General features: G+C 70.5%; 51 protein-coding genes and 1 tRNA gene. 26 read left to right on the top strand and 26 right to left on the bottom strand.

The window, feature by feature from the left end:
* Positions 1-8 precede the first annotated feature (8 nt).
* Positions 9-353 carry a hypothetical protein gene (locus tag POF73_RS15110; RefSeq protein ID WP_272115271.1) on the top strand — a complete coding sequence of 115 codons (345 nt, stop codon included), beginning with the start codon at positions 9-11 and terminating at the stop codon, positions 351-353.
* Positions 354-416: 63 nt separating this feature from the next.
* Here POF73_RS15110 and POF73_RS15105 read toward each other — a convergent pair.
* Positions 417-488: transfer RNA gene (locus tag POF73_RS15105), tRNA-Val, on the bottom strand.
* 272 nt (positions 489-760) lie between these two features.
* Here POF73_RS15105 and POF73_RS15100 point away from each other — a divergent pair.
* The 3 genes from POF73_RS15100 (at position 761) to POF73_RS15090 (ending at position 3,523) form a co-directional block, all read left to right on the top strand.
* Positions 761-1,534: a DUF4097 family beta strand repeat-containing protein gene (locus tag POF73_RS15100; protein ID WP_272115270.1), complete on the top strand. Its 774-nt coding sequence runs from the start codon at positions 761-763 to the stop codon at positions 1,532-1,534.
* Positions 1,535-1,881: 347 nt separating this feature from the next.
* Positions 1,882-3,285 (top strand): hypothetical protein, encoded by a 1,404-nt coding sequence (locus tag POF73_RS15095; protein WP_334313604.1) that lies wholly within the window; start codon positions 1,882-1,884, stop codon positions 3,283-3,285.
* A gap of 19 nt (positions 3,286-3,304) precedes the next feature.
* Positions 3,305-3,523, top strand: coding sequence for an FmdB family zinc ribbon protein (locus POF73_RS15090; RefSeq protein ID WP_272115269.1), 219 nt, complete (start codon positions 3,305-3,307; stop codon positions 3,521-3,523).
* Positions 3,524-3,696: 173 nt separating this feature from the next.
* Here POF73_RS15090 and POF73_RS15085 read toward each other — a convergent pair whose 3' ends face one another.
* Genes POF73_RS15085 through POF73_RS15075 form a run of 3 tightly spaced genes read right to left on the bottom strand, consistent with a single transcriptional unit; the run spans position 3,697 to position 8,399 of the window.
* Positions 3,697-4,515, bottom strand: coding sequence for an HAD family hydrolase (locus tag POF73_RS15085; RefSeq protein ID WP_272115268.1), 819 nt, complete (start codon positions 4,513-4,515; stop codon positions 3,697-3,699).
* Entirely contained in the window at positions 4,515-7,172 is a 2,658-nt protein-coding gene (locus POF73_RS15080) for a phosphoribosyltransferase (RefSeq protein WP_272115267.1), read from the bottom strand. The genes POF73_RS15085 and POF73_RS15080 overlap by 1 nt, the downstream gene beginning before the upstream one ends.
* A 51-nt stretch (positions 7,173-7,223) precedes the next feature.
* Entirely contained in the window at positions 7,224-8,399 is a 1,176-nt protein-coding gene (locus POF73_RS15075; protein WP_272115266.1) for an HpcH/HpaI aldolase/citrate lyase family protein, read from the bottom strand.
* A gap of 188 nt (positions 8,400-8,587) precedes the next feature.
* Here POF73_RS15075 and POF73_RS15070 point away from each other — a divergent pair, with 188 nt between their 5' ends.
* Positions 8,588-9,403 carry a TerD family protein gene (locus tag POF73_RS15070; RefSeq protein WP_272115265.1) on the top strand — a complete coding sequence of 272 codons (816 nt, stop codon included), beginning with the start codon at positions 8,588-8,590 and terminating at the stop codon, positions 9,401-9,403.
* Positions 9,404-9,520: 117 nt separating this feature from the next.
* On the opposite strand, the gene POF73_RS15065 is transcribed toward POF73_RS15070, so the two are convergent.
* From POF73_RS15065 to POF73_RS15040, 6 genes are all read right to left on the bottom strand, one after another.
* On the bottom strand, positions 9,521-10,258 hold the full coding sequence (locus tag POF73_RS15065) for a TerD family protein (protein ID WP_272115264.1): 738 nt from the start codon (positions 10,256-10,258) through the stop codon (positions 9,521-9,523).
* 125 nt (positions 10,259-10,383) lie between these two features.
* Entirely contained in the window at positions 10,384-11,532 is a 1,149-nt protein-coding gene (locus POF73_RS15060; RefSeq protein ID WP_272115263.1) for a DUF475 domain-containing protein, read from the bottom strand.
* Positions 11,533-11,657: 125 nt separating this feature from the next.
* Positions 11,658-12,233: a TerD family protein gene (locus POF73_RS15055; RefSeq protein ID WP_272115262.1), complete on the bottom strand. Its 576-nt coding sequence runs from the start codon at positions 12,231-12,233 to the stop codon at positions 11,658-11,660.
* A 204-nt stretch (positions 12,234-12,437) separates the two neighbouring features.
* Positions 12,438-13,013 (bottom strand): TerD family protein, encoded by a 576-nt coding sequence (locus POF73_RS15050; RefSeq protein ID WP_272115261.1) that lies wholly within the window; start codon positions 13,011-13,013, stop codon positions 12,438-12,440.
* Between the two features lie 137 nt (positions 13,014-13,150).
* On the bottom strand, positions 13,151-13,609 hold the full coding sequence (locus tag POF73_RS15045; protein WP_272115260.1) for a peroxiredoxin: 459 nt from the start codon (positions 13,607-13,609) through the stop codon (positions 13,151-13,153).
* A 118-nt stretch (positions 13,610-13,727) separates the two neighbouring features.
* Positions 13,728-14,162, bottom strand: coding sequence for a DUF3052 domain-containing protein (locus POF73_RS15040; RefSeq protein WP_272115259.1), 435 nt, complete (start codon positions 14,160-14,162; stop codon positions 13,728-13,730).
* Between the two features lie 362 nt (positions 14,163-14,524).
* Here POF73_RS15040 and aceE point away from each other — a divergent pair, with 362 nt between their 5' ends.
* Positions 14,525-17,272 (top strand): pyruvate dehydrogenase (acetyl-transferring), homodimeric type, encoded by a 2,748-nt coding sequence (aceE, locus tag POF73_RS15035; protein WP_272115258.1) that lies wholly within the window; start codon positions 14,525-14,527, stop codon positions 17,270-17,272.
* A 94-nt stretch (positions 17,273-17,366) separates the two neighbouring features.
* Positions 17,367-18,128, top strand: coding sequence for a potassium channel family protein (locus POF73_RS15030; RefSeq protein WP_272115257.1), 762 nt, complete (start codon positions 17,367-17,369; stop codon positions 18,126-18,128).
* A gap of 338 nt (positions 18,129-18,466) precedes the next feature.
* Here the strand turns inward: POF73_RS15030 and POF73_RS15025 are convergent, their stop codons facing one another.
* Complete coding sequence (locus tag POF73_RS15025; protein ID WP_272115256.1) at positions 18,467-20,086, bottom strand: MFS transporter; 1,620 nt, start codon at positions 20,084-20,086, stop codon at positions 18,467-18,469.
* A 65-nt stretch (positions 20,087-20,151) separates the two neighbouring features.
* Between POF73_RS15025 and POF73_RS15020 the strand changes: the two genes are divergently transcribed.
* From POF73_RS15020 to POF73_RS15010, 3 genes are all read left to right on the top strand, one after another.
* On the top strand, positions 20,152-20,778 hold the full coding sequence (locus POF73_RS15020) for a TetR family transcriptional regulator (protein ID WP_272115255.1): 627 nt from the start codon (positions 20,152-20,154) through the stop codon (positions 20,776-20,778).
* 93 nt (positions 20,779-20,871) lie between these two features.
* Positions 20,872-22,089, top strand: coding sequence for an alpha/beta hydrolase (locus POF73_RS15015; RefSeq protein WP_272115254.1), 1,218 nt, complete (start codon positions 20,872-20,874; stop codon positions 22,087-22,089).
* A 57-nt stretch (positions 22,090-22,146) separates the two neighbouring features.
* Complete coding sequence (locus POF73_RS15010) at positions 22,147-23,007, top strand: DUF4429 domain-containing protein (RefSeq protein ID WP_272115397.1); 861 nt, start codon at positions 22,147-22,149, stop codon at positions 23,005-23,007.
* Between the two features lie 31 nt (positions 23,008-23,038).
* Here POF73_RS15010 and POF73_RS15005 read toward each other — a convergent pair whose 3' ends face one another.
* Both POF73_RS15005 and POF73_RS15000 read right to left on the bottom strand, forming a co-directional pair.
* Positions 23,039-24,052: an aldo/keto reductase gene (locus POF73_RS15005; RefSeq protein WP_272115253.1), complete on the bottom strand. Its 1,014-nt coding sequence runs from the start codon at positions 24,050-24,052 to the stop codon at positions 23,039-23,041.
* Positions 24,049-24,576 (bottom strand): MerR family transcriptional regulator, encoded by a 528-nt coding sequence (locus POF73_RS15000; protein ID WP_272115252.1) that lies wholly within the window; start codon positions 24,574-24,576, stop codon positions 24,049-24,051. The genes POF73_RS15005 and POF73_RS15000 overlap by 4 nt, the downstream gene beginning before the upstream one ends.
* Before the next feature lie 97 nt (positions 24,577-24,673).
* Here POF73_RS15000 and POF73_RS14995 point away from each other — a divergent pair, with 97 nt between their 5' ends.
* On the top strand, positions 24,674-25,177 hold the full coding sequence (locus POF73_RS14995) for a GNAT family N-acetyltransferase (RefSeq protein WP_272115395.1): 504 nt from the start codon (positions 24,674-24,676) through the stop codon (positions 25,175-25,177).
* A 19-nt stretch (positions 25,178-25,196) separates the two neighbouring features.
* Positions 25,197-26,036 carry a serine hydrolase domain-containing protein gene (locus tag POF73_RS14990; RefSeq protein ID WP_272115251.1) on the top strand — a complete coding sequence of 280 codons (840 nt, stop codon included), beginning with the start codon at positions 25,197-25,199 and terminating at the stop codon, positions 26,034-26,036.
* Here the strand turns inward: POF73_RS14990 and POF73_RS14985 are convergent.
* Both POF73_RS14985 and POF73_RS14980 read right to left on the bottom strand, forming a co-directional pair.
* Positions 26,008-28,272, bottom strand: a complete 2,265-nt coding sequence (locus POF73_RS14985; protein ID WP_272115250.1) for an MMPL family transporter — start codon at positions 28,270-28,272, stop codon at positions 26,008-26,010. The two genes, POF73_RS14990 and POF73_RS14985, sit on opposite strands and share 29 nt — an antisense overlap.
* Before the next feature lie 110 nt (positions 28,273-28,382).
* Complete coding sequence (locus POF73_RS14980; RefSeq protein ID WP_272115393.1) at positions 28,383-29,036, bottom strand: pirin family protein; 654 nt, start codon at positions 29,034-29,036, stop codon at positions 28,383-28,385.
* 107 nt (positions 29,037-29,143) lie between these two features.
* On the opposite strand from POF73_RS14980, the gene fasR reads away from it, so the two are divergent.
* The 5 genes from fasR (at position 29,144) to fabF (ending at position 34,123) form a co-directional block, all read left to right on the top strand.
* Positions 29,144-30,349: a fatty acid biosynthesis transcriptional regulator FasR gene (gene fasR, locus POF73_RS14975; protein ID WP_272115249.1), complete on the top strand. Its 1,206-nt coding sequence runs from the start codon at positions 29,144-29,146 to the stop codon at positions 30,347-30,349.
* 89 nt (positions 30,350-30,438) lie between these two features.
* Entirely contained in the window at positions 30,439-31,368 is a 930-nt protein-coding gene (locus POF73_RS14970) for an ACP S-malonyltransferase (RefSeq protein ID WP_272115391.1), read from the top strand.
* Between the two features lie 15 nt (positions 31,369-31,383).
* Positions 31,384-32,415, top strand: coding sequence for a ketoacyl-ACP synthase III (locus tag POF73_RS14965; RefSeq protein WP_272115248.1), 1,032 nt, complete (start codon positions 31,384-31,386; stop codon positions 32,413-32,415).
* 102 nt (positions 32,416-32,517) lie between these two features.
* Positions 32,518-32,766 (top strand): acyl carrier protein, encoded by a 249-nt coding sequence (locus POF73_RS14960; protein WP_004001566.1) that lies wholly within the window; start codon positions 32,518-32,520, stop codon positions 32,764-32,766.
* A gap of 85 nt (positions 32,767-32,851) precedes the next feature.
* Positions 32,852-34,123: a beta-ketoacyl-ACP synthase II gene (gene fabF / locus POF73_RS14955; protein ID WP_272115247.1), complete on the top strand. Its 1,272-nt coding sequence runs from the start codon at positions 32,852-32,854 to the stop codon at positions 34,121-34,123.
* 90 nt (positions 34,124-34,213) lie between these two features.
* Here the strand turns inward: fabF and POF73_RS14950 are convergent, their stop codons facing one another.
* On the bottom strand, positions 34,214-34,708 hold the full coding sequence (locus POF73_RS14950; RefSeq protein WP_272115246.1) for a DUF3145 domain-containing protein: 495 nt from the start codon (positions 34,706-34,708) through the stop codon (positions 34,214-34,216).
* 256 nt (positions 34,709-34,964) lie between these two features.
* Between POF73_RS14950 and POF73_RS14945 the strand changes: the two genes are divergently transcribed.
* Both POF73_RS14945 and POF73_RS14940 read left to right on the top strand, forming a co-directional pair.
* Positions 34,965-35,855, top strand: a complete 891-nt coding sequence (locus POF73_RS14945) for an SGNH/GDSL hydrolase family protein (RefSeq protein ID WP_272115245.1) — start codon at positions 34,965-34,967, stop codon at positions 35,853-35,855.
* 10 nt (positions 35,856-35,865) lie between these two features.
* Complete coding sequence (locus POF73_RS14940; RefSeq protein ID WP_272115244.1) at positions 35,866-36,843, top strand: aldose epimerase family protein; 978 nt, start codon at positions 35,866-35,868, stop codon at positions 36,841-36,843.
* A 108-nt stretch (positions 36,844-36,951) separates the two neighbouring features.
* On the opposite strand, the gene POF73_RS14935 is transcribed toward POF73_RS14940, so the two are convergent.
* On the bottom strand, positions 36,952-39,390 hold the full coding sequence (locus POF73_RS14935) for a beta-glucosidase family protein (RefSeq protein WP_272115243.1): 2,439 nt from the start codon (positions 39,388-39,390) through the stop codon (positions 36,952-36,954).
* Positions 39,391-39,605: 215 nt separating this feature from the next.
* Between POF73_RS14935 and POF73_RS14930 the strand changes: the two genes are divergently transcribed.
* A complete protein-coding gene (locus tag POF73_RS14930; protein ID WP_272115242.1) occupies positions 39,606-40,865 on the top strand; it encodes a pyroglutamyl-peptidase I family protein in 1,260 nt (419 codons plus the stop codon).
* Here the strand turns inward: POF73_RS14930 and POF73_RS14925 are convergent.
* Both POF73_RS14925 and POF73_RS14920 read right to left on the bottom strand, forming a co-directional pair.
* Entirely contained in the window at positions 40,855-41,655 is an 801-nt protein-coding gene (locus POF73_RS14925; RefSeq protein ID WP_272115241.1) for an EI24 domain-containing protein, read from the bottom strand. The two genes, POF73_RS14930 and POF73_RS14925, sit on opposite strands and share 11 nt — an antisense overlap.
* A 77-nt stretch (positions 41,656-41,732) precedes the next feature.
* A complete protein-coding gene (locus tag POF73_RS14920; protein WP_272115240.1) occupies positions 41,733-42,611 on the bottom strand; it encodes a hypothetical protein in 879 nt (292 codons plus the stop codon).
* Between the two features lie 183 nt (positions 42,612-42,794).
* On the opposite strand from POF73_RS14920, the gene POF73_RS14915 reads away from it, so the two are divergent.
* Together POF73_RS14915 and POF73_RS14910 are read left to right on the top strand one after the other, a co-directional pair.
* A complete protein-coding gene (locus POF73_RS14915; RefSeq protein WP_272115239.1) occupies positions 42,795-45,341 on the top strand; it encodes a M14 family zinc carboxypeptidase in 2,547 nt (848 codons plus the stop codon).
* Positions 45,342-45,351: 10 nt separating this feature from the next.
* Entirely contained in the window at positions 45,352-46,503 is a 1,152-nt protein-coding gene (locus POF73_RS14910) for a serine hydrolase domain-containing protein (protein ID WP_272115238.1), read from the top strand.
* An 87-nt stretch (positions 46,504-46,590) separates the two neighbouring features.
* Here the strand turns inward: POF73_RS14910 and POF73_RS14905 are convergent, their stop codons facing one another.
* Together POF73_RS14905 and POF73_RS14900 are read right to left on the bottom strand one after the other, a co-directional pair.
* Complete coding sequence (locus tag POF73_RS14905; protein WP_272115237.1) at positions 46,591-47,010, bottom strand: organic hydroperoxide resistance protein; 420 nt, start codon at positions 47,008-47,010, stop codon at positions 46,591-46,593.
* A gap of 108 nt (positions 47,011-47,118) precedes the next feature.
* Positions 47,119-48,117, bottom strand: a complete 999-nt coding sequence (locus tag POF73_RS14900) for an NADP-dependent oxidoreductase (RefSeq protein ID WP_272115236.1) — start codon at positions 48,115-48,117, stop codon at positions 47,119-47,121.
* 90 nt (positions 48,118-48,207) lie between these two features.
* Here POF73_RS14900 and POF73_RS14895 point away from each other — a divergent pair, with 90 nt between their 5' ends.
* The 3 genes from POF73_RS14895 (at position 48,208) to POF73_RS14885 (ending at position 51,729) form a co-directional block, all read left to right on the top strand.
* The gene (locus POF73_RS14895) at positions 48,208-48,654 is read left to right on the top strand and encodes a MarR family winged helix-turn-helix transcriptional regulator (RefSeq protein ID WP_272115235.1); all 447 of its coding nucleotides are present in this window, start codon (positions 48,208-48,210) and stop codon (positions 48,652-48,654) included.
* Between the two features lie 116 nt (positions 48,655-48,770).
* Positions 48,771-51,476, top strand: coding sequence for a helix-turn-helix transcriptional regulator (locus POF73_RS14890; protein ID WP_272115234.1), 2,706 nt, complete (start codon positions 48,771-48,773; stop codon positions 51,474-51,476).
* A 55-nt stretch (positions 51,477-51,531) separates the two neighbouring features.
* The gene (locus POF73_RS14885; RefSeq protein ID WP_272115233.1) at positions 51,532-51,729 is read left to right on the top strand and encodes a hypothetical protein; all 198 of its coding nucleotides are present in this window, start codon (positions 51,532-51,534) and stop codon (positions 51,727-51,729) included.
* A gap of 24 nt (positions 51,730-51,753) precedes the next feature.
* Here POF73_RS14885 and POF73_RS14880 read toward each other — a convergent pair whose 3' ends face one another.
* The 5 genes from POF73_RS14880 to POF73_RS14860 form a co-directional block, all read right to left on the bottom strand.
* A complete protein-coding gene (locus tag POF73_RS14880) occupies positions 51,754-52,167 on the bottom strand; it encodes an SHOCT domain-containing protein (RefSeq protein WP_272115232.1) in 414 nt (137 codons plus the stop codon).
* Positions 52,168-52,283: 116 nt separating this feature from the next.
* Complete coding sequence (locus POF73_RS14875) at positions 52,284-52,904, bottom strand: GAP family protein (protein WP_272115231.1); 621 nt, start codon at positions 52,902-52,904, stop codon at positions 52,284-52,286.
* A 19-nt stretch (positions 52,905-52,923) separates the two neighbouring features.
* On the bottom strand, positions 52,924-53,328 hold the full coding sequence (locus POF73_RS14870; protein ID WP_272115230.1) for an SHOCT domain-containing protein: 405 nt from the start codon (positions 53,326-53,328) through the stop codon (positions 52,924-52,926).
* 89 nt (positions 53,329-53,417) lie between these two features.
* A complete protein-coding gene (locus POF73_RS14865) occupies positions 53,418-54,671 on the bottom strand; it encodes a hypothetical protein (protein ID WP_272115229.1) in 1,254 nt (417 codons plus the stop codon).
* A 259-nt stretch (positions 54,672-54,930) separates the two neighbouring features.
* A complete protein-coding gene (locus POF73_RS14860; protein WP_272115228.1) occupies positions 54,931-55,350 on the bottom strand; it encodes a DUF7144 family membrane protein in 420 nt (139 codons plus the stop codon).
* 174 nt (positions 55,351-55,524) lie between these two features.
* Between POF73_RS14860 and POF73_RS14855 the strand changes: the two genes are divergently transcribed.
* Positions 55,525-56,850, top strand: coding sequence for a cation:proton antiporter (locus POF73_RS14855; RefSeq protein WP_272115227.1), 1,326 nt, complete (start codon positions 55,525-55,527; stop codon positions 56,848-56,850).
* Positions 56,851-56,957: the final 107 nt, after the last annotated feature.

Below are 56,957 nucleotides of genomic sequence, written 5' to 3'. Positions count from 1 at the left end.
ATTGCGCCGTGGCTACGTCCTATGACTTTCCGAGTGACCTCCTAGCCGGCCAGGAGGAGCTGCATCAGGTCCGGGCCGAGCTGTCGGCTCTGCTGAGGCGGCTTCCCTGGTCGGTCGTGCCCCTGGACGGATTCAGCGACGACAACGGCTGGCGCAAGGTCGAGCGCCCCGCCTCCCCCGGCTGGACGGAGGACGAGCAGGCCGAGGTGGAGAAGCTCCGGCGACGCGAGCACGAGCTCGCGGTGTTCGTCAGCGGGCACCGCTACTGGTCGGAGATGGCCGGAGCGGAGCGCGTCGACGCCCGCACGAAGCTGAAGCACGCCCACGAGGCGTCGGCGGAGAAAGAGAGCTAGCGGAGAAGGAGCGCTGATACGCCGAGGACCCCGACCGTGAACGGTCGGGGTCCTCTTCCGCTGTGGGCGCGGACGGTTTCGAACCGCCGACATCCTGCTTGTAAGGCAGGCGCTCTACCCCTGAGCTACGCACCCGAGAACGAGTCGACAGCCTACCTTGCCAGGGGCCATGTCCCGCAAACCCGTATCGCGGACTGTCCGGGATGCCGGGAAGTCCGGGGATCACCTGGGGGATCGCCTCGGGGACAGCTCGGGGATCACCTGGGGTTATCCCCACCATGGATCCGGGAGCAGCCCGGATCCCCCGGGGGGCCAGGCGTCCGTACGCTCAAGGAATCGTGCAGGAAATCGTTGAATTCCCGGGCCACCGAGGTCGGCCACAGGGGAAGTCTCAGGGGGAGATCGTCATGGCCCGTACCGTTCCCGCTCGCGCCGCCGCCGTCGCCGCGGTCGTCGTGGTGCTCGTCGCCGGTGTCGCCGCATGCGGGGCCGACGCGGGGGACGACAAGGAGCCCGACCACCGGTCCTTCCCGCTGGAGGGACGGACACTGACCGTCGACTCCGACGACTCGGCGCTGGAGATCGTCGCCGACGACGGGAACAAGGCCGGGACGGTTGCGGTCACCCGGTGGTTCAAGGGTTCCGTCGCGGTCGGCTCGGACCCCGAGGTGACCTGGGAGATGAAGGACGACCGGCTGGTGCTGCGGGAGAAGTGCTCCGGCATGATCACCAACTGCTCGGCCAAGCACCGCATCGAGGTGCCGCGCGGCGTCACCGTGAAGGTCGAGGACGGGGACGGCAGTGTGCGGGCCCAGGGGTTCAAGGATCCGCTCAGCATTCGTACGGGAGACGGCTCCGTGCGGGTCACCGACTCCAGCGGTCCGCTGAACCTGAAGACCGGCGACGGCTCCATGCATGTCTCCGACGTCTCCTCGCGCCGGGTGAAGGCGCAGACCGGTGACGGCTCGGTCCGGCTCGAACTCGGCACCGTGCCGGACCTGGTGGAGACCCGCAGCGGCGACGGCTCGGTGACGATCGAGGTGCCGCGGGCCACGTACCGGGTGACGACGAAGAGCGGCGACGGCTCGGTGGACGTGTCCGTGCCCAAGGACGACAGCAGCGCCCATGTGGTGTCCGCGCAGAGCGGAGACGGGCAAATCACGGTGCGAACCGCGAACTAATCGGCCCGTGTGTTCGTCCTAAACCGGTGGGAGAATGACACCGGGAAGGGTGAATGACAGCACGGGAGAGGGATGTGACGGCGACACCTCCGCAGCCGAACTCGCCGTCAGTACCGGGCGCGCCGGGACATCGGGCGCGCTCGGCCGTCCAGCAGCCCGTGCGTTCCGCCGCCCGGGCCGAGGGCTCCGTCGACCGGACCGAGGGCTCCGTCGACAGGGTCGGGGATTCCGTCGGCCGGGTCGAAGGTTCGGCCGGCCGGGTCGAGGATTCCGTCGGCCGGTCCAAGGGCCCCTCCGCCCGGCCCCAGCCCGAGCCCCGGTCTCGGCCTCTGTCCCTGTCCCTGTCCCTGTCCCCATCCCGGTCCCAGTCCCAGTCCCAGTCCCCATCTCGCTCCTGGTCCCAGTCCCCGTCCCGCCATCGCGCTCTCCGTGACACCCTCACCCTGATCGCCGTCCCCCTCGTCGCCGCCCTGGCGCTGCCCGCCGTGCTCCCCGCCGCCTTCGCCGGTGGTGGTACGCGGCGCTGGTTCGGGGGGCGGGCCGAGAGTCAGCGGGCCGAGGCGCAGGCCGCGAAGGATGCGGCGGCGGCCGCGTTCTACGAGCTGGACACCGCCCAGCGGGATCTGCGGATCTCGATCGAGACGATCGCGGCCGTCGACGACTCCCCCGCCGCCCGCCGGGCGATCACCGACTTCGAGGCGCTCGGACGGCGCATCGACGAGGCCAGCGGCCAGTACATCCAGGCCGTCGACGCCCACGACCTCGACCGTGACGACCTGGAGGCCTCGGCCGCCGCCCGCGCCCGTACGGAACTGGCGAGGGCCAAGGACGGCCTCGACAACATGAAGCGCGAGCTGGACCGCTTCGCCGACGGGCTCGGGCCGCTGCTCGGCAAGGCGGAGACCCAGCTGGCCCGTCTCGCCCCGGCCGTGGAGCGCGCCCGCCAGGGGCTGCTCGCCGCCTCGAACGCCCTGGACGCCGTACGGAGCTCGGGGCTGAAGGCCGACGACCTCGCGGCGCGGCTGGCGGCCCTCGGGCCCGAGCTGACCAAGCTCAACCAGGGCGCCGGGCAGCATGGCGTCCCGCAGACGCTGGAGCGTGCCGAGCGGGTCGCGCGGGAGGCCGAGGCGGTCCGGGTGGAGGCCGAGCGGCTGCCGGAGCGGGCGGCCGAGATCGACCACCGGCTGGTCTCGCTGCGGACGCGCGCACAGGCGCTCACCACCCGTGCCGGGCAGGTGGAGCCGGTGCTCAGCGAGCTGCGGCGGCGGTTCACGGCGGCCTGCTGGCAGGACCTGCAGGGCGTCCCGGACGGTGCCGCGGAGAACGTACGACAGGCCGAGCTGAAGCTGAACGAGGCCCGGGCCGCGCGCGACGAGCAGCGCTGGCCGGACGCCACCGCTCTGCTGTCGACGGTCCGGGCGCTGCTGAACGGCACGGACGAGTCGGTGTCTGCGGCCGGTGACCGGCTGCGGCGGCTGAACGCCGTGCAGAAGGACCCCCAGCAGGAGATCGACCGGACCCGCTTCGCGATCCGGGACGCCCAGCGGCTGGCCATGGCGGGCCGCAACACGCCCGACCCGCGGCACGCACGCCCGCTGGACGACTCCGTCGGCCGACTGGAGCGGGCGATCGGCACGCTGGAGGGCCGCCACCCGGACTACTGGCACTTCCTGACCGAGACGGAAGCGGTACGGCACACGGTGGCCGGGGTCGTCTCCCAGATCCGTGAGGAGCGCGGCGGCGGGCACTGACGGGGCTTAACCTGTGCTCATGCCTCGCTACGAGTACCGCTGCCGCAGCTGCGGCGACACGTTTGAACTGAGCCGGCCGATGGCGGAGTCGTCCGACCCGGCGAGCTGCCCTGCGGGGCATGACGACACGGTGAAGCTGTTGTCGACGGTCGCCGTGGGCGGTACGGCGAGCGCCCCCGCGGCACAGAAGCCGAGCGGCGGGGGCGGTGGGTGTTGCGGTGGGGGCTGTTGCGGCTAGGTAGGCCGGTGCATTGTCGTCTGCGGGTGCGTGGGGGCTTGTCGCGCCCACGCGGCAGAGCCGCATATTGATACAGCCCCGCGCCCCTGGGTCGGCTGAGCCGCAGCCGCGCCCAAGGGGCGCGGGGAACTGCGCGACAAGCCACACACGACCCGCAGCCGCCGCGCCACCGGTCATCCCTGGTTCTTGGGCGCTACGGCCTTCAAGAACTCCCGCAGGATCCGCTCCCCCGCCAGCACCCCCCGCTCCGGCAGCGCACTGACCGCCGGAGCCGTCCAGTCGTCGTCCGCCAGCTCACCGTGGCCCGGTCGCCAGCCCCTGTCGGCGGCCAGCAGCAGGTCGGCGTCCAGCAGGGAGTCGCCCGCCGCCAGCGTCAGGTCCGCACCGGTGCGCCGGGCGACCTCGTGCATGGCGGCGCTCTTGGTGAGCGGCTTCGGGACGGCGTAGATCTTGCGCCCCTGGAGCGACACCGTCCACCCGCGGTTCTCCGCCCACACCGCGAGCTCCTTCACCCACTCCTCGGGCAGCAGCTCGCGCTCCACCACCAGGTAGGCGAAGAGGTCCTCGGCGATCCGGTGCTTGCGCACCCACGCCGGGGACGCCGTCGCCATCAAGTGGTCCTGCACCTCCGCGAGCGGCGCACACTGCTCGGCCAGCCGGGCCGCGACCCGCGCGCTCCAGTCGGGGTCGGAGACGCCGTCGACCAGCAGATGGCCGCCATTGGCGCAGATCGCGTACTTCGGCGCGGGGCCCGGCAGGTTGATGCGCTGGTACTGCTTACGGGTCCGGGTCGTCGTCGGCACGAAGACCGCCGCGTCACCGAGGTCGGTCAGCAGCTGGGCCGCCGTCTCGGTCATGTACGACAGCGGCTTGCTCTCGTGCACCTCCACGCACAGCAGCCTGGGCGCCCGCGGGTCCGGCATGGTCAGCGCGAGGGCCGCGGCGGAGTAGATGAGCGTACGGTCGAGGTCGCTCGCCACCAGCACCGGCATCAGACGTTCACCGCCCTGCCGTCGGCGCCCGTCGCGCCCCGCGTGTACTTGGGGTGGATCAATCCCACGCAGGTGTACGGCAGTTCGGCGACCTCTTCCACCGGAACCCCTCTCTGTTCGGCCAGCAGTCGTACATGGTCCAGGTCGGCGCCCGCCCCGGCCCGCGCCAGGATCTTCCAGGGCACCCGGCGCAGCAGCACCCGTGTGGTCTCGCCGACGCCCGGCTTGACGAGGTTCACGTCGTGGATGCCGTACTCCTCGCTGATGCGCTCGACGGCGGCCCAGCCCTCCCAGGTCGGCTCGCGGTCGCCGGACAGCAGCTCCTTGGCCGTCGCGTCCACGGCGTCCACGACCTCCGGGAAGCGCGCGGACACGGCGTCCAGGAAGGCCACGGAGACATCGGCGTCGGCGAGTTCGCGGTAGAACTTCGCACCGTGGTAGTCGTGCGGCCCGACCAGGTCGGCACGCAGGACGGTGCGGGAGATCAGGCCGGAGACCGTGGAGTTGAGGCAGGCGGACGGGATGAGGTAGTCGTCGCGGGTGCCGTACGTCCGCACGCAGGAGCCCGGGTCGGCCAGTACGGCGATCTCCGGGTCGAAGCCGGTGATGCCGTCGGACGCCTCGAACTCCCTTATCGCCGCGGTCAGTTCGCGGGTGATGGCGCCCTTGCCGGTCCAGCCGTCGACGAAGACGACGTCACGCGGGTCGTGGTGGGCGGCCAGCCAGCGCAGCGCGTTGGCGTCGATGCCGCGGCCGCGCACGATGGACACGGCGTAGTGCGGGAGTTCGAGCCCGTGGCGGAACTGCGCCCAGCGGCGCATCAGTACGCCCACGGGGGTGCCCGCGCGGGCGAGCGAGACCAGCACCGGCCGCGGCATGGGGGTCCCCCCACGCTTTCGGCTGTGGGGGAGCTCGGCGAGGACGAGCTCGGTCACGGCACCGGCCGCCTGCGCCAGCCGTGCCGCCGACTCCTCCAGCGCCGCGTGGAACAGTGCCTGGTACTGCTCGCTCGGCTGGTACTCCACCGGCAGCGACTCCGCGTAGTGCGCGCCGCCGCTCTGGATGGCCTCCTCGCGCTCCTCGGTCGGCGCCTCCAGCGTCACGTCCGAGAGATCCTGCAGCAGCCAGCCGACCTCCTCGGGGGCGTACGAGGAGAAGGCGGGGCCGCGGAGGGGCTCGGGCAGCATGGAGTGCCTTTCGGGGATGGCCAGGGGGCCGGGGACGTACGACGGCACGACCGCCAGCAGGACGTGCGGGGCGTGCGCGGCGAGCTGTGCCAACAGGCCCTCGGGCGCGTGCAGTTCGGGGGTGTCGGCGGTCGAGTCGACGACGGCTATGACGGCGTCGAAGCCGGCGCCGGCGATGTTGTAGGCGTAGCGCTCGCCGGGGCCGTCGGCCGGGTCGTCGTGGGCCGGGAAGACGAGGCGGGTGCGTATCGCGTAGCCGGGGTCGTCGACCGCGAGGACGGGTGAGCGGGTGGTGGTGGAGTACCGGACCTCGACGCCCTCGGTGACCTGCTCCAGCTCACGGGCGAGGCGGAGGGGGGCGTACATCAGCTCTTCGAAGCCGAGGACCAGCGCACTGCGCGTGTCGGCGGGGAGTGCCTCCGCGAGGCGGGCGGCCATGGCCGGGAGAGCGCCTTCGAGGCGGGTGCGGTGTTCGGGCGTGAAGCCGTGCCGGCCGCCGTCGGGGAGGCCGGTGGGCCAGTGCAGGTCTATGCGGGTGGTGTGGGGGTGGGTGCGGTCGTCTTCCGGGTGCGGGCCGGTGGGGGCTTGTCGCGCAGTTCCCCGCGCCCCTAGGGGGTTGGCCCGCACGTCGGCTTCAACGGCCGCTGACTCGGCGGACGCGGCACCGCCATCGCCCTCCAGGGGCGCGGGGAACTGCGCGACCAGCCCCGACGCACCCGCAGACGACGAACGCCACTCCGCGGCACTCTCCGCCTCGTACCGAGCCACCAACTCCTGCCCCTTCGCCAACACCCCCTCCGGCAGCCGTACCGTCCCCGAAGCCGCAGTCACCAGATCCACCCGCGCGCCGATCTCACGGGCGAACTCGTCCAAACGACCGGCATCGGCAGCCGACCGCATGTCCACCAGCGCGACCACCACATACCGCCGCCGCGGGTACCGCGCATGAAGATCGCGCACCGTGTTCAGCACCGTGTTCCCCGTGGAGAACTCGTCGTCGACCAGGACCAGCGGCCCGTCACCCACCAGCAGCGCCGGATCCTCCGGCAGCAGCAGATGCGACGTGGCGTGCGAGTGGGACTCCTCGAAGCCGCCCGCGCGGGCGACCCCGGCGACGGGACGGCGGGTGGAGTGCAGATACGGGGCGAGGCCGATGCCGTCGGCGACGGAGTGGCCGAGCCCGGTCGCCGTCTCCGCGTAGCCGAGGACGACCGCCCTGGCCGCCTCGTCGGCACCCAGGAGTTCCCGCACGCGCCGGCCGAGGGCGAACCCGGCGCCGTACACCACGGACGGTGACTGCGGTACGTGCTTGCCGAGCACGTTGGAGACCAGCAGATGCGCGCGCTTGGGGTTGCGGCGCAGGGCGAGCCCCAGCATCTCCGTGAGCTCGTCGTCGCCCATGAGCTGGACCCCGAGCCGTTCGGCGACCCAGCTGCCGGACCAGACCCCGTTGTTCACTGCGTTGTTCATGCGTCCCTTGGATATAGAGGCCGTTCGGCCGGTTAGAGCCCTTCGGCCGGTTCAGGCCGGGATTCCGGCGGCGAGCAGTTCCACGAAGCCGATGTCCTCATTGGCCACGCCGAACACCTCGGCCCGCAGCAGGGTCCGCTCGGCCCAGGCGCGGTGCGGCTTCACCTCATTCATCTTGTTCGTGTACTGCGACCGAAGTACACCCCCGCCGCCGCGCTCCGGCCGCAGGATGTCCTGGGCGTCACTGAACTCCTCATGGCTGACCACGGACAGTGCGTGCACCGGCAGCACGTGGGAGGGGTGGATGCAGGTCTTGCCGAGCAGGCCGTTGGCGTGGTCCATCGTGATCTCGCGCAGCAGGCCGTCCATGGCGTGCTCGATGAGGGCCTCGCGCAGCTCCTCGGCCTGGCCCTCCAGGAAGGGGCTGCGGCGCAGCTGCGGCTTGAACATACGTTCCTGCACGCGGAAGTACTCCCACACCGGCCCGGTCACCGTGAACCCGGTGCCGTCGGCTCTGCCCAGCATGTTCACCACGTCGGCGATGACGGAGGCGACGATCTGGACGTCGTACGCCGTCATGTCCGGGGCGCGGCGCAGCCCGTAGGACGAGCAGAAGTCGGTGACGCCGAGCCGCAGCGCCAGCACCCGCTCGCGGTACTTGTCGACGGCGCGGAAGATGCCCTCCAGGGTCTCCACCCGTGACTCCCGGTAGAGCAGCTGGGGGGACTCCAGCACCGGCATGGCGAACAGCCGCCGCCCGCTGTGCGCCTCGGCGCTCGCGAGGGCCTCCAGGAAGGGCATGCCGCGCTCTTCGGTGAACTTGGGCAGTACGAATCCGGACAGCAGCCGTACGGCGGGTCCGAGGCGCCGTACGAGGTCGGGGATCTGCTCGGGCGTGCGGACCCGGATGAAGAGCAGCGGCAGATCCGCGGCGCCCTCGCCGTACCGTGCCGCGAGGTCGGTGAACTGCCGGACGAGGTTCTCCTCGCCCTCCGTCACGTCCTCGTCGCCGATCGAGTCCTCCAGGCACAGCACCATCGAGACCACGCCGCGTCCGGTCTGTTTGACGACGTCGTCGGCGAGCCGCGGCCTCGTGGCCGGACTGTAGAGCGTGGCGCCCAGGGCCGCGGAGAGCAGCCGGGCAGGGGAGTCGGCGCTGAACGCGCACGGCTCCTGATGGAAGAGGCGCTGCCGCACCTCTGGGGCGATGTGCCCGAAATGACGCATAGAGCTCCCCCGGGGTGACTCAGTGCCACCCGTGACCTGTTCACAGGTGGCCGGTAATAGTACGTAGATACCCATGTCAGGGGTTCCCGCAGGGCATGAATTTCTGGTAACGCGGACGAGCACAGGCGCGCACGGTCCGTCGCACCCCCGCGTTGTCGTGAGCAGGACGGAGAAGGCAGGATGACGGTATGACGCACGCGATGTTGAAGGGGTCGAACGTCCCGCTCGAAGCCACGACGGTACGTGCCGTACTGCGCTGGACGCCTGGGCAGGGGGTCCCGGACGTCGACGCCTCGGCTCTGCTCCTCGGCCCCGACGGTCGTGTGCGCTCCGACGAGGACTTCGTCTTCTACAACCAGCCCCGGCACCCCTCCGGGAAGGTCTGGCGGCTCGGCAAGAAGCGGGGCGCCGAGGGCCTCACCGACACCATCCAGACAGATCTGGCCGGTGTCGAGCCCGGCGTCGGCCAGATTCTTCTGGTCGCTTCGGCGGACGGCGTCACCTTCGACCGCGTACGAGACCTGCGCATCATGCTGTACGACGCGACAGCCGCCGACGGCGATCCGCTGGCCTACTTCGACATCAAGCCCGAGACTGGCCAGGAGACCGCCCTGATCTGCGGCGAGCTGTACCGCCGTGGCGAGGGCTGGAAGTTCCGCGCCCTCGGCGAGGGCTACTCGGACGGCCTCAGGGGCCTGGCCACGGACTTCGGCATCTCGGTGGACGAGTCGGAGGCGGCGGCAGCGGCGGCGGCTCAGCCGACCGCACCCCCGGAGGTCTCCCAGCCCCTGCCCCCCGAGCAGCCGACGACGACGGTCCCGCCCCAGCCGGCGTACGGCTACCCCCAGCAGCCCCCGGCAACGCAGCCCGCGTACGGCTACCCGCAGCCGACGAGCCAGCCGGCCATGGCCAACACGGGCTACGGCTACCCGCCCCCGGTGACAACAGCCCAGCCCCAGGGCTTCCAGCTGCCACCCCAGGGGCCACAGTTCATCGGACGGTAGGAAGACGCGCCCTGAGGGGCGCGGGGCTGTATCGATTTGCGGCTCCGCCGCGTGGGCGCGAGCAACCCCAACGCAACCCGCACCCGCCACCCGACAAGGCCCCGAGCTCTCAGGCGACTACTTCTCCGCCTTCGACTTGTATCCGCGCCCCCACTGCAGCCCCCACCCGAACAACCGGTCCAGCTCGGCCTGGAACCCGTAGACGAACTTGACCTCGCGCCGGACCCAGAGCTCGCCCTTGACGTTCTCGATCATCACCACCGCACAGGACCGGGCCTGCGGATGCCGTTCGTCGAGGCCTATCTCGATCCGCGGCCCGTTGCTCGGATACAGCGTGACGATCGCATGGGTGCGGTCGAACGCCGGCGTCTGGTCGTAGATGTACACAAAGACCAGCAACCGCTTGATGTTCTCCCGGTGATCAAGGTTGACGTACATCGTCTCGCCGGACGCCGACCCGAACCGGTCGTCCCCGCTGAGCTTCACGTACGGCGGCGCGTTGACGTCTCCGAGGAACCCGCCCAGCGGCTGGACGACGCCCTTCGTCCCGTCGGTCAGCTCGTACAGCGCACCGAGGTCGAGGTCGACGTTGACCATGCTCTGGCTGTGCCCGAGCACCTCCGGCGGCTTGAGCGCCTTGAACGGATGCCGCAGCAGACTCTCCCGCTGCGGGCCCCCGATGTCGGACGTCCGCATCCGCCAAGTCAGGTTGATCCGGAGATGCCCGGTCGCCGCCCCCTGTTTGGTGAGCGAGACCCGATCGTGCCGCTTCGTCAGCTCGATCGAGTTCGATGACGCGCTGCCCGAGTCGAACTCGACCGCCCGGCCACGCCAGAGCCCGTCCAAGAAGCCCATTCCGCCCCCACGTCCCACGAAAGAACCGCGTTCACCACGAAAGATCCGCAGTCACTCGGAAAAAACCGGCGGGGCGGCCGGAGGCCCGGCCGCCCCGCACAGAGCGTTCCTCACTGGCAGGGGTGTCACACCCCGGACGAGACCTCAGTCTTCTCGTCCGAGGTCTCCGCTTTTCCCTCCGCCGCCGCGAGCACGCGGTTGCGGCGGACCGAGGACCAGAAGGACCAACCGATCAGGATCACGCCGATCGAGCCGGTGACGAGCTCGGGGATCTCGTACTGGATGGTGACCAGCAGGATCATGGCCAGCGCGCCGATCGCGTAGTGCGCGCCGTGCTCCAGGTAGACGTACTCGTCGAGGGTGCCCTGGCGCACCAGGTACACGGTCAGCGAACGGACGTACATCGCGCCGATACCGAGGCCCAGCGCCATCAGGACGATGTCGTTGGTGATGGCGAAGGCGCCGATCACGCCGTCGAAGGAGAAGGACGCGTCCAGGACCTCCAGGTAGAGGAACATGAAGAACGCGGCCTTGCCGGCCATGGCGACCGCCGAGCGGGGCTTGCCGGAGCGCTCGGCCTCTTCCTCCGCCTCGTGCTCGCGCTCCTCCTCCTCTTCGAGCTTGTCCTCGAAGTAGCCGGAGAGTCCGCCCACGATCATGTACGTGATCAGACCGGCGATACCGGAGAGCAGGACCGTCTCCGCCTTGTCGACGTGCGCGCCGCCGTGCTGGTGGGCCTTGGTCGCGAAGGTCATCGCGGAGACCAGCAGGACGATCAGCGCGATGCAAACCGACAGCATGTCAACCTTGCCGAGCTTGGCCAGCGGGCGCTCCAGCCAGCTCAGCCACTTGATGTCCCGGTCCTCGAAGATGAAGTCCAGGAAGATCATCAGCAGGAACATGCCACCGAACGCGGCGATCGCCGGGTGGGCGTCGGTGACGAGCTCCTGGTAGCGGTCCTGGTCGTTGAGGGCGAGGTTGACCGCCTCGATCGGCCCGAGCTGGGCGCTGATCGCGACGATCACGACGGGGAAGACCAGCCGCATACCGAAGACGGCGATCAGGATGCCGACGGTGAGGAAGATCTTCTGCCAGAAGGCATTCATCTTCTTCAGGATTCCGGCGTTGACCACCGCGTTGTCGAACGACAGCGAGATCTCAAGGACGGAGAGGATCGCTACGATGCCGAAGGCCTCCCACCCCCCGAAGAGGACCGCCGCGACCAGGCCGAGCGCGGTGACCGCGAACGACCAGCCGAAGGTTTTCAGAACCACTGGCTACCCAATCCTGTGTGTACGGGGCTCCCGCGCGCCGCACTCGGCTTTACGAACTTTTGAAGCCGAAGTCTAGTCGGCCCCCCTCCTCACCCCACGGGGGCCCGACTTTTGCTCATATCGCGTTATGAGACGTTGACTCCGAAGTCGAGTGCGATGCCCCGGAGGCCGGACGCGTATCCCTGTCCGACAGCCCGGAACTTCCACTCTGCCTGGTAGCGATAGACCTCGCCGAAGATCATGGCGGTCTCGGTGGAGGCGTCCTCGCTGAGGTCGTAGCGGGCGAGTTCCTGGCCGTCGGCCTGGTTGACCACACGGATGAAGGCGTTGCTGACCTGGCCGAAGGTCTGGCCGCGTTCGTCGGCCATATGGATGGAGACGGGGAAGACGATCTTGTCGCAGTGGGCCGGCACCTTGGAGAGGTCGACCAGGATCGACTCGTCGTCGCCGTCGCCCTCACCGGTGAGGTTGTCCCCGGTGTGCTCCACCGAGCCGTCCGGGCTCTTCAGCTGGTTGTAGAAGACGAACCACTCATCGCCCAGAACCCGACCGCCGTTGCACATCAGGGCGCTGGCGTCGAGGTCGAAGGGGGCTCCGGTGGTGGAGCGCGCGTCCCAGCCGAGCCCGACCATCACCTGAGTGAGGTTCGGCGCGGCCTTGGACAGGGAGACGTTTCCTCCCTTGGCGAGCGTGACGCCCATGATGCTGGTCCTCCCCTTTAAGGGCCTGTCCTTTCGGCTCAGCCCGGTGAGCGTCGATCGGAGTCGGGCTGACCCGAAAGACAGGCCCTGTGATCCTTCTCTGGTTGTCCATGCGCATCCGGCGCCGCACCCAAACGGTACGGCGCCGGACTCGGCCAGTGGTGTCCTGGACTCTCACGCCCGGGTTGTCGAACTCTGTCGAACTCAGACGTTGACTCCGAAGTCCTGCGCGATGCCGCGCAGGCCCGAGGCGTAGCCCTGGCCGATGGCACGGAACTTCCACTCCGCGCCGTGCCGGTACAGCTCACCGAAGACCATCGCGGTCTCCGTGGACGCGTCCTCGCTGAGGTCGTAGCGCGCGATCTCGGTGCCGCCGGCCTGGTTCACGACGCGGATGAACGCGTTGCGCACCTGGCCGAAGGACTGCTGACGGTTCTCGGCGTCGTAGATCGAGACCGGGAAGACGATCTTCTCCACGTCGGCCGGGACGCCCGCAAGGTTGACCTTGATCTGCTCGTCGTCGCCCTCGCCCTCACCGGTGAGGTTGTCACCGGTGTGCTCGACGGAGCCGTCGGAGCTCTTGAGGTTGTTGAAGAAGACGAAGTTGGCGTCGCTGCCGACCTTGCCGGCGTTGTTCAGCAGCAGTGCGCTGGCGTCCAGGTCGAAGTCGGTGCCGGTCGTGGTGCGGACGTCCCACCCCAGACCGACGATGACCGCAGTGAGGCCAGGGGCCTCCTTGCTCAGTGATACGTTGCCGCCCTTGCTGAGGCTGACTCCCACGAGTCCTCCATTGGTGTCCAGGGGCGGGGAGCCCCGCCGTGCGTTTGATATCGGATCAACGAGTCGATCCTAGTGACGGGTTCCCGTGGTACGCAGGCCTTGATGCCGAAGAATCACAGGTGTCGTCACCAGCGGGATCAGAGGGTGTCGAGCGCCTTGACGTACTCGCTCAGGTCGCGCGCGTCCGGCAGGGCGTTGACGACGGTCCAGCGGACCACGCCCTCCTTGTCGATGACGAAGGTGCCGCGCACCGCGCAGCCCTTGTCCTCGGCGAAGACACCGTAGGCACGGCTGACCTCGCCGTGCGGCCAGAAGTCGCTGAGCAGCGGGTACTCAAGGCCCTCCTGCTCGGCGAAGACACGCAGGGTGTGGATGGAGTCGTTGGAGACGGCGAGCACCTGCGTGTCGCGGTCGGAGAACTGCGGCAGGTTGTCGCGCACCTCGCACAGCTCGCCGGTGCACACGCCGGTGAAGGCGAAGGGGTAGAAGAGCAGGACGACGTTCTTGGAACCACGGAAGCCGGAGAGCTTCACGGTCGCACCGTGGTTGTCCTTGAGCTCGAAGTCGGGGGCCTTTTCGCCGACCTGGATCGCCATCGCGTGGATGTCCCTTCGGTGGGGCTGTTCGGGTGGGTTCCACCCTATGCAGCGACCGCCGGGGCCCGTGCAGGAGGCCGGGCCGGGCTTTTCAGCCCGGCCCGGCACCGCACCGGTTCTACTTCTTGGTCTTGGCGGCCTTGGGCGTCACCAGCCGACTGCCGCTCCAGTCCTTGCCGACGCTGACGCTCTTGGACGCCGACAGACCCGCAGTGGTCGCGGCTTCAGAGATGTCGCTCGGCTCCACGTAGCCGTCACGGCCGGTCTTCGGCGTCAGCAACAGGATCGAGCCGCCCTCTTCGATGTACGTGGTGGCATCCACCAGCGCATCCGTCAGGTCGCCGTCCTCGTCGCGGAACCACAGCACCGCGGCATCGGCGACGTCGTCGTAGTCCTCGTCCACGAGCTCAGTGCCGGTGACTGACTCAATGGCCTCGCGGAGTTCCTGGTCTACGTCGTCGTCGTAGCCGATCTCCTGGACCACCTGCTCGGGCTGGAACCCCAGCCTCTCGGCAAGGGTCCGTTCCTCCGCGTGGTCCGCGGTCGCGCTCACGGGTTGCCTCCTGATCATGTTTTGGAAATAACTCAGCCACGCGCGTGCGCGAAGCATTGGCCGTAGTCCACACGGGCGGGACGGATCGCGCAAGTACCCGGCCGTTCAGACCGCCGAAACGGTGACGTTCCTGAACGTGTCACCGCAACTCCAGGCACACCATCATCGTCTCAGGGTGACGGGCACCACACCAATCTGCCCCCTTTGTGAGTTTGGGAACCATCGGCGGGCACTCGACCGTTCATCAAGCCTCGGTTACCCCACAGTAGAGATGACGTTTGGCGTACGTAGGTACACGATGGGGAGCGGTACAGACGCCCAGAAACCCCAGAAACACAGCCCTCTGACAGGTAAGGAACAGCGTGGCTTCCGGATCAGATCGCAACCCGATCATCATTGGCGGCCTTCCGAGTCAGGTTCCTGACTTCGATCCCGAGGAGACGCAGGAGTGGCTCGACTCCCTCGACGCCGCCGTTGACGAGCGCGGCCGTGAGCGGGCCCGCTATCTGATGCTGCGACTGATCGAGCGGGCCCGCGAGAAGCGTGTGGCCGTGCCCGAGATGCGCAGCACGGACTACGTCAACACGATCGCCACCAAGGACGAGCCGTTCTTCCCGGGCAACGAGGAGATCGAGCGCAAGATCCTCAACGCGACCCGGTGGAACGCCGCGGTCATGGTGTCCCGGGCCCAGCGCCCCGGCATCGGCGTCGGCGGCCACATCGCCACGTTCGCCTCCTCCGCCTCGCTGTACGACGTGGGCTTCAACCACTTCTTCCGCGGCAAGGACGAGGGCGACGGCGGCGACCAGGTCTTCTTCCAGGGCCACGCCTCCCCGGGCATCTACGCGCGCGCGTTCCTGCTGGACCGCCTCAGCGAGCAGAACCTGGACGCGTTCCGCCAGGAGAAGTCGAAGGCGCCGTACGGCCTGTCGAGTTACCCGCACCCGCGCCTGATGCCGGACTTCTGGGAGTTCCCGACCGTGTCGATGGGCCTCGGCCCGATCGGCGCGATCTACCAGGCGCGAATGAACCGCTACATGGAGGCGCGCGGCATCGCGGACACCTCCAGGTCGCAGGTGTGGGCGTTCCTCGGCGACGGCGAGATGGACGAGCCGGAGTCGCTGGGCCAGCTGTCCATCGCCGCGCGAGAGGGCCTGGACAACCTCACCTTCGTCGTCAACTGCAACCTGCAGCGCCTCGACGGCCCGGTGCGGGGCAACGGCAAGGTCATCCAGGAACTGGAGTCGATCTTCCGCGGCGCCGGCTGGAATGTGATCAAGCTGATCTGGGACCGCACCTGGGACCCGCTGCTCGCGCAGGACCGGGACGGCGTCCTGGTCAACCGGATGAACACCACGCCGGACGGCCAGTTCCAGACGTACGCCACCGAGACCGGCGCCTACATCCGCGACCACTTCTTCGGTGACGACCAGCGGCTGCGCGCGATGGTCGAGGGCATGACCGACGACCAGATCCTGCACCTGGGCCGCGGCGGTCACGACCACCGGAAGGTCTTCGCGGCGTTCTCGGCGGCCAAGGCGCACAAGGGCCAGCCGACGGTGATCCTGGCCAAGACGATCAAGGGCTGGACGCTCGGTCCCAACTTCGAGGGCCGTAACGCCACGCACCAGATGAAGAAGCTGACGGTCGACGACCTCAAGCGCTTCCGCGACCGGCTGCACCTGCCGATCGCCGACAAGGACCTGGAGAGCGGGGTGCCGCCGTACTACCACCCGGGGCGGGACTCCGAGGAGATCCAGTACATGCACGACCGCCGCAAGGGGCTCGGCGGTTACGTCCCCACGCGCGTGGTGCGCTCCGAGCCGCTGGCGCTGCCGGGCGACAAGACGTACGCGACCGTGAAGAAGGGGACGGGCCAGCAGTCGATCGCGACGACGATGGCCTTTGTGCGGCTGCTGAAGGACCTCATGCGGGACAAGGAGATCGGCAAGCGGTTCGTGCTGATCGCGCCGGACGAGTACCGCACGTTCGGCATGGACTCGTTCTTCCCGAGCGCGAAGATCTACAACCCGCTGGGCCAGCAGTACGAGTCGGTCGACCGCGATCTGCTGCTCGCGTACAAGGAGTCGCCGCAGGGCCAGATGCTGCACGACGGCATCTCGGAGGCCGGCTGCACGGCTTCCCTCATCGCGGCGGGTTCGGCGTACGCCACACACGGCGAACCCCTGATCCCTGTCTACGTCTTCTACTCGATGTTCGGTTTCCAGCGCACCGGCGACCAGTTCTGGCAGATGTCGGACCAGCTGGCGCGCGGTTTCGTCCTGGGCGCGACCGCCGGCCGCACAACCCTGACCGGTGAGGGCCTCCAGCACGCCGACGGGCACTCGCAGCTGCTCGCCTCGACGAACCCGGGCTGTGTGGCGTACGACCCGGCCTACGCGTTCGAGATCGCGCACATCGTGCAGGACGGTCTGCGCAGGATGTACGGCGGTTCGGCCGAGCACCCGCACGGCGAGGACGTCTTCTACTACCTCACCGTCTACAACGAGCCGATCCAGCACCCGGCCGAGCCGGAGAACGTGGACGTCGAGGGCATCCTCAAGGGCGTGTACCGCCTGAGCGAGGGCACGGCGGGCTCCGTCCCCGCCCAGATCATGGCGTCCGGTGTGGCCGTCCCCTGGGCGGTGGAGGCGCAGAAGATCCTCGCCGAGGAGTGGAACGTCAAGGCCGACGTCTGGTCGGCGACCTCCTGGAACGAGCTGCGGCGCGAGGCCGTGGAGTGCGAGGAGCACAACCTGCTGCACCCGGAGGAGGAGCAGCGGGTGCCGTATGTGACGCGCAAGCTGGGCGGGGCCGAGGGGCCGTTCGTGGCCGTCTCCGACTGGATGCGGTCGGTGCCGGACCAGATCGCGCGCTGGGTGCCGGGCACCTACCAGTCACTGGGCGCCGACGGCTTCGGCTTCGCGGACACCCGGGGTGCGGCGCGGCGCTTCTTCCACATCGACGCGCAGTCGATCGTGGTGGCGGTGCTGACCGAGCTGGCGAAGGAGGGGAAGGTCGACCGGTCGGCGCTGAAGCAGGCGATCGACCGTTACCAGCTCCTCGACGTGTCCGCGGCGGATCCGGGTGCCGCGGGAGGCGACGCCTAGGTTCCTGGGCACGGCGTCAACGGCTGGAAGGGGTGGTGTGCCCGTGAGTGACCTGCGGGATACACCGCCCCTTCACATTTCCTACGATGCGTCCATGAAGCAAGCGGTGGCTCAAGTGCGTTGGGAGCGGCATACCCAGCGGCCCCTGTTCGGTCTGGCTCTGGCGTTCGCCGTGGCCTATGCCGTACCGATCGTCGACCCCGATGCGAGCCATGACGTGGTGTCCGCGTGCCTCGCGGTGGAGTGGGTGGTGTGGGGCGCGTTCGCCCTGGACTACGTCGTCCGGCTCGCTCTCGCCGACCGGCGGGTGGAGTTCGTACGGGGCCACTGGCTGGACCTGTGCGCGGTGGTGCTGCCGCTGATCCAGCCGCTACGGCTGCTGCGGCTGGTGTCCACGCTGCTGCTCGTCGGGCAGCGGGCACGGATGGCCTCGCAGGTCAGGCTCACGACGTATGTCGCCGGGTCGGTGGTCGGGCTGCTGATGTTCGGGTCGCTGGCGGTGCTCTCCGTGGAGCGGGACTCCCCCAACGGGAACATCAAGACGCTGGGTGACGCGGTGTGGTGGTCGTTCACGACGATGACGACCGTGGGCTACGGCGATCATGCGCCGACCACGGGGGTGGGGCGGATGCTCGCGGTGGGCCTGATGCTCTCCGGTATCGCCCTGCTGGGTGTGGTGACCGCGAACATCGCCGCCTGGTTCATAGCCCGCTTCGAGATGGACGACGTGGAGGAACGCCGCCAGACGGAGGCGATACGCGCGCTGACGGAGGAGGTCCGCGCCCTGCGCGGCGAGGTCGCGTCACTGTCGGGGTCAATGGTGCCGGGCCAGATCGGCGAGGAAAAGGCCCGTTAGCGAGTCGCGGGGAGCGGTCTCTGCCGACGTGAGTGTGCCACCCCCAGGGGCGCGGGGCTGTATCGATTTGCGGCTCCACCGCGTGGGCGCGATCAGCCACGACCCACCCGCGGCCCGAATTCAACCGGCACCCCCACGGCGGAACCGAACCCGGCCCCACCGGCGGAGCCGCGACGCGCCATCCCCCTCCGGCGGCGCGCCGCAGGCCCCGGCTTGACCCACTGTGACCTGCGGCGCAGCCGCGACGGGAGGGATCTTCGGCGTTGTCACCCTGATAGGGGAACCCGGCCGGAAACCCGGCCCGAGGCCCCTCCCACGGCCGTCCAGAACCCCGCGCGTCAGATGTGCGCGGCGCCCGCGCCCGCCTCCGCGTTCTCGCCCCGCTTCGTCAGGAACGCGACCGCGACGGCCACAACCGACACCCCCGCGGCGACGAGAGACGCGAGGCCCATGCCCGAGATGAACGTGTCGTGCGCAACGTCCGTGATCTTCGCGGCGATCTGCTCCGGGGTGCCCGGAGGCACCGGTGCCACACCCACCTGGACCGCCTCGGAGGCCTGGGTCTCCTGGGCCGCCGTCAGCGGCGGAAGCCCCGCATCCGTCCAGTTGCCCGCGAGGTCGCTGTCGACCTTGGAGGCCATGACGGCGCCCAGCACAGCCGTACCGAGACTGCCGCCGATCTGCATCGCGGCCTGCTGAAGACCACCGGCCACACCGGACAGCTCCATGGGCGCGTTACCGACGATGACCTCCGTGGCACCGACCATGACCGGTGCGAGGCCGAGGCCGAGCAGGGCGAACCAGAGCGACATGATGCCGCTGCCGGTGTCCGTCTCAAGCGTGGACATGCCGTACATGGCGATCGCGGTGGCCGCCATACCGCCCGCCAGCGGGACGCGCGGGCCCAGCTTGGTGATCATCGCACCCGCGAGCGGGGAACCGACGATCATCATGCCGGTGAGGGGCAGGAGGTGCAGGCCTGCATCGATCGGGCTCATGCCGTGCACGTTCTGCAGGTAGAACGTCACGAAGAACAGGCCGCCCATGAACGCGATGGCCATCAGAACCATCAGGACGACGCCCGCGGAGAGCGGGACCGAACGGAACAGCGCAAGCGGGATCAGCGGCTCCCGCACCTTCGTCTCCCAGAAGGCGAAGAGCGCGAAGCCGAGCACCGACCCGGCCATGAACAGCCACGTCATGCCGTCGCCCCAGCCCCACGCCGGGGCCTTGATCAGGGCCCAGACCAGGCAGAACATCGCGGCCGAAAGAAGGGCGATACCCAGGACGTCGAAGGAACGCGGGGCGTTCTCGGCGCGGTGGTCGAGCAGAATCATGACGCCGAGGACGACAGCGATGACGCCGACCGGCACGTTGATGAAGAACACCGACTGCCAGTTGACGTGCTCGACGAGGACACCGCCGAGGATCGGGCCGCCGGCTGTGGACGCGCCGACGACCATCCCCCAGATACCGATGGCCATGTTGAGCTTCTCGGCCGGGAAGGTCGCCCGCAGCAGACCGAGCGCGGCCGGCATCAGCAGCGCTCCGAACAGGCCCTGGAAGACCCGGAAGGTGACGACCAGCGCGATGCTGTCGGACAGGCCGATGGCACCGGAGGCGGCGGCGAAACCGACCACGCCGATCAGGAAGGTCTGGCGGTGCCCGAAACGGTCGCCGAGCTTGCCGGCGGTGATCAGGGACACCGCAAGGGCGAGGAAATAGCCGTTGGTGATCCACTGGACCTCGGCGAAGGTGGCGCCGAGGTCTTTCTGTATGGCCGGGTTGGCGATGGCCACGATGGTGCCGTCGAGGGCCACCATCATGACCCCCACTGCGACGGTGATGAGGGTGAACCAAGGGTGGCCGCGCAGCCCCTTGGCCGGCATCCCGCCAGATGGCACTGCCGGCTTCGTTCCCCCCGACCCCGTCGTTTCGATGGCGGTCTGACTATTCATGCGTGATACGTTAGTGGCAGTCTCTGACAATTGACAAACCACTTCACAAGTCGGTAGCTGACACTATGGAAACACTGCGCGAACGCAAGAAGCAGCGCACCCGGGAAGCGCTGCTGCGCACCGCACTGGAGCTCTTCACCACCCAGGGCTACGACCGCACGACGGTGGACGACATCGCCGACGCGGTCGACGTCTCCCAGCGCACCTTCTTCCGCTACTTCGCCGGCAAGGAGGAGGCCGCCCTCGCGCTCCAGGAGATGACGGTCACGCACTTCCTGCGTGCAGTGCGAGAGCGCCCCCCGCACGAGGCCCCCATGGAGGCACTGCGGCAGGCCGTACTGGAGTCCTGGGGCACGCTCAACGACGTGATCGAGGCCGTCGTACCGGTCGAGTTGTGGCTGCGCATGTACCAGGTGATCGAGTCGACACCGGCCCTGCTGGCCGCATATCTGCGACGCTCGACGGAGATCGAGGAGACGCTCGCGCAGACCCTCGCCGAGCGCGAGGGCGTGGACATCGACACCGATCCGCGGCCGCGGCTGGCGGTGGCCGTCTTCGGCGGCGTGATGCGGCTGACGGAGCGTCAGTGGAGCACGGGTGAGGACTTCAGCCTGGACGCCATGCGGGCACTGACCGTCTCACATCTCGAACAGGTGGGCTCCGCACTCAGCGAGAGCTGGCGAACACACTGAGGTCACCGGCACGTTCACACCACCTTGATCGAAACGTGATACCCGTCACTTGGTTAACGCGAGACCCTCTCGTTCTCCTAGTGTGTCCTCCCAGTGACTTCCTTCGACACGTCCCCGCAACTGAACGTCTGGCGCGCCCTGCTCGCACTGGCCGTGGTGTTCGTGATGCTGGCGACCACCGGCTGGACCGCTCTGCGCAACCACCGGAGCGCCGCACCACTGCAGGCCTCGCTCAGCTCCTGGGAGCACGGCAGCATCGCCGGACACCGGCTGCCGGCCGCCGACTCCTCCCCCACCCGGCTCGCCCGCTTCTTCGCCTCGCTCACCGACGAGCAGCGCGGCAGCCTCGTGCACCGCTATCCGCTCGCGGTCGGCAACATGAACGGCGCCCCGGTCGAGCTGCGCTACCGCGCCAACCGCGTGGCGCTCGGCGAGGCGCGCGAGGTCGAGCGCAAACGCATGCACGACGAGCGGCTCACGCTCGACGGGCAGCGTGAGGCGGGCCGCCGTATGCATCGCTTCGAGGCGATGATGCGGGCGGACCGGCACATCCTCGCCTTCGACCCGGAGGGCTCGGGGCGCGCCGCGGAGGTGTTCGGCGATCTGGCGAAGGCCGAGCGGATCTCGGTCGTCGTCCCCGGTGTCGACACCGACCTGCTCACCTTCCAGCGCACCAATCGCAGGTACTCCGCGCCGGTCGGCATGGCCCAGTCCCTGTACGAGGCCGAGCGCACGGTGAGCCCTTCGACGCGTACGGCCGTGATCGCCTGGGCCGACTACACCACGCCGAACGGCCTGGGCATCGACTCGGCGACGGCGATGCGGGCGGAGTCCGGCGCGGTACGTCTGAACGCGCTGGTGCGGGCGCTGCCCGGGGGTTCGCCGATCTCGCTGTTCTGCCACAGCTACGGCTCGGTGCTGTGCGGTGTGGCCGCGCGCACGCTGCCCGGGCGGGTGGCCGACATAGCGGTGGCGGGCAGCCCCGGCATGCGGGTCGCGAAGGCCTCGCAGCTGCGTACGTCCGCGCATGTGTGGGCGATGCGGGACGCCGACGACTGGGTGCAGGACGTGCCGTACATGGAGGTCGGCGGGCTGGGACACGGGGAGGACCCGGTGTCTTCGGTGTTCGGTGCGCGGGTGATCTCCGCGCGGGAGGCGAAGGGGCACGGCGGCTATTTCGAGCCGGGTACGGACAGCGTGCTGAACTTCGCCGAGATCGGAGTGGGCGCGTACGGGTCGGTGCGGTGTGCCGACGATGCCGAGGCCTGTCGGGCGGGTTTGTCCGACACGGCGTCGGCCGGACGCGCGTAGAGGCGCAGGAACTGCGGTCTGCGCGGGGTGGCGACGGAGGAGCGCGTGCCGCATACGATGAGCCGCATGGGTGACGTACTGGCCGGATTTCATGCCGCCTGGGAGTTCGAGTCCGACTCCGTGCTCATCCGTTACGAACGAGGGATTCGAACACCCAAGCTCTTCCAGGCGCTTGGAGAACGACGCGTTCCTCTTGAGGCGATCGCCGGGGTGTCGCTGACACCGGGCAAGCGCGGGACGGTGGCGCTGCGCATGGAGCTGCGTCCCGGTGCCGACCCGTTGATGGAGGCGGCGGCCGGGCAGTTGAAGGAATCAGGGGATCCGTACCGGCTGGTGCTGCCGGCCGAGCGGGAGACGCTGGCCGAGTACTACCACGACGAGTTGCGGGCGCAGTTGAAGGAGTCCGGGGCGGCGGAGGAGTTCCTCCTGGCCGCGCCCGAGGTGCCGTTGCAGTTCAAGGCGTATGACGGCAAGGCGTCATTCGACGGGAACATCGTCCGGTTTCGATGGTTTTGGACCGGTGCGTCCTCGGCGAAGTGGAAGGCCGGGGACCAGAGTTTCCCGGTGGCCGAGCTGAGTGGGGTCGAGTGGCGGTCGCCCGAGGTCTTCGAGGGGCACCTACGACTGCTGCGGCGGGACTCCGCGGACGGTCAGCCGGCGCAGGCCGATCAGGACCCGGCCGCCGTGGTGTTCGGGCTCGGGTACGGACCGGTGCACGAGTCGCTGCCGTTCGCCGCGGCCGTCCTGTCGGCGGTGCGCAGGAGTGGGCCCGTCGCCGCGGTGCCGGCCAGTGCGCCGAGGCGCGACCCGGCCGACATCGCGGACAGGATCCGTCACTTGGGAGAGCTGCACGAGGCCGGGCTCGTGACGGACGAGGAGTTCTCGGTCAAGAAGGCCGAGTTGCTGGCCGAACTGTAGGGGTCGGCGAAACCTCGGTAGGAGGCGTCGCTCACTCCCTGCCGGCCGAGGTGAAGGTCATGTCCGTGTACCTGGTGCCCGCCACCTTCGACGCGATCGGCTCCAGCAGGCCCAACTCCTCCTCGGTCAGGACGATCCGCGTCGCCCCCGTGTTCTCCTCCACCCGGGCCGGCTTGCGCGTGCCCGGGATCGGCACGATCGGCAGCCCGTGCACCGTCGCCCGCTGCTGCACCCATGCCAGCGCGATCTGCCCCGGCGTGGCCCCGTGGGCCTCGGCGACCGTGCGGATCGGGTCCAGGAGGGCGGCGTTGGCCGCCGCGTTCTCACCCGTGAAGCGGGGCTGCTGGCGGCGGAAGTCGTCCGCCGTCAGGTCCTCGGCCTTGGCGAACGAGCCGGTGAGGAAGCCACGGCCCAGCGGGGAGTACGGGACCAGGGTCACGCCCAGTTCCGCGGCGGCCGGGACCACCTTCGCCTCGATGTCCCGGCTGAACAGGGACCACTCGGACTGTACGGCCGCTATGGGGTGTACGGCGTGGGCGGCGCGCAGTTCGGTCGCCGTGACCTCGCTCAGGCCCAGGTGCTTGACCTTGCCCTCGCGGACCAGCTCCGCCATGACGCCGACGGTCTCCTCGATGGGGACGTTCACATCGCGGCGGTGCATGTAATAGAGGTCGATCGCGTCGACGTCCAGGCGCTTGAGGCTCGCCTCGATGCACTGGCGGATGTAGGGCGGGTCGTTGCGGACGATCCGCTTCGTCGGGTCGTCCGGGTGGATCGCCAGCGCGAACTTGGTGGCGATCACCACCTCGTCGCGGTGCGCCTTGAAGAACGGAGAGAGGAACCGCTCGTTCTCGCCCGCGCCGTACGCGTCCGCCGTGTCGTACAGCGTGACGCCCAGTTCCAGCGCCCGCTCCAGGGTCGCCCTGGACTCGTCCGCGTCCGAGGGGCCGTACGCGAAGCTCATGCCCATGCAGCCGAGGCCCTGGACACCGACCTCGGGGCCGTGTGCGCCGAGTCGTGCCGTTGCGATGCTGCTGTCGGTCATCCAGCCTTCTCCGTCTTCTGCTGCTCGTACTGCTTCTGCTGCTCGAATTGCTTCTGCTGCTCGAACGTCTTGTCCTGCTCGTACAGACGGCCCGCGTCCGCGTAGAAGCTGATCTTCCGGTCGAGCACGGCCAGCGTGTCCTGGAGTTCGGCGATCCGCGCGAGGACGTCGCGGCGGGTGGACTCCAGGAGTTCGAAACGCTCGCCGAAGGTGTGGTCGCCCTCGCGTACCAGCTCGGCGTACCGGACCATGTCGGCGACCGGCATGCCGGTCAGCCGCAGCTTGCCGACGAGGTCGAGCCAGTCCAGGTCGCGGTTGCTGTACCGGCGCTGGCCCGTGTGCGAGCGGCCGATGTGCGGCATCAGGCCGATCCGCTCGTACCAGCGCAGCGTGTGGGCCGTCAGACCGGTGAAGGCGACGACCTCGCTGATGGTGTAGCTGTCCTGGCCTTCCGGCCGTCGGTGCGGGTGGGGTGGGGCGGCACAGCTGTCGGTCCTGGTACTCGTGGTCTCCATCACCGTCATGCGCTCCACGCTATGGCCTTGGAGTGCGCTCCAAGCAAGCGGAAACGGTAAGAAAACCACGGGACATGACGTGATCGACGTGGTTGGCGTGCCGGACATTAGTCTCGTACGCCGTGCCACGACCGGGTACGCGGAGGAAGTGCTGCGTCTGCGCCAGGTGATGATCGACACGCTGCCCGGTGGGGACAGTTCCACCCACTGGCACGCGGACTCGTTGCCGGCGCTGCGGCTGAAGTCGGCGGACGCGGACGTGGACTTCGCCGCGTTCGTCGTCGACCACCCGGACCGGCCGGGGGCGCTGGCGGCGCTGGTGGTCGGGACGGTCGACCACCGGATCGGGAAGGCGGGCAATCCGGGCGGACCGGCCGGGTACGTCTTCAGCGTCGCCACCGACCCGGGGGCGCGGCGATGGGGGTCCCCCGCGCGAGGTTGTTCGAGCGTGGGGGAGGGTACGCGCGCGTGCATGGACGAGCTGCTGGCGTGGTTCCGCGACCAGGGCGTCGGGCAGGTCATGCTCACCGCGTCCGCGGAGGCAGAGCCGCTCTACGCCTCCCTCGGCTTCGTCCACAAGCCGGACCCCACGATGATTCTGAAGCTCTGAGCGGCTTAGGCTCACAGTCATGTCCTTGCAGAGCCTCGCACTGATCGAGAACTGGCCGGTTCCCACCGCCGCCGCGGGTGTCGTACGGGCCGACGGCACGGTCCTCGGCACCCACGGCCCCGTCGGGCACCGCTTCCCGCTCGCCTCCGTCACCAAGCCGCTGGCCGCCTACGCGGTGCTGGTCGCCTACGAGGAGGGCGCGGTCGAGCTCGACGAACCGGCCGGGCCGGCGGGGGCGACCGTACGGCATCTGCTCGCGCACACCTCGGGGCTGGCCTTCGACGAGCACCGGGTGACGGCCCCGCCCGGGGAGCGGCGGCTGTACTCCAACGCCGGGTTCGAGCAGCTCGGGGACCACATCGCGAAGGCGACGGACATCCCGTTCGCGGAGTATCTGCGGCAGGCGGTGCTGGAGCCGCTGGGCATGACGGCCACCTCGCTGGAGGGCTCCCCGGCAAAGGACGGCGTGTCGAGCGTCGAGGATCTGCTGCGGTTCGCGGCGGAGGTGCAGGCGCCGCGGCTGCTGGACCCGCGCACGGTCGCCGAGGCGATGACCGTGCAGTACCCGGGCACGAAGGGCGTGCTGCCGGGCTACGGGCACCAGAACCCGAACGACTGGGGGCTCGGCTTCGAGATCCGGGGCGGCAAGTCCCCGCACTGGACGGGCTCGTCGTCCTCGCCGCGCACCTTCGGGCATTTCGGTCAGTCGGGTACGTTCCTGTGGATCGACCCGTCCGCAGGGTGGGCGGGTGGGAGTAGCAGCGGGGCGGCCTGCGTCGCGCTCACCGATCGCGCCTTCGGGCCGTGGGCGGTCGAGGCGTGGCCGGTGTTCACGGACGCGGTGCTCGCCCAGCTGTAGCCGGCTCCGTCGCCAGTTCCTCGCCCTCCCCCTCGGTGTCGATGTGCGGCAGGATCCGGTCCAGCCACCGGGGCGTCCACCAGGCGTGCTTGCCCAGCAGCGTCATCACGGCGGGCACCATGAGCAGGCGTACGACGGTGGCGTCGATGAGCACACTGACGGCGAGGCCCAGGCCCAGCATCTTGACCACGATGTTGTCGCTGATGATGAAGGCCGCGAACACACTCACCATGATCAGGGCGGCGCAGGTGATCACGCGCGCGGTGATCTCCAGGGCATGGGCGACCGAGTCCTTCGCGTCCCCGGTGCGCAGCCACGCCTCGTGCACCCGGGACAGCAGGAAGATCTCGTAGTCCATGCTCAGCCCGAAGATGATGGCGAACATCATCATCGGCACATAGCTCTCGATGGGCACCTTGCCGTTGACGCCCAGCGCGGGCCCGCCCCAGCCCCACTGGAAGACGGCGACGACGACGCCGTACGAGGCCGCGATCGACAGGACGTTGAGGACGGCCGCCTTGACCGCGACGAGCAGGCCGCGGAAGACCGCGAGGACGATCAGGAAGGCGAGGCCGACCACCACGGCGATGATCAGTGGCAGTCGCTGCGCGACGATGTTGCGGAAGTCGACCTGGGCGGCCGTGGTCCCGGTGACATAGCCCTTGGCGTCGGTGCCGGAGGCCGCGTCGGGGAGGGTGTCGTCGTAGAGCCGGTTCGTCAGGTCGGTGGTGTCCTTGTTCTGCGGGGACACCGACGAGTAGACCGTGCCGATCAGGACGTCGCCGTCCTGCGTCGGCGTCAGCGGGCTGACGAAGGAGGTCCCGGACTCGTCGTTCAGGGCCTGCTGGGTCTTCGAGGCCAGGTCCGAGCGCTGCGAGTCCGGTACGGAGGTCTGGTCGACGACGATGGTGAGCGGCCCGTTGGCGCCCGCGCCGAACGCGTCCGTCATCAGGTCGAAGGCCCGCCGGTCGGTGAAGGACGTGGGGTCGGCGCCGTCGCCGATGTGACCGAGCTGGATCGAGAAGACCGGGATGGCCAGCACCGCGACGGTGACGAGCCCGGTGGACAGGTACCGCCACGGATGGTGCTCCACGCGCTTGGCGTAGCGGTGCCAGGTGCCCTGGGAGGTGTCGCCCTCGGCGTCGGTCTCGGCGATCGGCTTGCGCACATGCCAGCGGTCGATGTTGCGGCCGACCAGCCCCAGCATGGCCGGGACCAGGGTCAGCGCGCCCAGGACGGCCGAGACGACCGTGACGGCCGCGGCGACACCGAGTTTGCCGATGAAGCTCACGCCGGACACCCACAGGCCCATCAGGGCGACGATCACCGTGGTGCCGGAGACCAGGACCGCGCGTCCGCTGGTGGCGGCGGCGTGGCCGGCGGCGCGCACCGGGTCCGCGCCGTCGATGAGGCCCTGCCGGTGCCGGGTGATCAGGAAGAGGGCGTAGTCGATGCCGACACCGAGGCCGATCATCGTGGCCAGGGTGGGTGACACCGTGGCGAAGGTGAACGCGATGGCGAGCAGCCCGAGGCAGGCCAGCCCGCCGACCACCCCGATCAGTGCCGTGACCAGGGGCAGTCCGGCGGCGATCACACTGCCGAAGCCGATCAGCAGGACGACGATGGCGACGGCGAACCCGATCGCCTCGCTGATCCGGTCGTTGCCGGCGGGCCGCTCCAGCTCGCCGAGCGATCCGCCGTACTCGACGTCGACGCCGGCCTGGCGGAGCGGCTCCACGGCGTTGTCGACGCCGCCCAGGTAGCTGTCGCCGAGGAGGGAGGGCTGCTCGTCGAAGCGGACGGTGATGTAGCCGGTCTTCCCGTCCGAGGACAGCGGCCCGACCTTCGAGGAGGTGGCCTCCAGCGGGTTCTGCACACTCAGCACGTGCGGCAGCTTCTGGAGGTCGGCGACGGCGGTCGACATCTGCGAGCCGACCGAGGTCAGGGACTGGTCCGCGTCGTGCATCACGATCTGGCTGCTGTAGCCGCCGGCCTGCGGATCGTGCGCCTTGAGGACGTCCAGGCCCTTCTCGGACTGCACGTCGGACAGCGCGAAGTTGTCCGAGTACTCCCCGCCGTGGATGTGGTTGAGGGCCTGCAGCGCGCCCAGGGCCACCAGCCAGGCGACGATCACGATCACGAAGTGGTGGGCGCACCACTCACCGAGCCGTCGCAGTCCCCCCTTCGGGGCGTCGCCCCGTCCCCCTGGGGTCTCGGTGGTCTTGCCTCTGGCCATGGCCTCGGCTCTTCTCTGCGCCGGGCGAGTCCGACACGTCCATTGGACGCCTCACGGACCACTCCGGCATCTTGAGCCCCACGCCCACCCCCACGCCCACGCGACAGGCGCTAGCCGGCCATCTCCCAGACCAGCAGCTCCGCCGCGCTCAGCCCGACCGCCTCCACGTCCTTGGCGTCCGTGATGCGCGCCGCGTCCCCGGTGCCCAGTTCCTCGCCGTCCAGGCACACCTCACCGCGCACGACATGGACGTACAGATGCGCCCCGTCCGGCACCGCCGTCCGCTCCCCCGCCGCGAGCCGCCGTACATGCAGCATCGCGCCCGCCTCCGGGACGGCGTACGGCGTGGAGTCGGCGATGCCGTGGACGATCTCGTACGCCGGGTCGCCGCCGGGTGTCAGCGGGGCCAGCCAGGTCTGGACGAAGGTCAGGGGCGTGTCGGCGTCGTTGCGTTCCACGTGGCGTACGCCGCCCGCGGAGCTGAGCCGCTGCACGTCGCCGGGGCCGACCCGGGTCTCGTGGCCTGTGGAGTCGCGGTGGGTCAGCTCGCCCTCGACCACCCACGTCACGATCTCGGTGTGGCTGTGCGGGTGCTCGTCGAAACCGGCGCCGGGCGCGAGCCGCTCCTCGTTGCAGGCGATCATCGCGCCGAACCGGAGGTTGTCGGGGTCGTAGTGCGGGCCGAAGGAGAAGGCGTGGCGTGACTCGATGCCCGAGTCCGGTTCCCCTCCCGGATAGCGCTCCGCGGCGCGCCGTACGTCCATCACGAGCACCACCGTAGCCCCACCGGGGAGCTCACCAGAGCCGCACAGAAGCCTCACCTACGACCCTCTGGCACGCGCTCCCGTCCCGATAAGGCAGTCTTGTCCCCGTGCCCGAACCCGAAGCCCGTGAATCCGAAGCCCCCGCGCACGACATCCATGCCCACGCCGCGACCCTGAAGCGGCTGGAGAAGTCATCCGGTTCGCTCGCCGCGCAGGCCATCGCGCGGATGGACGAGACGCTGCCGTGGTACCGGGCCATGCCACCGGAGAACCGCTCCTGGATCGGTCTCGTCGCCCAGGCCGGTATCGCGGCCTTCACCGAGTGGTTCCGGCACCCGGACGCCCCCCAGGCCATCTCCACCGACGTCTTCGGGACCGCGCCGCGCGAGCTGACCCGCGCCATCACGCTGCGGCAGACCGTCGAGATGGTGCGCACGACCATCGAGGTCATGGAGTCGGCCATCGACGAGGTGGCGGCGCCCGGCGACGAGAGCGTGCTGCGCGAGGCGCTGCTCGTCTACGCCCGGGAGATCGCCTTCGCCACCGCCCAGGTCTACGCCCAGGCCGCCGAGGCACGGGGTGCCTGGGACGCCCGGCTTGAGTCGCTCGTGGTCAACGCCGTGCTGAGCGGCGAGGCCGACGAGGGGGCCGTGTCGCGGGCCGCCGCGCTCGGGTGGAACTCGCCGGAGCATGTGTGCGTGGTGCTCGGGACCGCGCCCGACGGGGACAGCGAGCTGACCGTCGAGGCCATCCGGCGCGCCGCCCGGCACGCCAAGCTCCAGGTGCTGACGGGGGTGCTCGGGGACCGGCTGGTGGTGATCGCGGGCGGCAGCGACAACCCGATCGCCGTCGCCAAGTCGCTGATCGGGCCGTATGCCGCGGGTCCCGTGGTCGCGGGCCCCGTCGTACCGGATCTGCTGGCCGCCACCCGGTCCGCGCAGGCCGCGGCCGCCGGACTGAAGGCGTGTTCGGCCTGGCAGGACGCCCCGCGTCCGGTGCTGGCGGACGATCTGCTTCCGGAACGCGCCATCGCCGGTGATCCCAGCGCACGTGAGCAGCTGGTGGAGGAGATCTACAGACCGCTGGAGGAGGCCGGGTCGGCTCTGCTGGAGACGCTCTCGGTCTATCTCGAACAGGCGAGCAGCCTGGAGGGCGCGGCACGGATGCTGTTCGTGCATCCCAACACCGTGCGCTACCGGCTCCGACGTGTGACAGACGTCACCGGCTGGTCGCCGTCCGATGTACGCTCCGCGTTCACTTTGCGCATCGCGCTGATCCTGGGGCGTCTGGTCGACGGCGATCTCCAGCTCTAGGCTTTTGTCGGGGGCCCACAAAACCCCCTCGTGTTCTTCGTCCTTGTCCCCACGGGCGGCTGCGGCCGTCTCCAAGAGAGAGTGTGAGAGTGCTCGTACTCGTCGCTCCCGGCCAGGGCGCCCAGACGCCCGGCTTCCTGACTCCTTGGCTCGACCTGCCCGGTATCCGTGGTGCCCTTGAGGCATGGTCGGACGCCGTGCAGCTCGACCTCGTCCGCTACGGCACCGAGGGCGACGCGGACGAGATCCGCGACACCGCGGTGGCCCAGCCGCTGCTGGTGGCGGCCGGTCTGGCCTCCGCGTACACGCTCTTCGACGACCCGGCCGAGCTGCCCCGGAAGATCGGCGCGATCGCCGGCCACAGCGTCGGTGAGCTGACCGCCGCCGCGCTCGCCGGAGTCCTCCCGGACGAGGAGACCCTCCGGCTGGTGCGCGCCCGTGGCCTGGCGATGGCCGAGGCCGCCGCGATCACCGAGACCGGCATGTCGGCGCTGCTCGGCGGCGACCCCGAGGTGAGCGTCGCGCACCTGGAGAAGCTGGGCCTGACCCCGGCGAACGTCAACGGTGCCGGCCAGATCGTGGCCGCGGGCACCATGGAGCAGCTCGCCGCGCTGAACGAGGACAAGCCCGAGGGCGTCCGCAAGGTCGTCCCGCTGAAGGTCGCGGGCGCCTTCCACACGCACCACATGGGCCCCGCCGTCGACAAGCTCGCCGAGGCCGCCGAGGGACTCTCCCCCGCCGACCCGAAGCTCACCTACGTCTCCAACAAGGACGGCCAGGCGGTCGCCACCGGTGCCGAGGTGCTCCAGCGCCTCATCGGGCAGGTCGCCAACCCGGTCCGCTGGGACCGGTGCATGGAGACCTTCAAGGAGCTCGGCGTCACGGCCCTGATCGAGGTGTGCCCGGGCGGCACACTGACCGGTCTGGCCAAGCGCGCACTGCCGGGTGTGCAGACCCTGGCGCTGAAGACCCCCGACGACCTGGACGCTGCTCGCGAGCTCATCGCAGAGCACGCCTGACAAGGAGCCCGGAGCATGGCGAAGCTGAAGCCCAGCAAGGGCGCCCCGTTTGCGCGCATCCTCGGTGTCGGCGGTTACCGTCCGACCCGGGTCGTGCCCAACGAGGTGATCCTGGAGAAGATCGACTCGTCCGACGAGTGGATCCGCTCGCGCTCCGGCATCGAGACCCGTCACTGGGCCTCCGACGAGGAGACCGTCGCCGCGATGTCGATCGAGGCGTCCGGCAAGGCGATCGCCGACGCCGGGATCTCCGCCGAGCAGATCGGCGGCGTGATCGTCTCGACCGTCTCGCACTTCAAGCAGACCCCCGCCGTCGCCACCGAGATCGCCGACAAGCTCGGCACCAACAAGGCCGCCGCCTTCGACATCTCGGCCGGCTGCGCGGGCTTCGGCTACGGTCTGACGCTCGCCAAGGGCATGATCGTCGAGGGTTCCGCCGAGTACGTCCTCGTCATCGGCGTGGAGCGACTGAGCGACCTCACCGACCTGGAGGACCGGGCCACGGCCTTCCTGTTCGGCGACGGCGCCGGCGCGGTCGTGGTCGGCCCCTCCCAGGAACCGCACATCGGCCCGACCGTGTGGGGCTCCGAGGGCGACAAGTCCGAGACGATCAAGCAGACCGTGCCGTGGAACGAGTACCGCATCGGCGATGTCTCCCAGCTCCCGCTCGACAGCGAGGGCAATGTCAAGTTCCCTGCGATCACGCAGGAGGGCCAGGCGGTGTTCCGCTGGGCCGTGTTCGAGATGGCGAAGGTCGCCCAGCAGGCGCTGGACGCGGCCGGGATCAGCCCGGACGACCTGGACGTCTTCATCCCGCACCAGGCCAACGAGCGGATCATCGACTCGATGGTGAAGACACTCAAGCTGCCGGAGCACGTCACGGTCGCCCGTGACGTGCGCACCACCGGCAACACCTCGGCCGCCTCGATCCCGCTCGCGATGGAGCGGCTTCTGGCGACCGGTGAGGCGAAGAGCGGCGACACCGCGCTAGTCATCGGATTCGGGGCGGGTCTCGTATACGCCGCCACGGTCGTTACTCTCCCCTAGGCACTCCGTGCCGGATCATGTGAGCCGGCACGGGAAAACGCACCACCTGCCGCTGCCGCGGCGGGCGCCACACCCTCTGAGATATCTACGAAGGAGCGCCAAATGGCCGCCACTCAGGAAGAGATCGTCGCCGGTCTCGCCGACATCGTGAACGAGATCGCCGGCATCCCGGTTGAGGACGTCCAGCTGGACAAGTCCTTCACCGACGACCTGGACGTCGACTCGCTGTCCATGGTCGAGGTCGTCGTCGCCGCCGAAGAGCGCTTCGACGTCAAGATCCCGGACGAGGACGTCAAGAACCTCAAGACGGTCGGCGACGCGACCGACTACATCCTCAAGCACCAGGGCTGATCCACCGATCAGGCCCCAGGGCTGACTGCCCCGCCACCCGGCGGTGGCGCCGCTGAATCCCCATTCCGTTGGAGAAAGAATTCCCGTGAGCCCGACCAATCGCACCGTGGTCGTCACCGGTATCGGCGCAACCACACCGCTGGGTGGCGACGCAGCCTCTACCTGGGAGGGCCTGATCGCCGGCAAGTCCGGCGTCAAGCCCCTGGAGCAGGAGTGGGCCGCCGAGCAGGCGGTCCGTATCGCCGCGCCGGTCGCCGTCGAGCCGACCGAGGTCATCCCGCGGCCGCAGGCCCGCCGACTGGACCGCTCGGCGCAGTTCGCGCTGATCGCCGCCCAGGAGGCCTGGAAGGACGCCGGGTTCGAGGCGAAGGCCGGCGAGGACACCAGCGTCGACCCGGACCGCCTCGGTGCGGTCATCGCCTCCGGCATCGGTGGCGTGACCACGCTGCTCGACCAGTACGACGTGCTGAAGGAGAAGGGCGTCCGCCGCGTCTCCCCGCACACCGTCCCGATGCTGATGCCGAACAGCCCCTCGGCGAACGTGGGTCTGGCCGTGGGCGCCCGTGCGGGCGTGCACACGCCGGTGTCCGCGTGCGCCTCGGGTGCCGAGGCCATCGGCTACGCCATCGAGATGATCCGTACCGGCCGTGCCGACATCGTGGTCGCCGGTGGCACGGAGGCGGCGATCCATCCGCTGCCGATCGCCGCGTTCGGCAACATGATGGCGATGTCCAAGAACAACGAGAACCCGCAGGGCGCGTCGCGTCCCTACGACGTCGCCCGGGACGGCTTCGTCCTCGGCGAGGGCGCGGGTGTCGTCGTCCTGGAGTCCGCCGAGCACGCCGCCAGGCGCGGTGCGCGGGTGTACGCCGAGGCGGTCGGGCAGGGCATCTCCGCCGACGCCCACGACATCGTGCAGCCGGAGCCGGAGGGGCGGGGCATCTCGCAGGCCCTGCAGAACCTGCTGGACCGCAACGACCTGGACCCGGCGGAGATCGTGCACGTCAACGCGCACGCCACGTCCACGCCGGCCGGTGACATCGCGGAACTCAAGGCGCTGCGCAAGGTGTTCGGCGACGACGCCGACCACATGGCCGTGTCGGCGACGAAGTCGATGACCGGGCATCTGCTGGGCGGTGCCGGTGGCGTGGAGACCGTGGCGACGGTGCTCGCGCTGTACCACCGGGTGGCTCCGCCGACCATCAACGTCGAGAACCTCGACCCGGAGGCCGAGGCGAACGCCGACGTCGTCCGCGGTGAGGCGCGCAAGCTGCCCGTCGAGGGCCGTATCGCCGCGCTGAACGACTCGTTCGGCTTCGGCGGGCACAACGTGGTGCTGGCGTTCCGGTCGGTCTGAACAGCATCCATACGTGTGTGAAGGGCCCCCACCTTTCGAGGTGGGGGCCCTTCACATGTCCGGTCGCATGCCCGATCGCCTGTCCCGGCGTCACACCACCTGGTGCAGCCAGCGCACCGGCGCGCCCTCGCCCGCGTATCTGAACGACTCCAACTCGTCGTCCCACGGCTTGCCCAGGAGCTTGGCGATCTCCGCCTCCAGGTCCGTCTCGCCCTGCTGGGAGCGGGCCAGGGCTGCGCGCAGCCGGTCCTCGGGGATCAGGATGTCGCCGTGGATTCCCGTCACCGCGTGGAAGATTCCCAGGTCGGGAGTGCAGCTGTAGCGCTCGCCCTCGGCGGTGGGGCAGGGCTCGGCCGTCACCTCGAAGCGCAGCAGGTGCCAGCCGCGCAGGGCGGAGGCCAGCTTGGAGGCGGTGCCCACCTCGCCCTGCCAGGAGAACTCCGAGCGCCACGTGCCGGGGGCGGCGGGCTGCCGGATCCAGTCGAGGTTGACGCGCGTGCCGAGCACGCCGGCCACGGCCCACTCGACGTGCGGGCACAGCGCGCGCGGCGCGGAGTGCACGTACAGAACCCCACGTGTCGTCACCGGTACCTCCGGGCAGAGCGGACATCTTGCGAACTGGCGGACGATCGTGGCCGGGCAGCCACGTTGATGGCGAGGCTACCGTGCGGCGGCGCAAGGAGTGTGACGTACCGTCCGTCCTGGTGCCGCCAAACGCCCGCCATTCACCCGGCAGGACGCTTGTACGGGTGTGAGCCGTTGCATGAGCGGGGTGGGAACCCTTGTGCGTTGTTATTGGTTGGAAACCATGACGGGGTCGAGCGAGGGGATGGACCAGGGCATGCGCAAGCGACGGGACCTTTCGCGCACTGTCCTGGCCGCGGTGACCGCGGCCGTCCTCGGTGTCGCCGGCTGTGATGCCGTCGGCGGTGACTCCGCGGGCCCGTCCGGCACGGAGGCGCAGAGCGCCCGGCCGTCGCCGAGGCCGACGCCCACCTGGGACCGCAGCCCCGCCTCGATCGCGGCGGTGGGCGACTCCGTGACGACCGGGTTCGACGCCTGTGCGGTCCTGTCGGACTGCCCCGAGGTGTCGTGGGCGACCGGCAGCCGGGCCGAGGTCGACAGTCTGGCCGTACGTCTGCTGGGGAAGGCGAAGGCGGCCGAGCGGAGTTGGAACTACGCGGTGACCGGGGCCCGGATGGCGGACGTGCCCGGGCAGCTGGCCCAGGCGGCGCTGCGCAGGCCGGAGCTGGTGACGGTGATGGCGGGGGCGAACGACGCCTGCCGGGACACCACCGCCGCGATGACCTCGGTGGCCGATTTCCGGACGCAGTTCGAGGACGCGATGAGTACGCTGCGGGACGCGCTGCCGAAGGCCCAGGTGTATGTCGCGAGCGTGCCGAACCTGAAGCGGCTGTGGGAGCAGGGCCGTACCAGTGCGATGGGCAAGCAGGTGTGGAAGCTCGGCATCTGCCCGTCGATGCTGAGCGACCCCGACGCGCTCACCGCGGCGGCCAACGAGCGGCGTACGACGGTGCAGCAGCGGGTCGAGGCGTACAACAAGGTGCTGGAGCAGGTGTGTGCGAAGGACCGGCACTGCCGGTTCGACGACGGGGCGGTGTACGACTTCCGGTTCGGCGCCCAGCAGCTCAGCCAGTGGGACTGGTTCCACCCGAGTGTGAACGGTCAGGCGCGGCTGGCCGAGATCGCCTACCGGACGGTCACGAACTAGGGTTTCGCTCATGAGCGAACACTTCGGCACACTTTCCGACGGCACGGAGGTCCACCGCTGGACCCTGGAGCGCGCGGGCGTACGGGTACGGGTGCTGTCGTACGGCGGGATCGTGCAGTCGTTGGAGGTGCCGGACCGGGAGGGGCGCGCGACGGACGTGGTGCTGGGGTTCGCCGGCCTGGACGGCTATCTGTCCCACCCGGGGCCCTATCTGGGCGCCCTCATCGGTCGGTACGCCAACCGGATCGCGGGCGGCCGCTTCCCGCTGGACGACCTGACGTACTCGCTCGAACCCAACAACGCGCCCAACTCCCTGCACGGCGGTGTGCGCGGCTTCGACAAGCGGGTGTGGGAGGTGACGCCGGTCGAGCACGGGATACGGCTCGGCCGGGTCAGTCCGCACGGCGAGGAGGGGTTCCCTGGGCGCCTTGAGGTCTCGGCGACGTACACCCTGGCCTCCGACGGCTCGCTGCGGATCGCGTACGAGGCGGTGACGGACGCGCCGACCGTGGTGAACCTGACCAACCACAGCTACTTCAACCTCGGCGGAGCGCGGTCGGGCAACGCGGGCGGCCATGAACTGCGGCTGGCCGCCTCCCGGTTCACGCCGGTCGACACGGACCTCATTCCGACCGGTTCCCCGGACGAGGTCGAGGGCACCCGCTTCGACTTCCGGCAGGCGCGGAAGGTCGGCGCCGGGTACGACCACAACTTCGTGCTGGACAAGGGGGTGACGGGGAGTCCGGAGCAGGTCGCCGAGCTGTACGACCCGTCGAGCGGGCGGGCGCTGACGATCGCGACCACGGAGCCCGGCCTCCAGCTCTACACCGCGGACCATCTGAGCGAGCCCTTCGCCCCCGGTGACGGCATCGCGCTGGAGACCCAGCACTTCCCCGACTCCCCGAACCGGCCGGACTTCCCGAGCACGGTGCTGCGGCCGGGCGAGGTGTTCCGCTCGGAGACGGTGTACGGCTTCGCTGTTCGCTAGCGGGCGGGGCCGTCGGCGGGCCGGGCCCCGTCGGCCGGCGGCGGGCCCAAGCCCCGGTCCGGGCGTCAGGACCCGGACCGGGACTGTTCCTGGGGTACTTCTCCCGGATCAGACGTTAATCGTCACCGCCACCCGACGGTCGGCGATCGAGCGCCCCACCTGAATCTCGTACGAACCCTTCACAAAGATCCATGAACCGGTCTCCTCGTCCCACGTCTCGAAGGCGCGGCGCGGAAGTTCGACGACCGTCTCGACGCTCTCCCCCGGCCCCGCCTCCACACCGGCGAACCCGGCCAGCCAGCGCGCCGGGCGGTCGGTGTCCGGCTCGCCCGGCGCCAGATAGACCTGCACGACCTCGCGCCCCGCACGCGCACCGGAGTTGCGCAGCCGGACCGTCACCGTCGTGCCCCGGACCTCGGCGGACTCGTACGTCCACTCGGTGTAGCCGAGGCCGTGCCCGAAGGGGTACGACGGGATCCGGCCCGCCCGCTCCCACGCGCGGTAGCCGATGAAGGCGCCCTCGGTGTAAGGGAGTTGACCGTCCGTGGGGACGACCTCGGTGACCGGGGCGTCGGTCAGGGAGCCCCAGGTGGTGGGCAGACGCCCGCCGGGCTCGTGTGTGCCGGTGAGGACGTCGGCCAGGGCCGCGCCGCCCTCCTGTCCCGGGAACCAGCTGAGCAGCACGGCGGCGACGTCCTCGCGCCACGGAAGTTCGACGGGGGAGCCGGAGTTGACGACCACGACGGTGTTGGGGTTGGCGGCGGTGACGGCGCGGACCAGGTCGTCCTGGCGGCCGGGGAGTGTCAGGTCGGTGCGGTCGAAGCCCTCGGACTCGACGCGCTCGGTGGTGGCGACCACGACGACGGCCGTATCGGCGTTCCGGGCGGCCTCGACGGCCTCGGCGATCAGTTCGTCGGGGTCGCGCCGCGGCTCCTGGTGGGAGAGCGTGAAGCTCACGACCTTCATCGGGATGTTCTCGGGGAACTCGACGACGTGGGTGAGGGAGACCTCGACGGGTCGGCCGGCGGTGAGTTCGGGGTGGGCGTGGGGGACGGGGGCACCGAAGAAGGTGGCGAAGGGGTCGTCCTTGGCGGGGCGCTGGACGTCGTCGTAGTACGTCGTGCCGTCGACGGTGAGCCTGAAGGCGCCGATGCCCTTGATGCCGAAGGTGTGCGGGCCGGTGTCGCGCGGGGTGAAGGTGCCGGTCAGCTCGACGGTGTGCAGCGCGTCGTGGGTGACGCCGTCGGGGAGGTCGGGTCCCATCCACTGGATGTGCCCGTTGGGGGCGGCGCCGCTGCCGAGGATGTTTCCCTCCCGGTCCCGGCACACGGCGCGCAGTTCGAAGCCCTTGTCGGCGATACCGAGTTCGGTGTTGGGGTCGGCGCCAACGGCGTAGGTGAGGGTGCCGTCGGGGAGGGCGGCGGTGAGGCCGTCGAGCGGGGAGACGACGGAGGCGGGGAAGACGGTGGCGGAGCCGCCGCCGAGGACGCGGGCGTCGCGGGCGGCGGCGCCGATGAGCGCGACCGTGCCGTCGGGCCGTAGCGGGAGGGCGGCGTTGTGGTTGCGGACCAGGACGAAGGAGCGGCGGGCGATCTCGCGGGCCAGGTCCGAGCCGTCGACGGTCTCGGGGTACTCGGTGACGGCGGGCTCGGCGCCCTCCAGGATGCCTACGCGGGCGGCGAGCCGCAGCACGTTGCGCACGGCGTCGTCGACCTTGGCCTCGGCCACCTTGCCGTCCCGTACGGCCTGGGCGAGGGCGTCACCGTAGACGGTCTGCGGCCCCGGCATCGCGACGTCCAGGCCGCCCTCGATGGCGGCGACGGTGTTGCGGGCGGCCATCCAGTCGGAGACGTTGTAGCCGTCGAAGCCCCATTCGCCGCGCAGGACTTCGTTCACCAAGTGGTGGTGCTCGGTCATCGTCGTGCCGTTGACCGTGTTGTAGGCGGTCATGACGCCCCAGGGGTGGGCGTTCTCGACGATGATCTCGAAGGGCGCCAGGTAGAGCTCGCGCAGGGCGCGTTCGCAGACGACGTTGTCGACGGTGAAGCGCTCGGTCTCGGCGTCGTTGGCGACGAAGTGCTTGACGGTGGTGCCGACGCCGCCGGACTGCACGCCGGCGACATACCCGGCGCCGATCGTCCCCGTCAGGAACGGGTCCTCGCTGTACGCCTCGAAGTGCCGCCCGCCGAGCGGGGAGCGGTGGAGGTTGACGGTCGGGGCGAGGAGCACATGGACGCCCTTGCGGCGGGCCTCCTGGGCGAGGAGGGCGCCGGCGCGGCGGGCGAGTGCGGGGTCCCAGGCGGCGGCGAGGGCGGTGGGCGAGGGCAGCGCGACGGACGGGTCGTCGGCGGTCCAGTGCACGCCCCGGACGCCGATCGGGCCGTCGGACATGACAAGGGACTTCAGGCCGATCTCGGCAAGTGCGGGCAGCGTCCACGTGTCCTGGCCGGAGAGCAACCGCGCCTTCGCGTCGAGACCGAGCCGGCCGAGAGCCGCCTCGACCACCGCCTCGCGCGCTGCGTCGGCCTGGGTACGGGTTCCCGCCATCGCGGTGCCTCCTCGTCGAGTCACTTACACGTCTCAATTCTTCCTGGGCCGCCGTGCCGGGATCGAAACCGCAACCGCCGCAGGAGCCCGACCCCGACGACGGAACCCGGGCCCGCACCATGGCGTGGACCTCTCCCGTCACGCGATACTTCCGGCGTCCCGCACGACGGATGCTCTGCCTCACCCCCCACCGTGACGGAAGGACCGTAACTCCCTTGAATTCCATACGTATTCGGATCGGCGTCCTCGGCCTGGCCCTGATGGCCGGTCTCTCGGCCCCGACGGCGGGGGCCACTGCCGCCGCCGGGACGGCAGCCGCTCCCACCGTCGAGGAGCAGCGGCTCGACAAGGCGGTCCCCCAGGAGATCCTGCGCCGCTCCGGATTCGACGCCATGACGGCGCAGTTCGCCCGCGAGCTCGGTGCCGCGCACTCCTATGCACAGGCCCGCCGTGTCGTCGTAGGTGAAGGGTCGGCGCTGTGGCGGAGGGCCGTCGAGCGGGCGCAGGGGCGGGGGCCGGCCGGGGGTGATCTGAGCCGGGACGATGATCGGCCGCTGTACTGGGCCCGGTTGTCGATGACGCGGGATGTGCGGGGCTGGGAGCCGGAGTTCGGGCTGAGCGATGGCCGGCGCACCGCGCTGCTGGACGTGCTGGAGCGGACGTCGCGCGGTCGGAGCGACATCCGGTATCCGCAGGGACATGAGGTCAGGCGGATCCTCGTCACCGGCTTCGACCCGTTCACGCTCGACCGGGACATCCGTATCTCCAACCCGTCCGGCGCGACCGCGCTCGCGCTCGACGGGACGGTGATCGAGACGGCGAAGGGGCCGGCGCGGGTGGAGACCGTCGTGTTCCCGGTGCGCTGGCAGGACTTCGCGGACGAGGTGGTGGAGCGGACGCTGCGGCCGTATCTGCGGAAGGTCGATCTGTTCACGACCGTGAGCCAGGGGCGGGTCGGGCGGTTCGACGTCGAGCGGACCAACGGGGCCTGGCGGGGCGGGTTCCCGGACAACGAGAACGTCTCGCGCACCGAGACCGTCCCGGTCGCCGATCCGGCCTCGCAGCCGCAGTGGACGACGACGACCCTGCCGTACGCGAAGATCGTCTCCGCGGACACCGGCCGGTTCCCGGTGTACGACAACACGAGCGTGACCGAGATCCCGGCGGGCGGCACCCAGGCCGTCGAGCGGCCGGACGGGCCGACGGCGGGGTCCACCGCGCGGGCCGGGGGCGGCGGGGACTACCTGTCCAACGAGATCGCCTACCGGGCCACGCTGCTCCGCGACCGGCTGGGCCTGCACGACACCCTGCCGGGCGGGCATGTGCACACACCGGTGCTGCAGTTCGGCGCGGGCAACACGGATCCCGCGACGGGGTCGGTGACCGACCCCGAGTTCGTACGGAACCGGCTGGACATCATCGCCCAGGTCCGGGCGGTTCTGAAGGTGGCGGCCGAGGGCCCGGTCACCAGCTGACGGTCTCTCCGCCGGGTGCGTTCGCCTCCGCGCCCTCCTCCTCGGTCTCCTCGCCCATCAGCTCTCGCGCCATGAGCGTGGCCCCGGCGACCGCACCCGGCATCAGGAACACCGCGACGAACGGCACCAGGAAGGCCGCGGCGAGCGGCGTGCCGAAGCCCCAGACCAGGGTCTTGCGGGAGCGCAGGAGGGTCAGGCGGTCACGGAGTTCCACGCGGCGGCGCTGCAGGGCGACGGCCGTGAGCTCCTCGGCGAGGAAGAAGCCGGTGACGACGACGCCGATCACCGGTACGACCGTCTGGCCGACGACCGGGACGAACCCGAGGGCGAAGAGCAGCACGCCCCAGAGGGCGGCGCGCAGCACGATCCGCAGACTGTCCAGGCCCGAGATCCACAGCTCGCGCCAGAGCGGCAGGCCGGACTCGGGGACGGTGCCGTCGGGCGAGACGTCCCGGTCGACCTTCTCGGAGAGGTTCTCGTAGAAGGGCTGGCCGATCAGCAGGGTGACCGCGGTGAAGGTGACCACGGACAGCAGCAGGCCGAGCGCGAACAGGACGGCGGTGAGGAAGCCGCGGAACAGGCCCTGCCAGGGGCTCGACCAGTCGTCGGCGAACGGCGTCGACCAGGCCACGAAGTCCTGGCCCCACAGCGCGAGCGCGACCAGCGCGGCCGCGTAGAGCACCAGAGTGACCAGGCCCGGGATCAGTCCGAAGCCGTACTGCTTGCCGTGTCGGGCCACCCATCGCTGGCCTTTGAGCAGATACCCGAAACCGGCACCAAGATCGCGCATGAAGGGAACTCTAGTCCGGCCTTGTCACACGGGAGTCACGGTCCCTTCGGGGCCCGGTCACCGCGGCTCCCGCCGGTTCACGGCATCGCCCCTCCCACGGGCGTCACCGCCACCACGACCCCCTGCTCGGCCGCGGGGCTCACCGCCGCCGACACCCGTACCGCCACCGCCCGGGCCACCCGCCCCGCGTGCGACGCCCCGGCGAGCAGCGCGGGCTGGATCCGCTCCAGCCCGGCCACCAGGAACTCCTCGCCCGCGATCAGCACCGGACGGGCCGCCTTCGTGGTCGCCGCCGCTGCCTCCGCGAGGTCGGCCAGCGGCGGCAGGGTCACGCGGACGACGTTCGCGCCGGCGGCGGCCGCGCGCTCGGCCAGGGCCACCTGGAGCGGCATCAGCGGGGCGAGCGCGGCCGTCAACGCGTCGGCGATACGGCGCAGCTCCGGCGACGACTCGCGCAGGACGTCCGCCGCGGACCGCAGCAGCGGCGTCAGGGCGAGCAGCAGGCCCGCGGCGACGCCCGCCGTCGCCGGCAGCAGCGGCGAGGTCGCCTCGACCAGCTCGCCGAGCGCCGCCGCGAACTCCTCCACGGCCGGTTCCACCGCGTCCAGCACCGGCATCAGGCTGTCGCCCAGGGCCGTCAGCAGGGCCTGCGCCGGTTCGCTCACCGGGTGGACGGCCAGGGGTGCCCCGCTGGTGCCGAGGCGGGTGAGGGTCTCGACGATGCGGTAGAACGCCTCCTGGGCCTGGGGCGACTCGCTCGCCTCGGCCAGTTCGGCGGTGGTCTGCCGCAGCACGCGCAGCACCTCGGCGCCCGAACCGTCCCTGGGGTCGAAGGTGTTGATCGCGATGCGGGTGATGTTCCCGGCCGTGTCCAGGAGCTGGCCGGTGATGTCGGTGGTGCTGCGTGCCATGCGGAGTACGTCGTCCCTGCTGGGGAGCGAAGGAATCGTGCCCATGGGGCTCTCCTCACCGTTGAGCCGTTCGTCCTTCCACCGTCGGTGCCGCTCACAGCATGCCCCCTTCGGACGCCCCGGCAGGGCTGTCCGGGGCAACCGTGACGGCAACTCCCTCTTGTTGCCGTTGAGTCGAACAGGTACACCTCGCCGTACCGATCTTTGAACGTTCCGGAGGAGGTACACGTGCGCACCACGAGAACCGTTCCTGCCAGACCCGTTCTCTCCACCGCCCTCGCCCTCGGTACGGCGGGCTCCCTGCTCCTCGCCCCGCAGCCGGCCGTCGCAAAGCCCGGCCCGCCGGTCCACCGCGAGGCCGCGCTCGACCGGCATGCGGCGCTGACACCCGCGAGCGCCGCCAGGCGGGCCCTGGCCGGCGCCGGGGACGCCACCGGCCCGGTCGCCGACGACGGCCGCGGCTACCCCCGGCGCCAGGTCCTCACCCCCGACCCCGAGAACCCGGCCGACAAGTCCATCAAGCTGGGCCTCACCCCGTACCACGCCATCGCGCCGAGGCTGAACGCGCTCCAGGCCCTCGGTGACCGGGTGAGCGTCGAGGTCACGGGCCGCTCGGCGGGCGGCCACCGGCTGTATCTGGTCACCGTGACCGCCCCGGAGACGACCCGCCAGACCCGGGCGCAGGCGCGGATGCGCGAGCTCATCGAGAACGCGCCCGCGCTCGCCGCCAAGTCCCCCGGGCTCAGGAAGACGTACAAGACCCCCGTCTTCCTCAACAACAACATCCACGGCAACGAGTGGGAGGGCACGGACGCCTCCCTCAAGCTCATCGAGAAGCTGGCCACCGCGAACGACGGCCGCACGCGCGACCTTCTCGCCCACAGCCGCCTCTACTTCAACATCACCGCCAACCCGGACGGCCGTATCGCCGGGACCCGGGCGAACGCCAACGGCTTCGACATGAACCGGGACTTCGTCACCGCCTCGCAGCCCGAGGTGCGGGCGATGCGGCAGATCATGGTCGACAAGCAGCCGGCCGTCATGCTCGACCTGCACGGCTACGTCAACGGCACCCTGATCGAGCCCACCACTCCCCCGCACGGCGAGAACTACGAGTACGACCTGTTCCTGAAGAACACCTACGCCAACGCGCTCGGCATGGAGTCCGCCGTCAACGGCCTCGGCTACACGCCCGCCAAGGACGGTGTCGAACCGGCCCAGATCCCGTTCCGCGACCAGGAGGAGGGCTGGGACGACTGGCCGCCGGTCTTCACCCCGCAGTACGCGGCCTTCCACGGCACGGTCGCCGCGCACACGGTGGAGATCCCGCTGGCGGTGAACAACGAGGAGTACGACACCCTGCCGGTCACCGAACTGCGCCGCCGGTCCGCGATCAACGTCGACGTCGCCGGGGCCGCCCTGCGCGCCACCCTCGACTTCGTGCGGTCCAGGCGCACCGCACTGCTCGCAGACCAGATCGAGGTCTTCCGGCGAGGAGCCGCCGGCGCAGCGCAGGTCCCGGTCTCCGAGCAGACGGTTCCGGGCGTCCCCGGCATCGGCCCCGAGGACGTCTACACGACCACCTTCCCCCGCGCCTACGTCCTGCCGGCCCCGGGCACCGCCACGGCCCGGCTCGTCGACCACCTCCTGGCCAACGACGTGCGGGTCACCCGCGCCGCGCACCCCTTCCGCCTCGCGGGAACGACGTACCCCCGGGGCTCGTACGTCGTCGACATGCACCAGCCCAAGCGCGGCCTCGCGAACGCGCTCCTCGCGGACGGGCGGGACATCAGCGGCAAGGTCTCGGTGATGTACGACATCTCGGGCTGGAGCCTCGGCCGCCTGTGGGGCGCGTCCGTGGGCACCCTGCCGGGTCTGCCGTACGGCGTCCTGCTCCCCGTGCGTGCGGCGGCACCCGTCTCCTATGTCGCCCCGCGCGGCGACCTGCGGCTGCGCCTGGACGACCCCGCCGAGGTGGCCGCCCTCAACTCCCTGCTGCGCAAGGGCGTCAAGGCGCGCGGCGCCGCGGACGGCAGCGCGATCGTGCCGGGCTCGGCGCGCGGGCAGGCGGCGGAAGCGGCCCGCACGTACGGCGTCGCCTTCCGCACCACGAAGCTCACCGGCACCACCCCGCTCCACCGCACCCGCGTCGCGGCCGCCGTCACGCCGGGCGAGCTGTTCGCGCTGCGGGAGATGAACTTCGAGGTCACTCCGGTCTCGACGGACGTGCTGAACGCCGGTTTCGACTGGTCGTCGGTGGACGTCCTGTTCGCGTCGACCGACCTCGACAACGCCGACCTGACCCGCGAGGCCCGCACCGCCCTCGACGCCTTCCTCGCCGGCCACGGCCTGGTCGGCCGTGGAGTCACCGGCGCCGCGCTGGGCTCGGCGACCGGTCTGCTGGCCGCGAAGCCGGTCGAGGGCAACGGGGACGCCAACGGCGTGGTGCGCGTGCGGAATTCGGCCGGCGCGCTGATGTCCGGTGCCCCGGACCACGGCTTCGTGTACGCGCCGGTGTGGTTCACGGACCTCGGCCCGAAGGTCCGGGTGGAGCAGTCGTACGCGACCGGGAACCCGCTGGTCTCCGGGCACTGGCGCGCCGCGCAGGACGGCTCCGGCGGACCGGCGGACGCGGCCGGCCGGGCATCGGTGATCAGCGGCCCGCGGGCGGTTCTGTTCGGCACCGAGCCCCTCTTCAGGGATCACCCCAAGGGAGAATTCGCCCAGGTCGGAAGGGCGTTGTTCAGCGTGGCGCGCGCCACCGGCACCAGATAGAGGAGAGCGGATGACGCCAGGGATCCATGGCACGGTCGCGGATGGCTTCGAGACGGTACGCGAGGAGTTCGCCGCGTTCGTGGCGGGCGAACGGCCCGACTACGAGGGCCAGTTGTGCGCCTATGTGCACGGCCGGAAGGTCGTCGACCTGTGGACCGGTGAGGGCTGCGAGCCCGACTCGCTCTACGGTGTGTTCTCCTCCACCAAGGGCGCCGCGTTCCTCGTGGTCGCGCTCCTGGTGCAGGAGGGCACGCTGGAGCTGGACCGCAAGGTGACGTACTACTGGCCGGAGTTCGCGGCCGAGGGCAAGGGCGGGGTGACGCTGCGCGATCTGTTCTCGCACCGTGCGGGGCTGATCGGCCTCGACGCCGGTTTCACCGAGGCCGAGCTGGCCGACGACCGGGCCATCGCCGAACGGCTCGCGGACCAGCGGCCGTTCTGGCGCCCCGGCACTGCCTTCGGCTATCACGCGTTCACCATCGGCGCGCTGGCCGGCGAGGTGGTCCGGCGGGCCACGGGGCGCACGCTCCAGGAGGTGTACGAGGAGCGGATCCGGAGGCCGTACGGCCTGGACCTCCACCTCGGGCTGCCCGAGGAGCTGGAGCCCCGGTACCGCTCGGTGCAGCCGATGGCCCCCACGCCGGAGCAGCAGGCGGTCCTGGACTCGGAGCCGACAGGGCCGCACAGCCTCGCGTCGATCGCGTTCAACATGCAGGTGCCGGATCCGGTCGAGCTGCTGGACCACGCCAACTCCCGTACGGTGCGCGCCAGGGGTCCCGCGTCGGCGGGCGGGGTCGCGGCGGCGCGTGGCCTCGCCGGGATGTACGCGGCGGCGATCAGCGAGATGGACGAACAGCCGCCCCTGCTGAAGCCGGACACCATCGCCGAGGTCGGCCAGATCCACTCGTCCGGCTACGACCTGGTGGCCCGCACGCACAAGTCGTTCGGCCTCGGCTTCCACGCGGTCAACGACCCGTTGTACCCGTTCCTGGGCGCCGGGGCCTTCGGCCACAGCGGGGCGGGGGGCTCACAGGCGTTCGCGGATCCGCGCAGCGGCCTGGCCTACGGCTATACCCGTCGGCGCTACGCCTTCCCCGGCGGGGCGGCGCCGGAGAACTACCGGCTGGTGAGGGCGGCGCACGCGTCGGCGCTGGCGAGCTGACCCGACACCGGCCGTCCGGCCCGTGACACGACGGAGGCCGCACCCCACGTCCAGGGGTGCGGCCTCCGCCGTGTGCAACGAACGGCGTCAGAGCAGCGTCACGCTGATGTTGCCGCGCGTCGCCTTCGAGTACGGGCAGACCTGGTGGGCCTTCTCAAGCAGCGCCCGGGCGGTCTCGGGGTCGACCGCGGGGATCGCCGCCGAGATCTCCACGATGATCCCGAATCCGTCGTCGTTCTTTCCGATGCCGACCTTCGCGGTGACGGTCGCCCCGGAGACGTCGACCTTCTCCTGGCGGGCGACGACGCCGAGCGCTCCCTGGAAGCAGGCGCTGTACCCGGCCGCGAACAGCTGCTCCGGGTTGGTGCCGGCGCCGCTGCCGCCCATCTCCTTGGGCGGGTTCACTACGACGTCGAGCCTGCCGTCGTCGGTGGCGACGCGGCCGTCGCGGCCGTTCTCCGCGGTGGCGACGGCGGTGTACAGGACGTCGGTCTGCTGGATGGACATGCGGTGTCTTCTCCTCCTCGGTCCGCCGCGACTCGCGCCCACGATCGCAGCAGAATTCGGAAAGAAGTTACCGCATGCCGGAAATCCAGCACAGGCCCTCAGGCAGACCTACAGCTTGACGATCATCTTCCCGGTGTTGTCGCCGCGCAGCACCCCGAGGAACGCCTCCAGGTTGTTCTCGATGCCCTCGACGACGGTCTCGCGGTACTTGAGCTGCCCCGAGGCGACCCAGGGCCCGACCTCCTGGACGAACTGGGGCTGGAGGTCGTAGTGGTCGCCGACCAGGAACCCCTCGATGCGGCCGCGGGTCGCGATGAGGCGGGGGAGGTTCCTCGGGCCCGGGGCGGGCTCGGTGTTGTTGTAGACGGAGATCATGCCGCAGACGGCGATACGGCCGCCCTGGTTGAGGGAGCCGATGGCCGCCTCAAGGTGGTCGCCACCCACATTGTCGAAGTACACGTCCACACCGTCGGGAGCGGCCGCGCGCAGCTGCTCGCTCACCGGGCCGTCCTTGTAGTTGAAGGCGACGTCGAAGCCGTACTCCTCCACGAGGAGCTTGACCTTCTCGTCGGACCCGGCGGACCCGATGACCCGCGAGGCGCCCTTGAGCTTGGCGATCTGCCCGACCTGGCTGCCCACGGCACCCGCGGCGCCGGAGACGAAGACGGAGTCGCCCTCCTTGAAGGAGGCGGTACGCAGGAGACCGGCGTAAGCGGTGAGGCCGGTCATGCCGAGGACACCGAGGTACGTGGAAAGGGGCGCCGCCTCCGGGTCCACCTTCACGGCGTTCTTCGCGTCCACGGCCGCGTACTCGCGCCACCCGAAGAAGTGCAGGACGTGGTCGCCGACGGCGATGCCCTCGGCGTTGGACTCGACGACCTCGCCGACGGCGCCGCCCTGCATGACCTTGCCGAGCTCGAAGGGGGCGGCGTAGGACTTGGCCTCCGACATGCGGCCGCGCATGTACGGGTCGACGGAGACGTACTTGTTCCGTACGAGTACCTGGCCCTCACCGGGGGTCGGCATCGCCGCCTCGACCAGGGCGAAGTCCTCGGGCTTCGGCCAGCCGACGGGACGGCTGAGCAGGTGCCATTCGCGGTTGATCATGACGGTTGCCTTTCAGATTTACTTCAGTACCTGAAACAACCATGCTCCTGAATATTTCATGTTGTCAAGTAACGCGGTAGGCTGGAGTCCATGTCCACTCCTCACAAGACCCGGCCGGACGCACTGACCATGGAGGTCGTCGAGCTCATCGGCGACGTGGTGGCCCGCTTCTACTCGGACTACGAGGACGCGGCTGCGGAGTACGCCCTCACCGGGGCGCAGGCGCGCCTGCTGAATCTGCTGTCCCTGGAGCCGCTGCCCATGCGCAAGCTGGCGCACAAGCTGAAGTGCGAGCCGTCGAACGTGACCGGGATAGTCGACCGGCTGGAGGGGCGCGGCCTGGTGGAGCGGCGGCCGGATCCCGCGGACCGGCGGGTGAAGGTGGCCGCGGTGACGGACGAGGGGCAGCGGGTGGCCCGCGACCTGCGCGAGGGCCTGCGGTTCGCCCGGGAGCCGCTGGCGGGGCTGTCCCACCAGGAGCGGGAGTCCCTGCGGGAACTACTGCGCCGGATGCTGGGCGTGGACACCGCGTCCTGAGACGTCGTACCGGCGCGTCGTACCGCGGCGTCGCTTGCGGGCCGTCCGGTGCGGGGCGACGATCGTGAGGTGGATGCAGTTTCGCTCGGCCATCCATGAGGTCTGTGATGGGCGTGATGTCGTACTCCGTCGGAGAGGACCACGGCGATCCCGGTATGAAGGCGGTCACTCCGGACGGTGACCCGGTGCTCGCGGCACGGCTCGCCGTGCCGACGGTCCCCGGGACCTTCGTGCGCAGACAGCGGCTCGTGGAGCAGCTGGCCGAAGGCGCGCTCAGTCCGTTGACGCTGGTCAACGGTCCCGCGGGAGCGGGCAAGACGCTGCTGGTCGCCGACTGGATCACGGCCTGTGAGCGGGGGGACGGGCCGGGTGACGTCGCCTGGCTGACCGTGGAACCGGAGGACAGCGCGCCCGGCGTCTTCTGGGCCTATGTCCTGCACGCCTTCCGGCACCACGGCGTCGCCCTGCCCGAGTACATCGGCAGCCCGGCCCACCCCGGCGAGGTGGACCACTCACTGCTGGCCCGGCTGGCGGCCTGGCTGAACGGGCGGGAGTCCCGGGTGGTCCTCGTCCTGGACGAGTTCGACCGGGTGGCGGGCTGTACCGAGGTGGCCGACGAGCTGCAGTTCGTGCTGCGCCATGCCGGTGCGGGGCTGCGCCTGGTGATCATCAGCCGTACGGAGCCGCTGCTGCCGCTGCACCGCTATCGGGCCGCCGGTGAGCTCGTCGACATCCGCGCCGACGACCTGGCCTTCCGTGCCGAGGAGACGGCGGCCCTGGTCGACCGGCACGGGCTGCCGCTGTCGGCCGAGGGCGCGCGGCTGCTGACCGAACGCACCGGGGGCTGGGCGGCGGGGCTGCGGCTGTGCACGCTGGCGGCCCAGCGGGCCCGTGACCCGGAGAGCTTCCTGAAGGACTTCGAGGCCGGGCACAGCACGGTGGCCGACTATCTGCTGGGCGAGGTGCTGCGCGTGCACCCCGCCGAGACCCAGGACCTGCTGCTGCGCACCAGCATCCTGGAGGAGACGCACCCCGATCTGGCCAACGCCCTGACCGGCCGGGACGACGCCGAGCCGATCCTGGAGGAGCTGCAGCGGGCGAACGCGTTCGTCGAGCCCGTCGGGCACTCCTGGTACCGGCTGCATCCGCTGTTCGCCGAGATCCTGCGGGTGCATCTGGGCGTCCGCCATCCCGGTCTGGAGCCGGAGCTGCACCGTACGGCGGCCAAGTGGCTGATCGGGGCGGGGCTGCTCGACGAGGCTCTGCCGCACGCGGCGGACGCGGGTGACTGGGAGCTGGCCGCAGCCGAGTTCATCGACCGTCTGGCGATCGGCCGGCTGCTGACGGGGCTGGCCGCCGAGCGGCTGGACGGTCTGTTCGCCCGGATGGCGCCGGAGGTGTCGGGGCCCGCGCCCGATCTGGTGCGTGCCGCGCGTGAGCTGGCCCATCACGACGTCGACCGGGGTGTCACCTATCTGCGGCGTGCGGAGGAGAACCTGCCCGACGGCGACTCGGGCGACGGCGCGGCGGTGCGGTTGAGCTGTGCGGTGCTGCGGGTGCTGGCCGCCCGGGTGGCGGGCTCGGCGGACTTGGCGGAGACGGCGGCGCGGGCGGCTGCGGAGGCGGAACGCGCCCTGCCCGCCGACCAGTTGGGGCAGTCCCCGGAGCTGACGGCCCTCATGCTCACCGACCTGGGATCGGCCCAGCTGTGGGCGGGCCGCTTCGAGGCCGCCCGCTCGACGCTGTCCGACGCCGTGCGGGCCGCCGAGGGACCCGCCACGGCCCTCCCCCGGCACGAGGCGCTCAGCAGGCTGGCGCTGATCGACTTCCTGCACGGACGGCCCGGCCGGGCCGAGGCGCACGCCCGGGACGCGATCGCCGAGGCCGAGCACTCGGGGCTGCCCGTGTCCGACCGGACCGGGATGGCGCAGCTCGTGCTGGCCGCCGTGGCGATCGACCGGGACGACCTGGAGGCCGCGCAGGGTCATCTCGACCAGACGGCCGCCACCTCCGCCGCCTCCCGCGACCCCATCGTCGCCGTCGAACTGGCGATCCTGCGGTCCCGGCTGCTGTGCGCGCGGGGGAACTCCCGGTCGGCGCTGCTGGCGCTGGACGACATCGCGGGGCAGCCCCTGGTCCCCGCCGAGCCCTCGGCGTGGGTGAGCGACCGTATCGCCATGGCGACGGCGGCGGCGCACCTGGCCGACGGCGATCCGAAGGCCGCTGTGCGGGTGTTCGAGGACCGGCCGGTGCACGGTCCGGAGAGCCTGGTGGCCGAGGCACGGGCGTGGGTGGCGGCGGGCGGCGGCGAACAGGCGCTGCGCATCCTGGACCGGCTCCCCGACCACCACAACCGGGGGCCGGCCATCGACGTGTGGGTGCTGCTGACCCGGGCGCAGGCCGTGGACGCGCTCGGCGACTCGGCCGCCGCGGAGGGCCTGCTGCTGCGGGCCCTGGCGGCGGCTCGTCCGCATCATCTGCGGCGGCCGTTCCTGGAGGCCGGGCCGTGGCTCGGACGACTGCTGCTGCACCGGCCCGCACTCGCCCGCGAGCACGCCTGGCTGACCGGCACCCTCGCGCGAAAAACCGGCGCCGCACAGCCCCGGAACGCGCATCCGGGCCCCCGCCCGGAGCCGCTCAGCGCTCGGGAGCAGGACGTCCTGGAACGGCTGGCCCAGCTGATGTCCACCGACGAGATCGCCGCCGATCTGCATCTGTCGGTCAACACGGTGAAGACCCATCTGAAGAGCATCTACCGCAAGCTCGACGCCGCCCGGCGCGGCGAGGCGGTCCGCCGGGCCCGCGAGTTCGGGCTGCTCTGACGTGTCACCTCGCCCGGGTGATGCTGTCCGCCGCCCGGTCGCCCAGCATGAGGACATGCGCTACGAGATCCGCATCGACGGACAGATGTCGGACGACCTGACCACGGCGTTCCCCGAGTTGGACAGCTTCGTCGTCCCCCACCAGACCGTGCTGTACGGGCAGGTCAACGACGATGCGCATCTGTACGGCCTGTTGATCCGGTTCCAGTCGCTGGGACTGCGCATCGTGGAGTTCCGCCAGGTCCCGGAGTGAGCCGCTCGCGGCCACCGCCGGGGCTCAGCCCGCGAGCACCTTCGCCTTGGCCCGCTCGTACTCGGCGTCGGTGATGTCGCCGTGGTCGTGCAGTCCGGCGAGCTTGGTGAGCTCGTCCGCGCGGGTCGCCCCGGTCATGGTCGCGGTCGCGGGGGCACCGGCGGCCGCCTCCTGGACGTAGGAGCGGAACGCCTGCTCATGCTGCTGATGCTGACGCACGTCGCGTTCGCCCATGCCGCGCCCGCGGGCGATCAGGTAGACGAAGACGCCGACGAACGGCAGCACACAGACGAAGACCGTCCAGCCCGCCTTGGCCCAGCCGCCGATGCTGTCGTCCCGGAAGATGTCTCCGAAGACCCGGAACAGCATGACGAACCACATGACCCACAGGAAGAACCAGAGCATGGTCAGAAACGCGTCGAGCAGCGGGTAGTCCACTGTTGCCTCCACATACCGGCCGCCGCGAGAGGCGCGGCGGCGCTCCAACCCTGTCGTGCTCCACGCTGCGCCTGTCGGCCCCCGACGGCATCACCCGGAGCGGGTGGGGTGTCGCGTCACCCGAGGATCAGCACGATGAAGATCCCGCAGACGATGATGTTGATCAGCCAGCTGTGGGTGTTCATCCAGTCCCGCACATGCGGCATCGCGGCGACCGCCCTGCGGTGGAACAGCAGAAGGAACAGCAGCGGCAGCGCGGCGATGAGCACGGTCGCGCCGATGAACGGCAGCGCCGAGACGAAGGCCGCGTCCGTCTGCGCCAGGTTGGTGCCCACCGTCAGCATGACGAGGATGTCCGAAGGCATCAGCAGGATGACGAGCAGCCCGACCTTGAGGGCTTTCCTCGGATCCGCCGACATGAGCGTGCCCAGCCATTTGGGTGGCTGGATGGACTCCCGCCTTATCCAGTTCTTGAGCGCGGCCGCCACGAGGAGACCGACCAGGACGTACTGGACGACGTTGCCGCTGGATCCGGAGTCCTCGGGATCACCCAGGTCGAACAACGAGGCGATGCCCCAGGTGATCGCCGTGCCGACGGTGGCGGCGACGGCGACACCGATCAGGAAACCGACCGACACCCGCACGGCCCGGGGTGCCGTGACGAAGATGATGGCCGACATGATCTGCGGGCCGGCCATCATGGTCACGGCCAGCGGCAGCACATTCAGGCCGTCCACGTCGGTGCCCCGACCCGGGTCAGCCCGTCAGGACCTTGGACTTGGCCCGCTCGTACTCGGCGTCGGTGATGGCGCCCTTGTCGTGCAGCGCGGCCAGCTTGCCCAGCTCGTCCGCCTTGGCGCCGGGCGCCTTCGCCGCGGGTTCGGCGGCGGCCTCCTGGACGTACGCACGGAACGCCCGCTCGCGGTCCTGCGCCTGGCGCAGCTCGCGCTGACCCATGCCGCGCCCGCGGGCGATCAGGTAGACGAAGACGCCGAGGAACGGCAGCACGCACACCGTCAGCGTCCAGCCCGCCTTGCCCCAGCCGCTGAGCGTGTCGTCCCGGAAGATGTCGACGACCACGCGGAACAGCAGCATGATCCACATGATCCACAGGAAGAACCACAGCATGGTGAGGAAGACGTTGAGCAGGGGGTAGTCCATGGTCGCCTCCGCAGGCCGACTGCCGCGACGCCCGCGCGGCTCGTGGGTGCCCGAGACCCTCACGATGCGCCGGGCCGGCCCGTCCGGCATCACCCCTCACGGGTGGCCCTCGCCATCTCGACCCGGCCGCCCGCCGCGAGCACCGCCAGGATCGCCAGCACGGCGAGCAGGACGACGGCGAAGACCACGGTGGTGACGGCGGTGGGTCGGTTCCACACCGCGAACACGAAGGCCACGACGGCCAGCACGGACAGCGTGATCGACCTGCGGTGGGTCTGCGCCCACACGCCGACCCGGCCGGCCCGGATCTCGTGGCCGTCGGCCCAGCCGGCCAGCGAGTCGGCGGTGCGGTCGGCGCCGCGACGGATCGCCACCGGCAGCCGGCCTGGGCCGATCAGATAGGCGCCGAGCGCGATCACGACGCCGAGCACGACCGTGGTGACCAGGGCGTAGCGCAGGAAGCGCAGAAGCGTGTCGAAGACGGCCGCCGCGGCCGCGTCGGACTGCACGGCGGCCGGGAGATGGTCGAGGTAGAAGCGGCGTACGGCGACCAGGGCGATGACCACCACCAGACAGGCGAACGCGGCGCCCAGCGCGGTACGGGCCAGCGCCCGGCGCCGTCGGCGGGCCAGCAGCACCCCGGCCACGCCGATCAGGACGGTGAGGACGGGCAGCCAGTGGCCGACCACGTCCAGCAGGTGCGCACCGTCGCGGATCTTCTCCAGTTCCTCGGACTGGAACAGCACCAGCTGCTTGTTCACGTCGGGGATGGCCGCGGCGGGCGACAGACCCGCGTCGACGAGCTCCTTCTTCACCTGCTCGACGAGGGTGCCGACGTCGAGGGTGACCGTGCCGCCGGCGACCCCCACCGCGCCCCGGCCCTCTCCGGTGAGGGCGTCCACGACGGCGTTGTGGGCCCGTTCGTTGGCGTCCTTCCACACGGTGGCGAAGGCGTCGCTGTGCACGATCCGGGTGACGACCTTGTTCACCGCGCCGTCCACGGCCGAGTCGATCTGCGGCCCGAGCCCGCGGATGGCGGTGGTCGCCCGGGGCGGCAGCCCCTGCGACTTCAGCCAGTCGGCGAGTTCCGCAGCGGCCTGGTCGCCGTCGATCCGGGTGTCCACGGCATCCGAGATCCGGTTGACGGCCGCGTCCTGGACGGCCGGTTCGGTGGCCAGCGGGGCGACGGTGTCGACGTACCGGTCGGTGTCGAGGGCGATGTCGTGCACCCACACCGTGATCAGTGCGACGGGCACCAGGATGCAGGTCACGACGATCAGCACTGCGGAAGCCGTGGCACGGGCGATGCGCCCGGGCGCAGCGGTCTTGTGCGCGGCGCTCATGCGGACTCCTGGTCTGCCGGGGCCCCTCCCTACCCCTCAATTGCGTCCGCGCACCACGGAAACGGCATGCCGAACGGGCCCAATCGGGCGAGCGGCCACCCGCCGCCAATCCGTGAGCCCGCCAATCCGGCAGCCGCCGCTAGGGGGTCTGGTGCGTGCAGTTGCAAGGCGGAGGAGGGCGGCGACGCGATGGGGGTGCCCCCTCTGGGGGGAGTGCGTGCCAGGCCGCGCGACGCCGGCATGATCCGCCGGACAGGTCCTAATCCGCGAGTGGGTCCCTCTTCATCACGCACAGCGCCCAGATGATGAACGCGTACAGCGCGATCAGCGTGAGCGACCAGACCGGGTAGTACGGGATGGACAGGAAGTTGGCGATGAGCAGCAGTGCCGCGATGCCGATGCCGACGACCCTCGCCCATGTCTTCGCCGCGAACAGGCCGAAACTCACGATCACGGCCATCGCCCCGAACAGCAGCTCGATCCAGCCCCAGCTGGTCAGGTCGAACTTGAAGACGTAGTTCGGGGTGGAGACGTACACGTCGTCCTCGGCGATCGCCATGATCCCCCGGAACAGATCGAGGATCCCGGCGATGAACAGCATCACTCCGGCGAACAGCGTCAGGCCGGTGGCGGCGACCTGCTTCCCCTCTCGGTGCCGGGGAGTAGCGCTGGTGGCCATGTCCGGCCTCCTTTCCTCACCGGGCTGCGGCGCGCAGCCGTACACCACGAGCGTGATCCCCGGGACCGCGTCCGTCGTCACCCCCGGAGGGTGAGGACGGGCCGGTCGCCGTCCTGCTGCCATGGGCGAGGGAACGGGGGCGCCAGTCCTCGCCGGTCCCAAGGAGGCGGCGCGATGAGCGACGGTGCCTGGGCGGGGCTGGCGGTGGCGGGTGTCACCGCCGTCTACGCCCTCGGCTCACGCAGGCTGTCGATCACGCCGGTCACGTCGGCGATCGTGTTCACGGGCAGCGGCCTCCTCATCGGTCCGGCCGTCCTCGACGTGATCGACGTCGAGCATTACGCCGCCCCGGTCACGGCCCTGATGGAGGCGGCCCTGACCCTGGTCCTGTTCACCGACGCCATGGCCGTGCGGTGGTCCGACCTCGCCGTCGGCGGTTTCCTGCCCGGCCGGCTGCTCGGCATCGGGCTGCCGCTGTGCATCGGTGCGGGCTGGCTGCTGGCCTGGCCGCTGCTGCCCGGGCTGACCGTGTGGGAGCTGGCCCTGGTGGGGGCGATCCTCGCGCCGACCGACGCCGCCGTCGGCAAGAGCGCCATGTCCGACCCCGGCGTGCCGCCGCTCGTCCGGCACGGGCTCAACGTGGAGAGCGGGCTGAACGACGGTCTGATCCTGCCGTTCTTCATCGTCTTCGCCGCCGGTGTCCCCGGCACCTCCTACGCCGAGGAGGGCGTCGCGGGCGCCTTCTGGCGCTCCCTGCTGCTCAGCACCGCCCTCGGCCTGCTGGCCGGCGACCTCGGCGGACGGCTGCTGCGGGCGGCCCGGGCCCGGGACTGGGTCGCCCGGGACTGGGGGCAGGTGTACGTGCTGGGCGTCGCCGTCGCCGCGTACGAACTGGCCGTCGTCACCGACGGCAGCGGCTTCATCGCGGCCTGGGTCGCCGGGTTCGCCTTCGGACGCGCGCTGCACCGCCACCGCGCGGGCGGCCTGCCGCGCGGCCCGGACCACACGCCCGAGTTCGCCGAGAACCTCGGCTCCCTGCTGGCGTCGATCAGCCTGCTGGTCTTCGGGGCGGTGCTGCTGGGCCCGGCGCTGGAGCATCTGACCTGGGAGATCGTCCTGTACGCGGTGCTCAGTCTGACGGTCGTGCGGATGCTGCCGGTGGCCGTCGCCCTGGCCGGGAGCGGGCTGCGGATGCCTACGGTCGCCTACATCGGCTGGTTCGGGCCGCGCGGTCTCGCCTCCATCGTCCTGGCGCTGCTCATCGTCGAGGAGCAGGTGCCGGGGACGCGGACGCTCGGCCGGGTGGTCGCCGTCACCGTCGCCCTCAGCATCCTGCTCCAGGGCGTCTCGGCCGTGGCGTTCGCCAAGCGATACGGCCGCTGGTACGCACTCGCCTCCGCAGCCGGCGGTGGCCACGGCGGACCGGGACTACGGGAGGACGCGGCCGTGCCGAGCGGTCCCGCCGGGTCCGCGGCGGAAGGGCCCCGGATCAGGCCGTAGACGACCGGGGCAGGGGCGGGCGGGGCACGATCACGCGGTAGGCGACCGGGGCACGGGCAGCCGAGCACCATCACGCGACAGACAACCGGGGCACGGGCAGCCGAGCA

Source organism: Streptomyces sp. HD (assembly GCF_028369295.1).
Lineage (GTDB): Bacteria > Actinomycetota > Actinomycetes > Streptomycetales > Streptomycetaceae > Streptomyces.
Note: the sequence above shows the minus strand (reverse complement) of the source record. Positions and strands in the feature narration are given on the sequence as shown.

Excerpts from the sequence above, each read along its gene's own strand:
- POF73_RS14925 (WP_272115241.1), bottom strand. The coding sequence starts at position 41,655 with ATGCGCGATCTTGGTGCCGGTTTCGGGTATCTGCTCAAAGGCCAGCGA.
- POF73_RS15080 (WP_272115267.1), bottom strand. The coding sequence starts at position 7,172 with ATGAACAACGCAGTGAACAACGGGGTCTGGTCCGGCAGCTGGGTCGCC.
- POF73_RS14945 (WP_272115245.1), top strand. The coding sequence starts at position 34,965 with ATGCGCAAGCGACGGGACCTTTCGCGCACTGTCCTGGCCGCGGTGACC.
- POF73_RS14865 (WP_272115229.1), bottom strand. The coding sequence starts at position 54,671 with ATGAGCGCCGCGCACAAGACCGCTGCGCCCGGGCGCATCGCCCGTGCC.
- POF73_RS14920 (WP_272115240.1), bottom strand. The coding sequence starts at position 42,611 with ATGGGCACGATTCCTTCGCTCCCCAGCAGGGACGACGTACTCCGCATG.
- POF73_RS14895 (WP_272115235.1), top strand. The coding sequence starts at position 48,208 with ATGTCCACTCCTCACAAGACCCGGCCGGACGCACTGACCATGGAGGTC.
- POF73_RS15085 (WP_272115268.1), bottom strand. The coding sequence starts at position 4,515 with ATGCCGGTGCTGGTGGCGAGCGACCTCGACCGTACGCTCATCTACTCC.
- POF73_RS15090 (WP_272115269.1), top strand. The coding sequence starts at position 3,305 with ATGCCTCGCTACGAGTACCGCTGCCGCAGCTGCGGCGACACGTTTGAA.
- POF73_RS14870 (WP_272115230.1), bottom strand. The coding sequence starts at position 53,328 with ATGGACTACCCCCTGCTCAACGTCTTCCTCACCATGCTGTGGTTCTTC.
- POF73_RS14905 (WP_272115237.1), bottom strand. The coding sequence starts at position 47,010 with ATGTCCATCCAGCAGACCGACGTCCTGTACACCGCCGTCGCCACCGCG.
- POF73_RS14885 (WP_272115233.1), top strand. The coding sequence starts at position 51,532 with ATGCGCTACGAGATCCGCATCGACGGACAGATGTCGGACGACCTGACC.
- POF73_RS15070 (WP_272115265.1), top strand. The coding sequence starts at position 8,588 with ATGACGCACGCGATGTTGAAGGGGTCGAACGTCCCGCTCGAAGCCACG.
- POF73_RS14935 (WP_272115243.1), bottom strand. The coding sequence starts at position 39,390 with ATGGCGGGAACCCGTACCCAGGCCGACGCAGCGCGCGAGGCGGTGGTC.
- POF73_RS14860 (WP_272115228.1), bottom strand. The coding sequence starts at position 55,350 with ATGGCCACCAGCGCTACTCCCCGGCACCGAGAGGGGAAGCAGGTCGCC.
- POF73_RS14960 (WP_004001566.1), top strand. The coding sequence starts at position 32,518 with ATGGCCGCCACTCAGGAAGAGATCGTCGCCGGTCTCGCCGACATCGTG.
- POF73_RS15020 (WP_272115255.1), top strand. The coding sequence starts at position 20,152 with ATGGAAACACTGCGCGAACGCAAGAAGCAGCGCACCCGGGAAGCGCTG.
- POF73_RS15025 (WP_272115256.1), bottom strand. The coding sequence starts at position 20,086 with ATGAATAGTCAGACCGCCATCGAAACGACGGGGTCGGGGGGAACGAAG.
- POF73_RS14985 (WP_272115250.1), bottom strand. The coding sequence starts at position 28,272 with ATGGCCAGAGGCAAGACCACCGAGACCCCAGGGGGACGGGGCGACGCC.
- POF73_RS15075 (WP_272115266.1), bottom strand. The coding sequence starts at position 8,399 with ATGCGTCATTTCGGGCACATCGCCCCAGAGGTGCGGCAGCGCCTCTTC.
- POF73_RS15055 (WP_272115262.1), bottom strand. The coding sequence starts at position 12,233 with ATGGGCGTCACGCTCGCCAAGGGAGGAAACGTCTCCCTGTCCAAGGCC.
- POF73_RS15005 (WP_272115253.1), bottom strand. The coding sequence starts at position 24,052 with ATGACCGACAGCAGCATCGCAACGGCACGACTCGGCGCACACGGCCCC.
- POF73_RS14890 (WP_272115234.1), top strand. The coding sequence starts at position 48,771 with ATGTCGTACTCCGTCGGAGAGGACCACGGCGATCCCGGTATGAAGGCG.
- POF73_RS14965 (WP_272115248.1), top strand. The coding sequence starts at position 31,384 with ATGGCGAAGCTGAAGCCCAGCAAGGGCGCCCCGTTTGCGCGCATCCTC.
- POF73_RS14980 (WP_272115393.1), bottom strand. The coding sequence starts at position 29,036 with ATGGACGTACGGCGCGCCGCGGAGCGCTATCCGGGAGGGGAACCGGAC.
- POF73_RS15100 (WP_272115270.1), top strand. The coding sequence starts at position 761 with ATGGCCCGTACCGTTCCCGCTCGCGCCGCCGCCGTCGCCGCGGTCGTC.
- POF73_RS14900 (WP_272115236.1), bottom strand. The coding sequence starts at position 48,117 with ATGATCAACCGCGAATGGCACCTGCTCAGCCGTCCCGTCGGCTGGCCG.
- POF73_RS14855 (WP_272115227.1), top strand. The coding sequence starts at position 55,525 with ATGAGCGACGGTGCCTGGGCGGGGCTGGCGGTGGCGGGTGTCACCGCC.
- POF73_RS14940 (WP_272115244.1), top strand. The coding sequence starts at position 35,866 with ATGAGCGAACACTTCGGCACACTTTCCGACGGCACGGAGGTCCACCGC.
- POF73_RS14910 (WP_272115238.1), top strand. The coding sequence starts at position 45,352 with ATGACGCCAGGGATCCATGGCACGGTCGCGGATGGCTTCGAGACGGTA.
- POF73_RS14990 (WP_272115251.1), top strand. The coding sequence starts at position 25,197 with ATGTCCTTGCAGAGCCTCGCACTGATCGAGAACTGGCCGGTTCCCACC.
- POF73_RS15045 (WP_272115260.1), bottom strand. The coding sequence starts at position 13,609 with ATGGCGATCCAGGTCGGCGAAAAGGCCCCCGACTTCGAGCTCAAGGAC.
- POF73_RS15065 (WP_272115264.1), bottom strand. The coding sequence starts at position 10,258 with ATGGGCTTCTTGGACGGGCTCTGGCGTGGCCGGGCGGTCGAGTTCGAC.
- POF73_RS15000 (WP_272115252.1), bottom strand. The coding sequence starts at position 24,576 with ATGACGGTGATGGAGACCACGAGTACCAGGACCGACAGCTGTGCCGCC.
- POF73_RS15010 (WP_272115397.1), top strand. The coding sequence starts at position 22,147 with ATGAGCCGCATGGGTGACGTACTGGCCGGATTTCATGCCGCCTGGGAG.
- POF73_RS15030 (WP_272115257.1), top strand. The coding sequence starts at position 17,367 with ATGAAGCAAGCGGTGGCTCAAGTGCGTTGGGAGCGGCATACCCAGCGG.